54 protein-coding genes, 1 tRNA gene and 1 pseudogene (1 of these 56 cut by a window edge) are annotated in these 56411 nt (G+C 73.6%); 37 read left to right on the top strand and 19 right to left on the bottom strand.

From position 1 onward, the window contains the following. Window positions 1-111: 111 nt before the first annotated feature. The 6 genes from ACYX4T_RS17810 to ACYX4T_RS17785 all read left to right on the top strand — a co-directional run bounded on the left by ACYX4T_RS17810 (window position 112) and on the right by ACYX4T_RS17785 (window position 5543). Window positions 112-369, top strand: coding sequence for a hypothetical protein (locus ACYX4T_RS17810; RefSeq protein ID WP_476010624.1), 258 nt, complete (start codon window positions 112-114; stop codon window positions 367-369). A gap of 80 nt (window positions 370-449) precedes the next feature. Beyond that, the gene (locus tag ACYX4T_RS17805) at window positions 450-1715 is read left to right on the top strand and encodes an aspartate kinase (protein WP_476010623.1); all 1266 of its coding nucleotides are present in this window, start codon (window positions 450-452) and stop codon (window positions 1713-1715) included. Window positions 1716-1729: 14 nt separating this feature from the next. Beyond that, window positions 1730-2782, top strand: a complete 1053-nt coding sequence (locus ACYX4T_RS17800) for an aspartate-semialdehyde dehydrogenase (protein WP_476010622.1) — start codon at window positions 1730-1732, stop codon at window positions 2780-2782. A gap of 148 nt (window positions 2783-2930) precedes the next feature. Beyond that, window positions 2931-3431: a Fur family transcriptional regulator gene (locus ACYX4T_RS17795; RefSeq protein WP_476015303.1), complete on the top strand. Its 501-nt coding sequence runs from the start codon at window positions 2931-2933 to the stop codon at window positions 3429-3431. Continuing rightward, entirely contained in the window at window positions 3428-4912 is a 1485-nt protein-coding gene (locus ACYX4T_RS17790) for a catalase (RefSeq protein WP_476010621.1), read from the top strand. The genes ACYX4T_RS17795 and ACYX4T_RS17790 overlap by 4 nt, the downstream gene beginning before the upstream one ends. A gap of 154 nt (window positions 4913-5066) precedes the next feature. Then, a complete protein-coding gene (locus ACYX4T_RS17785; protein ID WP_476010620.1) occupies window positions 5067-5543 on the top strand; it encodes a Dps family protein in 477 nt (158 codons plus the stop codon). A 70-nt stretch (window positions 5544-5613) separates the two neighbouring features. Here the strand turns inward: ACYX4T_RS17785 and ACYX4T_RS17780 are convergent, their stop codons facing one another. Continuing rightward, window positions 5614-7464 carry a S9 family peptidase gene (locus ACYX4T_RS17780; RefSeq protein ID WP_476010619.1) on the bottom strand — a complete coding sequence of 617 codons (1851 nt, stop codon included), beginning with the start codon at window positions 7462-7464 and terminating at the stop codon, window positions 5614-5616. On the opposite strand from ACYX4T_RS17780, the gene ACYX4T_RS17775 reads away from it, so the two are divergent. Both ACYX4T_RS17775 and ACYX4T_RS17770 read left to right on the top strand, forming a co-directional pair. Next, window positions 7426-8346, top strand: a complete 921-nt coding sequence (locus ACYX4T_RS17775) for an SAM-dependent methyltransferase (RefSeq protein WP_476010618.1) — start codon at window positions 7426-7428, stop codon at window positions 8344-8346. The genes ACYX4T_RS17780 and ACYX4T_RS17775 overlap by 39 nt on opposite strands. 22 nt (window positions 8347-8368) lie before the next feature. Beyond that, entirely contained in the window at window positions 8369-9100 is a 732-nt protein-coding gene (locus tag ACYX4T_RS17770) for an enoyl-CoA hydratase (RefSeq protein ID WP_476010617.1), read from the top strand. On the opposite strand, the gene ACYX4T_RS17765 is transcribed toward ACYX4T_RS17770, so the two are convergent. Together ACYX4T_RS17765 and ACYX4T_RS17760 are read right to left on the bottom strand one after the other, a co-directional pair. Next, window positions 9101-10549, bottom strand: a complete 1449-nt coding sequence (locus ACYX4T_RS17765; protein WP_476010616.1) for an HAD-IB family hydrolase — start codon at window positions 10547-10549, stop codon at window positions 9101-9103. Next, the gene (locus ACYX4T_RS17760; RefSeq protein WP_476010615.1) at window positions 10536-12944 is read right to left on the bottom strand and encodes a glycerol-3-phosphate 1-O-acyltransferase; all 2409 of its coding nucleotides are present in this window, start codon (window positions 12942-12944) and stop codon (window positions 10536-10538) included. The genes ACYX4T_RS17765 and ACYX4T_RS17760 overlap by 14 nt, the downstream gene beginning before the upstream one ends. Before the next feature lie 194 nt (window positions 12945-13138). Here ACYX4T_RS17760 and ACYX4T_RS17755 point away from each other — a divergent pair, with 194 nt between their 5' ends. Further along, window positions 13139-14152: an alcohol dehydrogenase gene (locus ACYX4T_RS17755; RefSeq protein WP_476015302.1), complete on the top strand. Its 1014-nt coding sequence runs from the start codon at window positions 13139-13141 to the stop codon at window positions 14150-14152. 16 nt (window positions 14153-14168) lie between these two features. Here ACYX4T_RS17755 and ACYX4T_RS17750 read toward each other — a convergent pair whose 3' ends face one another. From ACYX4T_RS17750 to ACYX4T_RS17730, 5 genes are all read right to left on the bottom strand, one after another. Then, window positions 14169-15194 carry a glycoside hydrolase family 18 protein gene (locus tag ACYX4T_RS17750; RefSeq protein WP_476010614.1) on the bottom strand — a complete coding sequence of 342 codons (1026 nt, stop codon included), beginning with the start codon at window positions 15192-15194 and terminating at the stop codon, window positions 14169-14171. Window positions 15195-15259: 65 nt separating this feature from the next. Continuing rightward, entirely contained in the window at window positions 15260-16543 is a 1284-nt protein-coding gene (locus tag ACYX4T_RS17745) for a hypothetical protein (RefSeq protein ID WP_476010613.1), read from the bottom strand. Between the two features lie 184 nt (window positions 16544-16727). Continuing rightward, window positions 16728-16801, bottom strand: a tRNA-Pro gene (locus ACYX4T_RS17740). A gap of 23 nt (window positions 16802-16824) precedes the next feature. Further along, window positions 16825-17811 carry a metallophosphoesterase gene (locus ACYX4T_RS17735; protein WP_476010612.1) on the bottom strand — a complete coding sequence of 329 codons (987 nt, stop codon included), beginning with the start codon at window positions 17809-17811 and terminating at the stop codon, window positions 16825-16827. Beyond that, window positions 17808-20183, bottom strand: coding sequence for a penicillin-binding protein (locus ACYX4T_RS17730; protein WP_476010611.1), 2376 nt, complete (start codon window positions 20181-20183; stop codon window positions 17808-17810). The genes ACYX4T_RS17735 and ACYX4T_RS17730 overlap by 4 nt, the downstream gene beginning before the upstream one ends. A 258-nt stretch (window positions 20184-20441) precedes the next feature. On the opposite strand from ACYX4T_RS17730, the gene ACYX4T_RS17725 reads away from it, so the two are divergent. Continuing rightward, window positions 20442-20840, top strand: a complete 399-nt coding sequence (locus ACYX4T_RS17725) for a WhiB family transcriptional regulator (RefSeq protein WP_476015301.1) — start codon at window positions 20442-20444, stop codon at window positions 20838-20840. A gap of 52 nt (window positions 20841-20892) precedes the next feature. Here the strand turns inward: ACYX4T_RS17725 and bagB are convergent, their stop codons facing one another. Then, window positions 20893-22053 (bottom strand): ATPase BagB, encoded by a 1161-nt coding sequence (gene bagB, locus ACYX4T_RS17720; protein WP_476010610.1) that lies wholly within the window; start codon window positions 22051-22053, stop codon window positions 20893-20895. Continuing rightward, window positions 22053-23069, bottom strand: a complete 1017-nt coding sequence (bagA, locus tag ACYX4T_RS17715; RefSeq protein WP_476010609.1) for an ATPase BagA — start codon at window positions 23067-23069, stop codon at window positions 22053-22055. Before bagA ends, bagB begins: the two co-directional genes overlap by 1 nt. A gap of 95 nt (window positions 23070-23164) precedes the next feature. On the opposite strand from bagA, the gene ACYX4T_RS17710 reads away from it, so the two are divergent. The 6 genes from ACYX4T_RS17710 (at window position 23165) to ACYX4T_RS17685 (ending at window position 29195) form a co-directional block, all read left to right on the top strand. After that, window positions 23165-23332 (top strand): DUF4177 domain-containing protein, encoded by a 168-nt coding sequence (locus tag ACYX4T_RS17710; RefSeq protein WP_476010608.1) that lies wholly within the window; start codon window positions 23165-23167, stop codon window positions 23330-23332. Further along, window positions 23329-23790: a RidA family protein gene (locus ACYX4T_RS17705; protein ID WP_476010607.1), complete on the top strand. Its 462-nt coding sequence runs from the start codon at window positions 23329-23331 to the stop codon at window positions 23788-23790. Before ACYX4T_RS17710 ends, ACYX4T_RS17705 begins: the two co-directional genes overlap by 4 nt. A 70-nt stretch (window positions 23791-23860) precedes the next feature. Continuing rightward, window positions 23861-24553, top strand: a complete 693-nt coding sequence (locus ACYX4T_RS17700) for a hypothetical protein (RefSeq protein WP_476010606.1) — start codon at window positions 23861-23863, stop codon at window positions 24551-24553. Continuing rightward, window positions 24546-27545 carry a hypothetical protein gene (locus tag ACYX4T_RS17695; RefSeq protein ID WP_476010605.1) on the top strand — a complete coding sequence of 1000 codons (3000 nt, stop codon included), beginning with the start codon at window positions 24546-24548 and terminating at the stop codon, window positions 27543-27545. Before ACYX4T_RS17700 ends, ACYX4T_RS17695 begins: the two co-directional genes overlap by 8 nt. 10 nt (window positions 27546-27555) lie before the next feature. Beyond that, complete coding sequence (locus ACYX4T_RS17690) at window positions 27556-28374, top strand: NUDIX hydrolase (RefSeq protein ID WP_476010604.1); 819 nt, start codon at window positions 27556-27558, stop codon at window positions 28372-28374. Continuing rightward, window positions 28371-29195 carry an MBL fold metallo-hydrolase gene (locus ACYX4T_RS17685; protein ID WP_476010603.1) on the top strand — a complete coding sequence of 275 codons (825 nt, stop codon included), beginning with the start codon at window positions 28371-28373 and terminating at the stop codon, window positions 29193-29195. Before ACYX4T_RS17690 ends, ACYX4T_RS17685 begins: the two co-directional genes overlap by 4 nt. On the opposite strand, the gene ACYX4T_RS17680 is transcribed toward ACYX4T_RS17685, so the two are convergent. Continuing rightward, the gene (locus tag ACYX4T_RS17680) at window positions 29192-29866 is read right to left on the bottom strand and encodes a Crp/Fnr family transcriptional regulator (RefSeq protein ID WP_116708603.1); all 675 of its coding nucleotides are present in this window, start codon (window positions 29864-29866) and stop codon (window positions 29192-29194) included. The genes ACYX4T_RS17685 and ACYX4T_RS17680 overlap by 4 nt on opposite strands. Before the next feature lie 255 nt (window positions 29867-30121). Beyond that, window positions 30122-30373, bottom strand: a complete 252-nt coding sequence (locus tag ACYX4T_RS17675) for a hypothetical protein (protein ID WP_476010602.1) — start codon at window positions 30371-30373, stop codon at window positions 30122-30124. A gap of 236 nt (window positions 30374-30609) precedes the next feature. On the opposite strand from ACYX4T_RS17675, the gene nth reads away from it, so the two are divergent. From nth to ACYX4T_RS17655, 4 genes are read left to right on the top strand one after another with little or no spacing between them, the layout of a single operon-like run. Next, entirely contained in the window at window positions 30610-31296 is a 687-nt protein-coding gene (nth, locus tag ACYX4T_RS17670) for an endonuclease III (RefSeq protein ID WP_476015300.1), read from the top strand. Continuing rightward, window positions 31293-31943 carry a TlpA family protein disulfide reductase gene (locus ACYX4T_RS17665; protein WP_476010601.1) on the top strand — a complete coding sequence of 217 codons (651 nt, stop codon included), beginning with the start codon at window positions 31293-31295 and terminating at the stop codon, window positions 31941-31943. Before nth ends, ACYX4T_RS17665 begins: the two co-directional genes overlap by 4 nt. Beyond that, on the top strand, window positions 31940-32707 hold the full coding sequence (locus tag ACYX4T_RS17660) for an NUDIX hydrolase (RefSeq protein ID WP_476010600.1): 768 nt from the start codon (window positions 31940-31942) through the stop codon (window positions 32705-32707). The genes ACYX4T_RS17665 and ACYX4T_RS17660 overlap by 4 nt, the downstream gene beginning before the upstream one ends. Next, entirely contained in the window at window positions 32704-33900 is a 1197-nt protein-coding gene (locus ACYX4T_RS17655) for a MarP family serine protease (protein WP_476010599.1), read from the top strand. The genes ACYX4T_RS17660 and ACYX4T_RS17655 overlap by 4 nt, the downstream gene beginning before the upstream one ends. A gap of 79 nt (window positions 33901-33979) precedes the next feature. Here ACYX4T_RS17655 and ACYX4T_RS17650 read toward each other — a convergent pair whose 3' ends face one another. The 4 genes from ACYX4T_RS17650 to ACYX4T_RS17635 form a co-directional block, all read right to left on the bottom strand. Then, window positions 33980-34900: an alpha/beta fold hydrolase gene (locus tag ACYX4T_RS17650; RefSeq protein WP_476010598.1), complete on the bottom strand. Its 921-nt coding sequence runs from the start codon at window positions 34898-34900 to the stop codon at window positions 33980-33982. 5 nt (window positions 34901-34905) lie between these two features. After that, window positions 34906-35385 carry a phage holin family protein gene (locus tag ACYX4T_RS17645; protein ID WP_476010597.1) on the bottom strand — a complete coding sequence of 160 codons (480 nt, stop codon included), beginning with the start codon at window positions 35383-35385 and terminating at the stop codon, window positions 34906-34908. Between the two features lie 180 nt (window positions 35386-35565). Continuing rightward, window positions 35566-36012, bottom strand: a complete 447-nt coding sequence (gene arfB / locus ACYX4T_RS17640) for an alternative ribosome rescue aminoacyl-tRNA hydrolase ArfB (RefSeq protein WP_476010596.1) — start codon at window positions 36010-36012, stop codon at window positions 35566-35568. Window positions 36013-36030: 18 nt separating this feature from the next. Next, window positions 36031-36699 (bottom strand): acetate uptake transporter, encoded by a 669-nt coding sequence (locus ACYX4T_RS17635; RefSeq protein WP_476010595.1) that lies wholly within the window; start codon window positions 36697-36699, stop codon window positions 36031-36033. 187 nt (window positions 36700-36886) lie between these two features. On the opposite strand from ACYX4T_RS17635, the gene ACYX4T_RS17630 reads away from it, so the two are divergent. The 3 genes and pseudogenes from ACYX4T_RS17630 to ACYX4T_RS17620 all read left to right on the top strand — a co-directional run. Beyond that, entirely contained in the window at window positions 36887-37624 is a 738-nt protein-coding gene (locus ACYX4T_RS17630; RefSeq protein ID WP_476010594.1) for an oxidoreductase, read from the top strand. 170 nt (window positions 37625-37794) lie between these two features. Then, window positions 37795-38904 carry a septum site-determining protein Ssd gene (gene ssd, locus ACYX4T_RS17625; protein WP_476010593.1) on the top strand — a complete coding sequence of 370 codons (1110 nt, stop codon included), beginning with the start codon at window positions 37795-37797 and terminating at the stop codon, window positions 38902-38904. After that, window positions 38901-39572 (top strand): annotated as a pseudogene (locus ACYX4T_RS17620) (ATPase, T2SS/T4P/T4SS family); the annotation flags it as partial. The gene ssd and the pseudogene ACYX4T_RS17620, both read left to right, overlap by 4 nt. 619 nt (window positions 39573-40191) lie before the next feature. Here ACYX4T_RS17620 and ACYX4T_RS17615 read toward each other — a convergent pair. Continuing rightward, a complete protein-coding gene (locus ACYX4T_RS17615; protein ID WP_476010592.1) occupies window positions 40192-40482 on the bottom strand; it encodes a hypothetical protein in 291 nt (96 codons plus the stop codon). A gap of 2285 nt (window positions 40483-42767) precedes the next feature. On the opposite strand from ACYX4T_RS17615, the gene ACYX4T_RS17610 reads away from it, so the two are divergent. From ACYX4T_RS17610 to ACYX4T_RS17585, 6 genes are all read left to right on the top strand, one after another. Further along, window positions 42768-42932, top strand: a complete 165-nt coding sequence (locus tag ACYX4T_RS17610) for a hypothetical protein (RefSeq protein ID WP_476010591.1) — start codon at window positions 42768-42770, stop codon at window positions 42930-42932. Between the two features lie 125 nt (window positions 42933-43057). Further along, window positions 43058-43378 carry a hypothetical protein gene (locus tag ACYX4T_RS17605; protein ID WP_476010590.1) on the top strand — a complete coding sequence of 107 codons (321 nt, stop codon included), beginning with the start codon at window positions 43058-43060 and terminating at the stop codon, window positions 43376-43378. Then, window positions 43378-43677: a hypothetical protein gene (locus ACYX4T_RS17600; RefSeq protein ID WP_476010589.1), complete on the top strand. Its 300-nt coding sequence runs from the start codon at window positions 43378-43380 to the stop codon at window positions 43675-43677. The genes ACYX4T_RS17605 and ACYX4T_RS17600 overlap by 1 nt, the downstream gene beginning before the upstream one ends. Window positions 43678-45631: 1954 nt before the next feature. Then, the gene (locus ACYX4T_RS17595; RefSeq protein WP_476010588.1) at window positions 45632-45880 is read left to right on the top strand and encodes a hypothetical protein; all 249 of its coding nucleotides are present in this window, start codon (window positions 45632-45634) and stop codon (window positions 45878-45880) included. A gap of 1077 nt (window positions 45881-46957) precedes the next feature. After that, a complete protein-coding gene (locus ACYX4T_RS17590; RefSeq protein WP_476010587.1) occupies window positions 46958-47338 on the top strand; it encodes a hypothetical protein in 381 nt (126 codons plus the stop codon). Continuing rightward, complete coding sequence (locus tag ACYX4T_RS17585) at window positions 47328-47510, top strand: hypothetical protein (protein ID WP_476010586.1); 183 nt, start codon at window positions 47328-47330, stop codon at window positions 47508-47510. Before ACYX4T_RS17590 ends, ACYX4T_RS17585 begins: the two co-directional genes overlap by 11 nt. Window positions 47511-48372: 862 nt before the next feature. Here ACYX4T_RS17585 and ACYX4T_RS17580 read toward each other — a convergent pair. Continuing rightward, entirely contained in the window at window positions 48373-48918 is a 546-nt protein-coding gene (locus tag ACYX4T_RS17580) for a hypothetical protein (RefSeq protein WP_476010585.1), read from the bottom strand. A 1037-nt stretch (window positions 48919-49955) separates the two neighbouring features. On the opposite strand from ACYX4T_RS17580, the gene ACYX4T_RS17575 reads away from it, so the two are divergent. After that, a complete protein-coding gene (locus ACYX4T_RS17575; RefSeq protein ID WP_476010584.1) occupies window positions 49956-50912 on the top strand; it encodes a hypothetical protein in 957 nt (318 codons plus the stop codon). A 5-nt stretch (window positions 50913-50917) separates the two neighbouring features. Here ACYX4T_RS17575 and ACYX4T_RS17570 read toward each other — a convergent pair whose 3' ends face one another. Next, window positions 50918-52522, bottom strand: a complete 1605-nt coding sequence (locus ACYX4T_RS17570) for a recombinase family protein (protein WP_476010583.1) — start codon at window positions 52520-52522, stop codon at window positions 50918-50920. Between the two features lie 63 nt (window positions 52523-52585). Here ACYX4T_RS17570 and ACYX4T_RS17565 point away from each other — a divergent pair, with 63 nt between their 5' ends. From ACYX4T_RS17565 to ACYX4T_RS17535, 7 genes are all read left to right on the top strand, one after another. Next, window positions 52586-53251, top strand: a complete 666-nt coding sequence (locus ACYX4T_RS17565) for an ATPase, T2SS/T4P/T4SS family (protein ID WP_476010582.1) — start codon at window positions 52586-52588, stop codon at window positions 53249-53251. Continuing rightward, window positions 53248-54090, top strand: a complete 843-nt coding sequence (locus ACYX4T_RS17560; protein ID WP_476010581.1) for a type II secretion system F family protein — start codon at window positions 53248-53250, stop codon at window positions 54088-54090. The genes ACYX4T_RS17565 and ACYX4T_RS17560 overlap by 4 nt, the downstream gene beginning before the upstream one ends. Beyond that, window positions 54087-54797, top strand: a complete 711-nt coding sequence (locus tag ACYX4T_RS17555) for a type II secretion system F family protein (protein ID WP_476010580.1) — start codon at window positions 54087-54089, stop codon at window positions 54795-54797. The genes ACYX4T_RS17560 and ACYX4T_RS17555 overlap by 4 nt, the downstream gene beginning before the upstream one ends. Window positions 54798-54839: 42 nt before the next feature. Next, window positions 54840-55034 carry a DUF4244 domain-containing protein gene (locus ACYX4T_RS17550; protein WP_274232874.1) on the top strand — a complete coding sequence of 65 codons (195 nt, stop codon included), beginning with the start codon at window positions 54840-54842 and terminating at the stop codon, window positions 55032-55034. Continuing rightward, the gene (locus tag ACYX4T_RS17545) at window positions 55031-55582 is read left to right on the top strand and encodes a TadE family type IV pilus minor pilin (protein ID WP_476015299.1); all 552 of its coding nucleotides are present in this window, start codon (window positions 55031-55033) and stop codon (window positions 55580-55582) included. The genes ACYX4T_RS17550 and ACYX4T_RS17545 overlap by 4 nt, the downstream gene beginning before the upstream one ends. Continuing rightward, window positions 55579-55980 (top strand): Rv3654c family TadE-like protein, encoded by a 402-nt coding sequence (locus ACYX4T_RS17540; protein WP_476010579.1) that lies wholly within the window; start codon window positions 55579-55581, stop codon window positions 55978-55980. Before ACYX4T_RS17545 ends, ACYX4T_RS17540 begins: the two co-directional genes overlap by 4 nt. 245 nt (window positions 55981-56225) lie before the next feature. After that, on the top strand, window positions 56226-56411 hold the start of the coding sequence (locus ACYX4T_RS17535) for a bifunctional DNA primase/polymerase (RefSeq protein WP_476010578.1). 459 nt of this gene lie beyond the right edge of the window; only the first 186 of its 645 coding nucleotides appear in the window; the start codon lies at window positions 56226-56228; the stop codon falls past the right edge of the window.

The raw sequence follows: 56411 nt of genomic DNA, 5'->3' as shown, positions 1-56411 counted from the left end.
ATGTCGCGCATGGCGCAGGATGCGAGCACGGAGACGTCCGAACAGCGGCGTTCGCACACCGGAGAGGACCTCCGTGCGCTCACCCGAAAGGTCCTGACCGTTGCCGCCTCGGTGATCCGGATCCTCACGGTCGTCTTCGCGGCGATCCTCGTGATCCACGTGATCCTCGCCGTCGCGGGCGCCAACCCCGCCAACGGCATCACGATCTTCTTCCGCGACCTCGCGTCGAACCTCACGCTCGGCATCGGTGACCTGTTCCTGCCCGCGAGCGAGTCGCTGCGGATCATCCTCAACTTCGGCCTCGCCGCCGTCGTGTGGATCGCGATCGGGATCGTCGTCTCGAAGCTGCTCAACGCCCTCGCGCCGTAGGTCACCGCAGGTCCGGTGACGGGGTCCGCCTCGGATAGGGTCGGAGCCGTTCGCCGACCAGTTCGTGGAGGTCCGTCGCGGTGGCACTCGTCGTCCAGAAGTACGGCGGCTCGTCCGTCCAGGACGCGGAGCGGATCCGTCGCGTGGCCGAGCGCATCGTGCGCACGGGCAAGGATGGCAACGACGTCGTCGTCGTCGCGTCGGCGATGGGCGACACGACCGACGAGCTGACCGACCTGGCGATGCAGGTCCACCCGAGCCCGCCGCCGCGCGAGCTGGACATGCTGCTGACGTCGGGCGAGCGCATCTCCAACGCGCTGCTCGCCATGGCCATCAACGCCCAGGGCGGGCGGGCGCGCTCGTTCACCGGCTCGCAGGCCGGCATGATCACCACGGGCAAGCACGGCGACGCGCGCATCGTCGACGTCACCCCGGGGCGCATCCACGCCGCCCTCGCCGAGGACCACATCGCGCTCGTCGCGGGGTTCCAGGGCGTGAGCGTGGACTCGAAGGAGATCACCACGCTCGGCCGCGGCGGCTCGGACACCACCGCGGTCGCGATGGCGGCCGCCATGAAGGCCGACGTCTGCGAGATCTACACCGACGTCGACGGGGTCTACTCGGCCGACCCGCGCATCGTCCCGGACGCGAAGCTGCTCGAGACCATCACCTACGAGGAGATGCTCGAGATGGCCGCGTGCGGGGCGAAGGTGCTGCACCTGCGCGCCGTCGAGTACGCCCGCCGCGAGAACGTGCCCCTGCGGGTGCGGTCGTCGTACAACGACAAGCCCGGCACGACGATCGTCGGGTCCATCGAGGAGCTGAGCGTGGAACAGGCGGTCCTCACCGGCGTCGCGCACGACCGGTCCGAGGCGAAGGTGACCGTGGTCGGAGTGCCCGACCAGCCCGGGTTCGCGGCGCGCATCTTCCGTGCCGTCGCGGACGTCGAGGTCAACATCGACATGGTGCTGCAGAACATCTCGCACCTGAAGACGGGCAAGACGGACGTGACCTTCACGCTGCCGCGCAAGGACGGCCCGCGGGCGGTCGAGGCGCTCGCCGCCGTGCAGCCCGAGGTGGGCCACGAGGACGTGATCTACGACGAGCACGTCGGCAAGGTGGCGCTGGTCGGCGCGGGGATGCGCAGCCACCCGGGCGTCACCGCCACGTTCTGCGAGTCGCTGGCCGAGGCCGGCGTGAACATCGAGATGATGAACACCTCGGAGATCCGCATCTCCGCGCTCCTGCGCGACACCCAGCTCGACGACGCCGTCCGCGCCCTGCACGACGCCTTCGACCTCGGTGGCGACGAGGAGGCCGTGGTGCACGCCGGGACGGGTCGGTAGGGAAGGCAGGAGCCATGACGACGCTCGCCATCGTCGGAGCCACCGGTGCGGTCGGCTCCGTCATGATCGACATCATCGACCGGCGCGAGAGCGTGCCGTGGAGCGAGATCCGGCTCATCGCCTCGCCCCGCTCGGCCGGCCGGCGGCTGACGGTCCGCGGTCAGGAGATCGAGGTCGTCGCGCTGTCGCCGGAGGCCTTCGACGGCGTCGACATCGCGATGTTCGACGTGCCCGACGCGGTGAGCGCCGAGTGGGCGCCGGTCGCGGTGTCGCGCGGGGCGATCGCGGTCGACAACTCCGGGGCCTTCCGCATGGACCCCGAGGTGCCGCTGGTGGTGCCGGAGGTCAACGCCGAGCAGGCGCACGAGCGCCCCAAGGGCATCGTCTCGAACCCCAACTGCACGACGCTGTCGATGATGGCCGCGCTCGGGGCCCTGCACCGCGCCTTCGGGCTGCGCGAGCTGGTGGTCGCGAGCTACCAGGCCGCGTCCGGCGCGGGCCAGGAGGGCATCGACCGCCTGCAGGACGAGATCGCCGCGGTCGCCGGCAAGGGGGTGGGCCACCGGCGCGGCGACGTCGCCGAGGCGATCGCGTCGGCGGGCCTGCCGGCGGAGTCGCCGTTCAACGCCCCGCTGGCGCTCAACGTGGTGCCGTTCGCCGGCTCGCTCAAGGACGACGGTTGGACCTCGGAGGAGCTCAAGGTCCGCAACGAGTCGCGGAAGATTTTGGGGCTCTCCAAGCTCAAGGTCTCGGCGACGTGCGTGCGCGTCCCGGTCGTCACGACGCACTCGATCGCGGTGCACGCGACCTTCGACGGGCCGGTCGACGTCGCCACGGCGCACCAGGTCTTCGCGTCGCAGTCGTCGATCGTGCTGGTCGACGAGCCGGAGGCCAAGCGGTTCCCGACGCCCGCCGACGTCGTCGGCGAGGACCCGACGTACGTGGGCCGCGTGCGCCAGGCCCTCGACTTCCCCAACACCCTCGACTTCTTCGTGTGCGGCGACAACCTGCGCAAGGGCGCGGCGCTCAACACCTACGAGATCGCCGAGGAGCTCGTCCGGAGCTGACCGGGCGCACCGACCTTTTCTTGACTCGTTCCAGTCTCGGTGGCACCGTGGGGACATCATGACCTCACCGACCGGACCTCGGGACGAGGCTGCGCCGACAGACGCGGCCGAGCCTGCGGCCGGTCCGGGCTCGGACCCGCGCCACCACATCGCCGACCCGCGGGCCCGCCTCCGCCAGGCGGGCCTGCGGGTCACCGCGCCGCGGCAGGCCGTCCTGGGCGTCCTGGGCGAGCACCCGCACTCCACGGCCGAGGCCGTGGCGTCGAGCGTGCGGGCCCGGCTGGGGTCGGTCAGCACCCAGGCCGTGTACGACGTCCTCGCCGCGTGCGTGGACGCCGGCCTCGTCCGCCGCATCGAGCCCGCGGGCTCGGCGGCCCGCTACGAGACCCGTACCGGGGACAACCACCACCACGTGGTCTGCCGGTCGTGCGGGGCCACCGCCGACGTGGACTGCGTCGTCGGCGAGCCCCCGTGCCTGGTCCCCTCCGACGCGAGCGGCTTCGTCATCGACGAGGCCGAGGTCGTCTTCTGGGGGACGTGCCCCACCTGCGCCGGAGCAGGGACGGGTACCCGGGACTCGCGACGCGCCGTGCGTGGCGCCGTCGCGGTCCTGCACGAGAGCCACCACCACTCTGAGAGGCGAACGTGACCAGTACGCATCGTTCCCACGCCACGGACGACGCCGGCATCCCGGCGCCCAGCCACGAGTTCTCGGCCACGGTGGGCACCGACGGCCCCCTGGTGCTGCAGGACCACTACCTCATCGAGCAGATGGCCAACTTCAACCGGGAGCGCATCCCGGAGCGCCAGCCGCACGCGAAGGGCAGTGGCGCGTTCGCGAAGTTCGAGGTCACCCAAGACGTCACCGCGTACACCAAGGCCGCGGTGTTCCAGCCCGGCGAGACCACCGAGGGCATCATCCGCTTCTCCACCGTCGCCGGTGAGCGGGGCAGCCCCGACACGTGGCGCGACCCGCGCGGGTTCTCCCTCAAGCTGTGGACCCGTGAGGGCAACTGGGACATGGTCGGCAACAACACGCCGGTCTTCTTCGTCCGCGACCCCATGAAGTTCCAGAACTTCATCCGCTCGCAGAAGCGCCTCGCGCGCAACGGCCTGCGTGACCACGACATGCAGTGGGACTTCTGGACGCTCTCGCCGGAGTCGAAGCACCAGGTCACGTGGCTCATGGGCGATCGGGGCATCCCGAAGGACTGGCGCCACATGAACGGCTACTCGAGCCACACCTACATGTGGGTCAACGCCGCCGGCGAGGAGTTCTGGGTCAAGTACCACTTCATCTCGGATCAGGGCGTCGAGTGCCTGACCGAGGAGGAGGCCGGCCGCATCGCGGGCGAGGACGCCGACTACCACCAGCGCGACCTCTACGAGGCCATCGAGCGCGGGGAGTTCCCGACCTGGACCCTGAAGGTGCAGATCATGCCCTTCGAGGACGCCAAGACCTACCGGTTCAACCCGTTCGACCTGACCAAGGTGTGGCCGCACGGCGACTACCCCCTGCAGGAGGTCGGGAAGCTGACGCTGAACCGGAACCCGGAGGACTACCACACCGAGATCGAGCAGGTCGCGTTCGAGCCGAACAACCAGCCCCCGGGGCTGGGGTTGTCGCCCGACAAGATGCTGCTCGCCCGCGGGTTCTCCTACGCGGACGCGCACCGGGCCCGCCTCGGGGTCAACTACAAGCAGATCCCGGTGAACGCGCCGCGGGGCACGCAGGCGCACCCGTACACCGTCGCCGGTGCGATGCGCACGGTGAACGCGAAGGACCCGGTCTACGCGCCGAACACCAAGGGCGCCCCGCAGACGACGGAGACGATCCAGCCGCCGACGTGGTACTCCGACGGGCAGATCCAGCGCGCGGCCTACGTGCCGCACGCCGAGGACACCGACGAGGTCCAGGCCCGCACGATGATGCTCGAGGTCTGGGACGACGCGGCGCGCGACCGCTTCGTCGAGAACGTCTCGGGCCACCTGGCGAAGGGCGTCGGTGACGACGTCCTCGCCCGCGCGTTCGACTACTGGAAGTCGATCGACGAGGGCATGGGTCAGCGCGTCGAGGACCGCGTCCGCGAGCTGACCGGCAAGGAGCAGAAGGTCCTCAGCCAGAGCTGACCTCGGTCCCTGTCGGAACAACCGCGGCCCGTCCCACGCTGTACGTGGGGCGGGTCGCGGTGTCTGCGGCGTTATCGCCGCCGCCGCAACGGCAACCCCCGGTCTGACCGTCGTGCACCGTGCGATCCACGGTCGTGAAGGAGTGAGCACCACCATGGCAGGAGCCCCGATCACCAGCCCGCTGTCCGACGACGCCAAGCAGGTCGTCGGGACGGTCCTCCAGGACAGCCTGACCGACTACGTCGACCTGTCGCTGACCGCGAAGCAGTGGCACTGGAACGTGGTCGGCAGCAACTTCCGCGAGGCGCACCTGCACCTCGACGAGCTCGTCGACCTCGCCCGCACCTACACCGACGAGGTCGCGGAGCGCGCGGCGACGCTCGGCGTCTCGCCCGACGGGCGCGCCGAGACCGTCGCCAAGAGCAGCGGCCTGCCCACCACCGAGGAGGGGTGGCGCCAGGTCGAGGACGTCAACCGGGCAGTCGTGCAGACCCTCGAGACGCTCATCGGGCGCATGCGGGAGCGCATCGCCGCCACCGACGAGCCCGACCCGGTGACCCAGGACCTGCTCATCGCGCAGACCGCGAAGCTCGAGGAGGCCCACTGGATGTGGCAGGCCAAGACGGCCTGAGCCACCGCCAGGTACGGAGCGAAGGGCCCCGTCGGTCGAGAGAGTCGACCGACGGGGCCCTTCGCTCGTCTCACGCGGGGACGGGCAGGCCCAGGGCCGTGCGGGCGTAGGCGATCTCGGCGACGGTGTGCGCGAGCGTCTCGGCGACGACCAGCGAGCCGTGGCCGGCGTCGTAGCGCACCATCGCGTACTCGCGGCCCCGCTCGGCCAGCGCGTCCAGGTAGTTGTCGATCTGACGGATGGGGCAGCGCGGGTCGTTCTCGCCCGCGAGCACCAGCACCGGCGCGCGGACCTCGTCCACCCACGTCAGCGGCGAGGCCTCCCGGTAGCGCTCGGGCACCTCGTCCGGCGAACCGCCGAACAGGGAACGGTCGAACGCCCGCAGGGGCTCCATCTCGTCGGCGTACGCGGCGAGGTAGTCGGCGACGGGCACGCCGGCACAGCCCACGGCCCAGCGCCCGGGCTGGCGGCCCAGGCCCAGCAGCGTCAGGTAGCCGCCCCACGACCAGCCCTCGAGCACGGACGCCGCCGGGTCGGCGAGCCCCGTCGACACCGCCCAGTCGTGCACGGCGGCGATGTCCTCGAGCTCCGTGGTGCCCGGGCGCCCCTCGATCGCGTCGCGCCACGCCGAGCCGTAGCCCGACGAGCCGCGGTAGTTCACGTGCACCACCGCGAAGCCGGCGTCGACCCACACCGCGCGCACCGGCGACCAGCGGTCCTCGTCGGCCGCCTGGGGCCCGCCGTGGATCATGAAGACGGTCGGGACCGGGCCGGTGGTGCCCGCCGGCCGGGTCCACAGCGCGTGCACCGGCCCGCCCGGCCCGTCGACCCACGCGTCGTCGAGCGCCACCGACGGCGCCGGGCGCTCGCCGGGCGGGGCCAGCAGCTCGGTGTCGCTGCCGTCGGGGCGCAGCGCCCGCACCGACGACGGGTACGCCGCCGACGACCAGCCGTACTCGACGGTGCCGTCGGGGCGCACGTCGGCGCCGCCGACCGAGCCGGTCGCGGTGGGCAGGTCCGTGAGGACGCCGGTGGCGAGGTCGTAGCGGTGCAGGGTGGTGCGCCCGGCGCGGGTGTGCGCGACGAGCAGCGCCGAGGCGTCCGGGTAGAAGCCGGCGGAGAGGTCGCCGGGCAGGTCGACGGCGAGCTCGGTCTCGGTGTCGGTCGCGAGGTCCCAGACCAGCAGCTCGTCGCGGCCACGGCGCTCGTGGCCGACGAGCAGGCGCTGGTCGCCCTCGACCGGCGCGAACTCGATCGGGTCGAGGCCCTTCCCCTCGCCGTCGTGGCGCTCGCCGACGGCCTCGCCGTCGGACAGCCGGAGGACCCGGATCGCGGGGTGGCGTGAGTCCCCGTGCTCGGCGTGCGAGATCGCCAGCAGCGTCTCGTCGCGGGACAGCGCGCCGATGCCGGCGTCCTCGGTGTGGGTGTAGACGACGCGCGCGTCCCCGCCGTCCTCGCTGACCGCCAGCGTCGACCCGTCGTCGGTCGACCAGCCCACGGCCACCGTCCGCCGGCCGAGCTCGAGGCCGGCGGGGTAGCCCGGTGCCGCCCCGGCCACGGCGGGCGAGGACTCCCCGCCGGTGAACGGCTCGCGCACCCAGACGCCGAACTCGTCGCCGTCGGTGTCGTCGAACCACCAGATGCTCTCGCCGTCGGTGCTGGCCGCGCCGCCACGGGTGCCCTGGGGGCGGTCGGTGACGCGGCGGTGGGTGTCGGCGGCGCGGTCCCAGGCGTAGATCTCCCACGTGCCCGTCGCGTTCGACGAGTAGACGCTGCGGTCCGGTGCGTCGCGGGCCCAGTCGGGCACCGAGACGCGCGCCGCGGTGAACCGGCCACGCCAGCGGGCCTCGACCTCGGGGTCGGCGAAGAGGGCGTCCGGCACGTGCGGGACGGGGTCGGAGCGGCGGGTCGGCGACGTCATACCCCGGATCCTGCCCGGCGGTGTGCCATCCGCGCCGTCCGGACCGATGGGCAGGCAGGATCGTCTCGACGAGCACACACGGGGGGACACCAGGTGCGCGAGGAGCCGTCGGAACTCGCGGGCCCGATGCCGAGTCGGGCACGCATCTACGACCACTACCTGGGCGGGAGCGACCACCTGCAGGTCGACTGCGAGGTCGCCGACGAGGCCGACCACGCCTTCCCGGCGATGCGACAGCTGTGCGTCGACATCCGCCGGTTCTCGCAGGCGGTCGTGGGCCATCTCGCGCGGACGGGCATCGAGCAGTTCCTGGAGCTCGGGTCGGGCCTGCCGACGGTCGACCACGTGCACACCGTGGCCGCCCGGTACGCACCCGGCCGTCGCGTGGTCTACGTCGACGAGGACCCGGACGCGGTGGAGCGGTCGCTGCGGCTCCTGGACGGGGTGGAGGGCGTCGCCGCCGAGTGCGCCGACGCGTTCGACGTCCCCGCCGTCCTGGCCACCCGCGGGGTGCGGGAGCTGTTCGACCTCGAGCGGCCGGTGGCGGTGCTGGCCGTCGGGCTGCTGCACACCGCCCCCGACGACGTCGCGCGCTCCGTGGTCCACGGGTACCGGGACGCGGTCGCGGCGGGCAGCGTCATCGCCCTGACCCACCCGACGGACGTCGCGCGGCCGGACCTGACGGCGTGGCGCCGCTTCCCGCACACCGGCATCTCCCGGGCGCCGTTCATGCGGGGCCCCGAGGACATGGCGGCGTGGCTGCAGGGCACCGAGCTCGTCGGGTCGGGCTGGACCTCGGCGCCGGAGTGGACGCCCGAGGGCCCCGTGCCCGGCCCGGGGACGACGGGCAGCGGGCTGTGGGGTGTGGTCGCGCGCCGCTGACGTGTCCGGGGATGATCGGCCCGTGATCGGCACCTTCCGCCACGACGCCGAGGTCCACGAGATCCGTCTCGACCGCACCGAGCGGCGCAACGCCCTCGACACCGCGCACTGCCGCGACCTGCACGCCGCGGTCGACGCCGCGGTCGCCGACGGGGCCCGCGCGCTGGTGCTCAGCGGCGAGGGCACGGCGTTCTGCTCGGGCGCCGACCTCGACACCGTCGGGGACACCGACTTCCTCGCCGCCCTCTACGGCATGCTGCACCGGCTCGCGGAGGTCCCGGTGCCGGTCGTCGCCGCGGTGCACGGGCCCGCGATCGGCGCCGGGACCCAGCTCGCGCTGGCCGCCGACCTGCGCGTCTGCGCCGACGCCGCCGTGTTCGGCCTGCCGACCGCCGCGCTCGGGCTCGCCGTCGACCCGTGGACCGTGCGCCGGCTCGCGCTCGTCGCGGGCGGCGGCGCGGCCCGGCGGCTGCTGCTCGCCTGCGAGCGCCTGGACCACGACGCGGCGCGCGGAGCCGGGCTCGTCGACCGCGTCGGCGACCGGGACACCGCGCTGGCCTGGGCGACCGAGATCGCGGCGCTGGCGCCCCTCACGCTCGCCTACAACAAGCTCGCCGTGGCCCGCCTGCTCGAGGACGCGACCGTGCCCGACGAGGTCGCCGCCGCGTTCGACGCGTGCTGGGCGAGCGCGGACCTGGCCGAGGGCCGCCGGGCGCGCGAGGAGAAGCGCGCACCCGTGTTCCGGGGTCGCTAGCTACTCGCCCGGCCAGTGGGCGAGCGTGTGCAGGTACTGCTGGCGCACGCCCTCGATGCGCTCGTCGAGGTCCTCGCGCGTCCAGTCGGAGACGTCGACCGGCGGCAGCACCGCGACCTGGACGACGCCCGGGTGGATGATCATCGCGTTGCGGCTCATCAGCGCGCCGGTGTTGCGGAAGACGAGCGGGACGATCGGCACCCCGGCCTGCATCGCGAGGTGGAACGCGCCCTTCTTGAACGTGCCCGGCGTCGGGGTGGGCGAGCGGGTGCCCTCGGGGGCGATGACGATCGAGGTGCCCTCGCGCAGGCGCTCGACGGCCGGCTCCAGGGCCTTGCGGGCCTGGGCGTTGTCGGCGCGGTCGATGAACGCCGTCTCGAGCAGGCGCATGAGCCCGCCGAACAGCACGTCGTTGGCCAGCTCCTTCTTGGCCACCGGCGCGAAGTTGCCGCGCAGCAGCCCGCCAAGCACCAGGACGTCGAGCTGGCTCTGGTGGTTGAACAGGAAGACCGCCGGCTGGGACTCCCAGATGTGGCGCGCCCCGTGGACGTCGAGCGAGACCCCGGACGCCAGGAGCGACAGGTCGCCGCCGAGGCCGATGCCGAGGTTGAGCCCGGCGCGACGCGACCCGCCGAGCAGCCCGAGCCCCAGGCCGGTGGCGAAGCCGCCCATCATCCCGGCGAACGTGGCCGCGGTGCGGGCGACCTCGACGGGCGTCGTCCAGGGCCGCCCGGCGAAGTCGACGGCCGGCCAGGCGCGCTCGGCCGCGGCGCGCCGCAGGCCTGCGCTCGGGTTGACCGCGGCCGGGTGGGCGACCGTCGCGAGGAAGGGCACGTCCTCGCCGCCGTTGGAGTAGGCGAAGCTCGCGTCGAGGTCGACGTCGTGCGCGGCGGCGAACTCCTTGACCGCGGCGGCCTTGCCCTCGCCGTACGGGGAGCGGCCGTCGGGGCGCCCGGTGAGCGTGCCGTCCTCGCCGACCTCGACCGCGGTGTAGATCGTGTGGTCGACGCCGAGCGCCTTCGCCGCCGGCTCGACCTGGAAGCGCGTCGCCGAGCTGGCGAGCACGACGGTGTGGCCCTTCTCCAGGTGCGCCCGGATCAGCCGCCACGACTCGGGGTAGACGCTCGGGCCGATCTCGTCGCGGAAGAGCTGGTTGCCGATCTTCTCGAGCTCCTCGGGCGTGCGCCCCGCCCAGGTACGCAGGGTGATGCCGAGGAACTTGCGGAAGTCCTCCTCGCCGTGCAGCCCCTGCCAGCCGCTCGCGAGCGTCTCGAGCGTCGTGCGGGGGTGCAGGTCGAGGTGCCTGACGTGGTGGCGCATGAAGGCGGTGACCGAGTAGCCGGCGATCACCGTGCCGTCGAAGTCGAAGAACGCGCCCACCTCGGGCCCGTCGGGCGCGGCGTCGACCGCGTCCATCAGATCCTGGAAGCGGTGGTCAGGGTCGGACACCCGCGGACTCCTGTCGGTTCGTCGCGTCGGTCTCGTCGATGGCCACGACCCGTTCCACCACCCCGCGGACCTCGGCGGCGAACGCGCGACGCCGGGTCGCGAGGTCGGGCCCGCCGTCGCGCGGCGAGGACGGGGCGAGCAGGCCACGGTTGGCGGCCAGCCGGATCGCCGACGCGAAGAGCTCCCGCGACAGCGACTCGGGCCCGTGCAGCTTGCCCTGCAACAGCAGCTGCTGCCCGACGGCGGCGCAGCGGTCGAGCAGCGCGTCCTGGTCGACGGGGGTGTCCGGGTCGTGCTCGGCGAGCCGCTCGGCCACCACCCACTGCGCGTCGACGAACGAGCGCAGCACGCGGTGCGCGCACAGGAACCGGCTCTGGCGCAGCATCTTGCGGGTGCGGGCGATGTCGCCGTCGTCGGAGCGCCAGTCGGGGTCGATGAGCGTGAGCTCGTCGGCCAGCTCGCGGCGGAAGGTCTCCTTGTCGGGGAAGAAGAACTCGTACTTCAGCAGGTCACGCAGGTCGAGCGCGGCCTGGAAGCCCTTCGCCAGCGCCTCGCGCCCCGTGAGGTCGCCGACCTCGAGGATCGCGAGCTCGACGATCGCCCGGTTGACGAAGTGGTGGATCGCCGAGTTGCGGTAGAACGCCGCGACGATGTGGTGCCCGCTCTCCACCGAGAACACCGGCTCGGAGCCCTCGGTGTAGGCGCTGACGACCTTCTCGCGCCGCAGCGAGAGCAGGGCCTCGGCGACGCCGCCGTTGGTGCGCAGCGACGCGATGCCGGTGTGGGGCAGGCCGCGGGCGTCGACGTAGTCGAGCACCGGCTCCACCACGCGGCGGACCTGCGAGAGCGTCAGCGCGCGGTCCCGCACCCCGAGCAGCGCCAGCGCGGCGAGGGCGATCGGCGTGACCGGCGTGACCCGGTTGATGCGCACGAACACCTCGAACGCCGTCTTCTGCAGCGCCAGCCGGCGGGCCGCGGTGTCCTCCGAGTCCTCCGCGTCGTCCTCCGCGTCCCCGGTGCCGTCGCCCCCGGCGGCGTCGTCGCGCCGGGCGTCGAGCGCGGGGTCGTTGGCCGCGGTCAGCGCGGACCTCAGCGACAGCGGCTCGCCGAAGCTCACGTGCACCCCGCCGACGGGCCGGCGCTGCGCGCGGGCGTAGCCGGCGAGCCACCGCAGGCCCTCGGGCGTCTTGTCGGCGCCGGTCTGCTCGGCCGCCATCTGGTGCACTTCCTGCAGCTGGTCGTGGATGATCGACACCGGGACGAGGTAGACGTCCTCGGTGCGACGCGTCTCCACGGCGCTGGCCACGTCGGAGAGCAGCCCGTACTTCGGGGGGCGCAGCTTGCCGGTGCGGGTGCGCCCGCCCTCCATGTACCACTCGAGGTTGAAGCGCTTCGCGCACAGCCACGAGAAGTACTCGCGCACGGCCGCCTTGTAGACCGGGTCGCCGCCGAAGCTGCGGCGGATGAAGATGATCCCGCTGCGGCGGGCGAGCTGCTCGAGCCCGAGGATCCGCAGGTTGTCGCCGCCGAGGACGTGGTTGCGCGGGAAGTCGTTGCTGCGCAGCACGTCGGCCAGCACGAACGGGTCGGTGTACGAGCGGTGCGAGGGCAGGAACACGAGCGCGTGCTCGGCGTTCAGCTCGCGCAGCGGCTCGAGCCCCGCGGTGTCGGCGTGCACCGTCCACGCCTTCTGGTGCATGGGCCGCAGGACGCCGGAGAAGAGGTCCACGGCCGCGGGGTCGAGCGAGGCGACGATGCTCTCGAGGTCGGCCGCCGCCTCCCCGGCCACCTCGTCCTCCGGGCGTCCCGTCGACGCCGCCAGCCGGCGGATCTCCTGGCTGAAGTGCGCCGACCCGACGATCTGCCCGGCGACCTCGCGCGGCACCTTGAAGCGGTTGCCCGTGAGCGCGCGCTCGGCGCGGTCGAGCGCGAGCGTCGCCTGGCGGGCCACGAAGCGCACGAAGTCCGCGGTGTCGGTGGCGGGGCGCTCGCGGTGGTGGCGGCGCATGAGCTCGCGGACGGTGGCCGGGCGGCCGACGACGACGCGGTGCTGGGGCGGTGTCCGGCGCGCGGCGCGGGCGCGGGCGCGCAGTGCCCAGCCGCGGGTGAGGACGTCGACGAGCCGCAGCACGGTGCGGTCGGGCTCCGGGTCGTTCGCCCAGACGACGCGCACGGGCACGAGCAGCGGGTTGTCGCCGCGGGTCAGGCGGCCCGCGAGCTGCTGGCCCTCCGCCGGCAGCACCTCGACGCCGCGCCCGCCGGCGACGTCGTGGCGGATCGCGGCGAGCCACCGGTCGACCAGGCGGCGCTCGGTGCTCGACGGGGCGTCGACGAGGACGACCAGCGGCCGGTCACCCGAGTCCGGGAGCCTCGCCAGATCGTCCTGCGTGCTCAACGCCCACCCCTCGCGACGCCGTGCCGCGGTGGGGCCGCGGCTCCGTGGTCCCCCGGACCCTACCCGGTGGACGGGTCGGGGGACCCCCGGTGAGCGTCCGGTGAGCGCCGCCTCGCGTCCGGCCACGGATGCCCGGGTACGCATCCGACGAGTCGTTGATGTCGGAACCATCAGGAGGTACCAGCGTGTCGACCATGCGCGCCGTCCAGGTCCCACGAGCCGGTGGCGACCTCGAGCTGGTCGAGCGGGAGCTCCCCACCCCGGGCCGCGGCGAGGTCCGCGTCCGGGTGCAGGCCTGCGGGGTCTGCCACAGCGACATGTTCGCCAAGGAGGGCGTCATGCCGGCGACGCCGTTCCCGATCGTGCCGGGGCACGAGATCGTCGGGACGGTCGACGAGGTCGGCCCCGACGTCCTCGGCGCCTGGAGCACCGGGGACCGCGTCGGCGTCGGCTGGTTCGGCGGCGCCTGCCACCACTGCGACCCGTGCCGTCGCGGCGACTCCATCACCTGCGAGAACGGGCGCATCCCCGGCGTCACCTTCGACGGCGGCTACGCCGACGCGGTCGTCGTGCCCGCGGACGCGCTGGCGCACGTGCCCGCCGAGCTCTCGCCCGAGGAGGCGGCGCCGCTGATGTGCGCGGGTGTCACGACCTACCACGCGCTGCGGTCGAGCCCCGCCCGTCCGGGCGACCGAGTCGCGGTGCAGGGCGTCGGCGGGCTCGGGCACCTCGGCATCCAGTTCGCGGCGCGGATGGGCTTCGAGGTCGTCGCGGTGTCGCGTGGGCGGGAGAAGGAGGACCTCGCCCGCAAGCTCGGCGCCCACCACTACGTCGACAGCGAGGCCGCCGATCCCGGCCAGGCGCTCGCCGAGATGGGCGGGGTCACGGTCGCGCTCGCCACGGCGACCAGCGGCGAGGCGATCTCGGCGCTGATCCCGGGCCTCGACCGGCGCGGGCAGCTGCTCGTCGTCGGCGCCGCCGAGAGCCCGCTGCAGGTCGACGCGATGAGCCTCATCGGCCCCGCCGCGGGCATCACCGGCCACCCGTCGGGCACCTCGATGGACTCCGAGGACACGCTGCGCTTCGCGCGGCTCACCGACGTCCGGCCGATGGTCGAGACCCTGCCGCTGGAGCGCGCCGCCGAGGCCTACGACCGGATGATGGCGAACGACGCGCGGTTCCGGATGGTGCTGACCACCGGGCAGTAGCTCAGGAAGCAGCTGCTCAGGACGGGGCGGCGAAGCCCTGGGCGATCCGCGTGAACGCCCAGGGCTCCTGCTCGATGCCGCTGCAGTCGTCGGCCTCGTCCTCGGTCCCGGGACACGAGCCGTTGTCCCGGGCGAGCGACCAGAACCCGACGCCGCCGTAGCCGCTGCCACGGGCGTCCTCGACGACCGCCCGGGCGTCGCCGGGCGTGGTCGTCATGTCCATGTCGTTGCGGCCGATCATGAAGGTGACGCCGACGCGGCGGCGGACGTCGGTGGGCTCGCTGCCGGGCCAGATCGCCTCGAGCTGGCCCACCGCGGTGCGCGTCGCGCCGATCATGGCGTCGGCCCAGCCGCCGTCGTACGAGAAGTTCATGACCATGAGGTTCACGCGTGCGGCCACGCCGGCCGTGGTGGCCTCGACGACGAGCTCGCGGGCGTCCGCGGACAGGCCCTCGGCGACGCCGTCGATTTGCACGGTCAGCGTGACCCGCGTGCCGCGCTCGTGCTGGAGCAGCGCGAGCGCCTCGGCGATCCGGCGCGCCGACACCTCGCGTCCGGTGTCGGTCTCGACGTCGACGTCGAGGTGGTCGGCGCCGACCCCGTCGAGCGCGGCCCCGTAGGCGTCCGCGAGCGAGCGGGCGTCGGGGCAGGCCGTCTCGAGGTAGTCGCCGAGCGCGCCGCCCGACGACACGGTCATGCGTCCGCCGTGTGCCCTCAGACCCGCCACGCGGGCCGCGACCGCGGGGTCGGTGAGGGGCGTGGTGCCGCCCCAGGTCGGCGCGCACGCGTCCTCGGCGCCGGCCAGGACGAAGGCGAGCACCACGTCGGCGTGGCCGGTGGCGTCGGCCATGTCGGTCATCGCCGGCAGGGGCGGGGTCGTCAGGTCGACGTAGGGCGCGAACGCTACGTCGGGCAACGGCCCGGCGGGGGCCGTGACGCCCGGGCGGACGGGCGCGTCCGGGGCGCGCGTCCCCGCGACGTCGGCAAGCGCCGACTCGTGGACGGGCGTCTCGCCGGTGACCACGGGCGCGGTGACGAGCACCGCCACCAGCGCGGCGAGCAGGACGGCGCCCAGCGACGGTCGTGCCGCGCGGCGCCGCCGGCGGCTCAGGTGTCCGCGGCGTCGTCGTCGGCGCCGCCGTCGGTCGAGGTCTGCGGGCCCGGGGGCTCGTCCTGCGGCGCCTGCTGGGCCGGCGGGGCGGCCCGCTGGGGGCGCGGGGCCGGGGCCACCGGCTCGGCGGGCTCGACGACCTGGCGCGGGACCGCGCGCGGCGCGCGGGCGGTGGTCGAGCGCGGCGTGCTGCGGGTGGTGGCCCGCGCGGACCGCTTCGTCGTGGTGGTCGGCGCGACCTCGGCGACGTTGCGCGCGTCGACCGTGGGCGGGACCGCGACGGGCGGCGGCGGCGCGGCCGTCGGGGTGGGCAGCAGGGTCGGCGCGGCGGTCGGGCCGACCGGGCCCGCCACCGCGCCCACCGCGACCACGCCCACGTAGGACGCGCAGACCGCCGTCGCCACGATCGCCACGGTGCGGAAGCGCCGCGCCCGTCGGCCCGTGCCGTCGGCGAAGACGGGGGTGGCGGCGGCCTCCGGGGCGAGCGCGGCAGCGGGTGCGCCGGCACGTGACGACTCGCGCAGCAGCGTGGTCGACGCGCGGGCGGCGATCTCGGCGGGGTCCGAGCGCCGGGCGGCCGGGCGGCGGGCGGGCGTCTCCGGGGACGCGCCGGCGCCGGCCGGGGTGACGCTCGTGGCGCCGGCCGGGGTGACGCTCGTGGCGACGACGCCGGTCGGGGCGGCGCTCCTCGCCGGCGGGCGCCCCGGCGTCACCGACGTCGCGGTGGTCGCGGGTCGGACGGGCGGGGCGGGAGGGACCGGGGCGGGTCGCGGCGTGTCACGGGGCACCGGGCCCGCGTGACGGGTGGTCGCGGGCGCGGGACCCTGCGGCGGCACGGGGCCGGCGGGCCGGACCGGGGCGAGGTTCGGGAACGAGGGGTGCTCGGCGCCGCGCGGGACAGGCCGGGGCGCGGGCGGCGCGGGCGGCGCGGGCGGCTCCGACGCGGAGCGGGGGGTGGGCACGATCGGCGGGGTGTCGGCGTGCCGGGACCGGGCGGGCGGGGGCGGCGTCGCGGACAGGATGTCGGCGAGCCGCGGCGTCCGGCGCTCGTCCTCGGGGCGCGGGCCGGGGCCGGGCACCACGCGCAGGTGGGGCGAGGACCCCCGGGTCGCGCCGTCGGGCCCGACCGGCGTCGGGCGCGCGTGCCGTCCGCCGGGCAGCGGAGCAGCGGGTGCGTCCGCCTCGTCGCCCGGACCGCCGTCGCGGTGCCTTGGTGTCGCCGGCGTCACCGGTGCGGCGTGCCGGCCGGCGGGCTGTCCCGGTGCCCGTCCGTGTCGCATGGTGTCCCCGATCCGTGTGAGAGCCCCCCGACAGGGTGATCCGTGGAAGGCATCGTCGGTCGACATCGTGTCGTTACCGGACGGAGACCGCTACGTGTGCGGCGCGAACGAGGGAGCAACGTCGATGCTCCGAAAAGACAACAGCCCCCACCCGCTCGGCGGATGAGGGCTGTCGGTCTGCGTGTCGGGGTGGCGGGATTCGAACCCACGGCCTCCTCGTCCCGAACGAGGCGCGCTACCAAGCTGCGCCACACCCCGGAGGCGATCGCGCAGGGACGACTCTACCCGTCCGCCCCCGAGCGGGCCGACGGGGGCCGCCCCTCCCGGTCGTGGACCGCGGTGCGCGCCGCACCGCTCCCGCCGGGCCGGGGCACGAGCTCGAGCAGCGTCGCCTCGGGCCGGCACGAGAAGCGGGCCGGCGCGTACGGCGAGGTGCCCAGACCGGCCGAGACGTGCAGCCGCATGTGCGCCCCCCACCGCGACGCCCCGCGGGCCCGCGAGCGGTCGATGCCGCAGTTGGTGACGATCGCGCCGTAGCCGGGCAGGCGCAGCTGGCCGCCGTGGGTGTGACCGGCGAGCACGAGGTCGTACCCGTCGGCGGCGAACGCGTCGAGCACCCGCGGCTCGGGGGAGTGGGTGAGCCCGAGGCGCAGGTCACAGGGCTCGTCGACGGGACCGGCGATGCGGTCGTGGTCGTCGCGCCCGATGTGGGGGTCGTCCACGCCGGCGACGGCGACGCGCACCCCGGCCACGGTCAGCGTGTGCCGGGTGTGGGTCGCGTCGAGCCACCCGCGCTCGAGCATCGCGGCCCGCAGGTCACGCCACGGCAGCTCCGGGCCGAGGATCCGGTGCTGCGGGCGGAACAGGTAGTCGGCCGGGTTCTTCGGCTTCGGCCCGTGGTAGTCGTTGCTGCCCCACACGACGACGCCGGGCCGGTCGAGCAGGGTGCCCAGCGCGCGCAGCACCTCCGGCACGGCGCGCGGGTGCGACAGGTTGTCGCCGGTGTCGACCACCAGGTCCGGCTCCAGCGCCGCCAGGCCCTCGACGAACCGCCGTTCGAGGCGCTGCCCCGGCCGCAGGTGCAGGTCGGAGAGGTGGAGCACGCGCAGGGTGCGGCCGGCCGCGGTCTCGGGGTCGAGGACCTCGAGCCGGGCCCGGCGCAGCGCGAACCACTGCCGCTCGACGCCCACGGCGTAGCCGAGGCCGAGGGCGCCGGCCGCGGTCAGGCCGGCACCGGCGCGCAGGAGCGTCCCGCCGAGGCCGCTCATCCGCCGGCCCCCGGTGCGGCGCCGGCCAGCGGCGGCGGGCCGCTCGGCGGCGACGGCGCCGCCGGCACCCGGCCGTCGGAGACCTGCAGCGTCACTACCTGGTCGGGCAGCACCGAGCCCCGCGGGTTCTGGCCGACGACGGTGCCCGCGGGCGCGCGGTTGCCGACGGGCACCTGCGACACCTGGAACCCGGCGTCCTGCAGCTCCTCGGTGGCCTCGTCGGCCCGGTCGCCGATGACCTCGGGGACCTGCTCGTTCGACCCGCCCTGCAGGTAGCGCGGGGTCGTCGGCGGCAGCGGCGCGACCGGCAGCGGCGCGAAGATCGGGTTCATCGCCTTGAACCAGGTCCGGGCCGGCGTCGTGCCGCCGAAGAGGTTCCCGTCGCCGCACGGGAACGGCGGGTTCTCGCCTCCGCCGTCGCACAGGGTCCGGGGCGACGACGAGTCGTCGAAGGTGATGACCGCACCCGAGTACTGCGGGTTGAAGCCGAGGAAGGCGGCGGACCGGTTGTTCTGGGTCGTGCCGGTCTTGCCGGACAGGGGCCGGTTCCAGCCGTTGGCCGCGGCGGCGGCCGCCGCAGTGCCGCCGGGCTGGTCGTCCTTGCTCAGCCCGGTCATCAGCGTGTCGGCCAGCGCCGGGTCGACGACCTGCTCGCACGGCTGCTCGGCGACGGGCACCGGCGCGCCGGACGCCTCGGTGATCGACTCGATGGGGCTCGGCGGGCACCACATGCCGCTCGAGGCCAGCGTGGCCCCGACGTTCGCGAGCTCCAGGGGGCTGGTCGGCGTGACGCCGAGGGTGAACGAACCCTGGTTCTGCTCGCGGGCGGTGTCGGCGATGGACTGGCCGCTCGCCCCGGGGTCGGCGAGCGAGCGCAGGCCGAGCTTGACCGCCATGTCGACCACCGGGGGCACGCCGGTGGTCTCCATGAGCTTGACGAAGCCGGTGTTCGGCGACTGCGCCAGCGCGTCGGTCATGGAGAGGAACGGGGCGAGCCCCTCCTCCGCGTTGCGCACGGGGAACGGGCGGCCGGAGCCGTCCCGGTAGATCGGCGACGCGTAGCCGTCGGGCGGGATCGGCATCCGGTAGTTGATGCCGAGGCCCTCCTCGAGGGCCGCGGCCGCCGTGAAGATCTTGTAGGTCGAGCCGGCGCCCAGGTTCACCGGCTCCCACGGCAGCCCGTAGCTCGTCTGCAGCGCGTCACCGTCCACGCCGAAGACGCGGCTCGCGCCCATGGCGACGACGCGGTGCCGGTCGCGGCCGGGCTGCACGGTGGCCATGACGTCGGCGACGTTGCGCTGCTGGGCGGGCACCTCGTCGTTGAGCGCCTGCTGCATCGCGTTCATGGCGTTGCGGTCGAGCGTGGTGCGGATGGTGTAGCTGCCGCGGTTGAGCTGCTCGGACGAGATGCCGGACTCGCCGAGGTAGTCGACGACGTACTTGCAGAAGAACGCGGCGTTGCCGGCGCCGATGCAGCCGTTCGAGGGCGTGGCCAGCGGCTCGACGATCCCCAGCGGCGCCGCGACGGCCTCCTGCGCCTGCTGCTGGGTGATCATGCCCTGGCCCAGCATCTGGTTGATGACCTCGTTGCGCCGGCCGGTGGCGGCCTGCGGGTGGCGGGTCGGGTCGAACTGGGTGGTCGACTGCACCATGCCGGCGAGCATCGCGGCCTGCGGGATCGTCAGGCGGTCGGGCGTGGTGTTGAAGTACGTGCGCGCGGCGGCCGCGACGCCGTAGGAGTTGTTGCCCAGGAAGACGATGTTGAGGTAGCGCTCGAGCACCTCGTCCTTGGCCTCGCGCTTGCTGCGCCCGGCGGCGAGCTCGCGCTCGAGCTGCAGCGCCACGCGGACCTCGCGCAGCTTGCGGGCGTAGGTCGGCTCGGTGGCCTCCAGCCGCTCCGACTCGGTCTGCGCCGTGACATAGAGCTGGTAGTTCTTGATGTACTGCTGGGTCAGCGTCGAGGCGCCCTGCTGGGTGGAGCCGGCGGTCTGGTTGGTCACGAGCGCGCGCAGCGTGCCGGTCCAGTCGACCCCGTCGTGCTCGTAGAACCGGCGGTCCTCGATGGCGACGATCGCGCCGCGCATCGCCGGCGACATCTGCTGCAGCGAGACCGGCGTGCGGTTCTGCTCGTACAGGTAGGCGATCGGGGCGCCCTGGTTGTCCTGGACGGTCGTGACGCCGGGCAGCTGGCCCGCCGCGAGGTCCGACGACGTCGCGTTCACGGTGTCGCTGGCGTCGTTCGAGAGCAGGCCGACCCCGCCCACGAACGGGAACGCCATCCCCGCCACGATCACCCCGGCGACCAGGCAGATCGCCAGGAGCTTGGTGATCGGCCGCACCTTCGCCCCGATGTCCCGTCCGCCCCGCGCCACGGCGACGAGGGTACGCGGCCGGAGGTGAGCGGCCCGTCGGCGCGTGCCGGGTCGACCACGGATCGTCAGAGATCCTTCCGATCCCGTTGTGGGTGGAACCGTCCGCTCCTACGCTGCGTCAGACCCCAATGACGGGCAGGACGCGCCCGGGGACCGATCCGGCGCGCGCACGAGGACCCACCTGCGGGGAGGTGTGTCCTCGGACGAGGGGCCCGCACGGGGAACAGAGGGTGGGGACACGACGTGACAGGTGAGTCGATGCCGGCGAGCGCGGCGACCTCGATCGACTGGCGGCACTCCGCACGCTGCCGTGACGAGGATCCCGAGACGCTCTTCGTCCAGGGCGCCCAGCAGCGCGACGCCCGCGAGGTGTGCACGGCCTGCCCGGTGCGCACGGAGTGCCTGGCCCACGCCCTCGACAACCGCATCCGCTTCGGCGTGTGGGGCGGCATGACCGAGCGCGAGCGGCGCGCGCTGCTCAAGCGCCGCCCGGACGTCATCTCCTGGGCCGCGCTGCTCGAGTCGGCGCGGCGCGCGGCGGCGGCGAGCCCGCCCGCGAACCCGCAGGCGCCCGCCCGCCCGCGGCGCCCCGCGCGCCCGGCCGCGGTGGAGGCGCCGCGCACGGCCGAGGGCGGCGACGAGCGGCACGTGGGCTGACGGAGCCCGACGGAGCCCGACGGACCCCGGCGGGTCCGTCGGGGTCGGCGGCTCAGGAGGCCAGGCGGCGGCCGATCTCGCGCAGGCCCTCGAGGTCGTGCACGTCGGTGGCCATGGCGGGCACGTCGACGATCGGCACCGTCGGGTGTGCGCGGGTGAAGCGGCCGAGCACGCGGCGCTCCCGCTCGGCGGTCTCGACGCGGTCCGCGTGCAGGCGCAGCACCGCGGCGGCCAGCTCGTGGTCGCTCTCGGGGCCGCGCGAGGCCTCGAGGGTCTCGGCGCCCTCGCGCGCCCGCGCCCCGGAGAGGGTCGCGTGCACGGGGTGGGTGCGGTTGAGCACCAGGCCCGCCAGCGGCATCTTCTCCGCCGAGAGCCGCTCGACGAAGTAGCTCGCCTCGCGCAGCGCGTCGGGCTCGGGCGCCGCGACCACGACGAACGCGGTGCCCGGGGCGCGGAGCAGCTGGTAGGTGGTGTTCGCGCGCTCCTGGAAGCCGCCGAAGAGCGTGTCGAAGGCCTGCACGAACGCCGAGGCGTCGGCGAGCATCTGCCCGCCGAGGATCGTCGACACGGCCTTGGCGAACAGGTTGAACGTCGAGCCCACGAGCTTGCGGAAGGCGTTCCCGCCGGCGCGGGCGGGCGCCGAGAGCAACCGGATCATGCGCCCGTCGAGGAACGACGACAGCCGCTGCGGGGCGTCGAGGAAGTCCAGCGCCGAGCGCGAGGGCGGGGTGTCGACGACCACGAGGTCCCAGGCGCCGGTGGCCGTCAGCTGGCCCAGCTTCTCCATGGCCATGTACTCCTGCGTCCCGGAGAACGAGGTGGAGATGGTCTGGTAGAAGGGGTTGTCGAAGATCACCTGCGCGCGGTCGGGCGTGGTGTGGCCCGCGACCATCTCGTCGAAGGTCCGGCGCATGTCCAGCATCATCGCCTGGAGCTCGCCGTCCCCCGAGCCCGGCGGCAGCGCGCCCGGCACGGTGCGCGGCTCGTTGTCGAGCTCCTCGAGCCCCAGCGACTGGGCGAGGCGCCGCGCAGGATCGATGGTCAGCACCACGACACGCCGGCCCTGCTCGGCGGCGCGCAGCGCGAGCGAGGCGGCCGTGGTGGTCTTGCCGACCCCGCCCGAGCCGCAGCACACGAGCACCCGCGTGGAGCGGTCGGTGAGCAGCTCGTCGAGGTCGAGGTGGCGGGGACGTCCCGGACGCTGGTCGGCCATCACCGCACCCCCTGCTCGCGCAGCAGCTCGGCGAGCTCGTAGATCCCGCCCAGGTCCACGCCCTCGGTGAGCTCGGGCAGCTCCAGCTGCGGGAGCCCCGCGTCGTCGAGCCGCGAGCGCACCGCGGCCTCGACCTGCACCCGCTCGGCGTGCTCGATGGTCTCCGACACCAGCCCGTCCACCTCGTCGTCCTTGAGGAACAGTCCCGCGGCCTCGAGCCCGGAGCGCAGCCCGGCGCCGAGCCCCGCGCCGGTGGCCGCCCCCGTGAGCGCCGTGGCCGGCAGGCGCGAGGGGCGCACGCGGTTGATGAGGACGCCGCCCATCGGCAGCCCGGCCTCGCGGATCTCGTCGACAGTGTCGAGGGTCTCCTGCACGGGCAGGTCCTCGAGCTGGGTGACGAGGTGCACCGCCGTCTGCGACGAGTGCAGCAGCTCGACGACGCCCTCGCTCTGCGAGTGGATCGGGCCGGTGCGCGCCAGCGAGCCCATCGCCTTGGTGACGTCGAGGAACTTCACGACGCGCCCGGTGGGCGGCGCGTCGAGCACGACGGCGTCGTAGAGCGGCACGCGGCGGCCGCCACGGCGGTCCTCGCCGACGGTGCGCCCGACGCACTCCTTGACCTTGCCGGTGAGCAGGACGTCGCGCAGCCCCGGCGCGAGGGTGGTCGCGAACTCGATCGCGCCCATCCGCCGCAGGGTCCGGCCGGCGAGGCCGAGGTTGTAGAACATCTCGAGGTACTCGAGCAGGGAGGCCTCGGCGTCCACGGACAGCCCGCGCACCTCGCCGCCGTCGGGCGCGACGGCGATCCGCTGCTCGGCGTAGGGCAGGGGCGGGGTGTCGAAGACCTGGGCGATGCCCTGCCGGCCCTCGACCTCCACGAGCAGGGTCCGTCGCCCGCCCGCGGCGAGAGCCAGGGCCAGGGCCGCGGCCAGCGTCGTCTTGCCCGTGCCGCCCTTGCCGCTCACCACGTGCAGCCGGGCCTCGGCGAGGGCGGCGGGCCAGCGCTGATCGGTCACGGCGTCCAGCGTAGGCCGGGCGGTCGGAGGCCGCGGCCGGTGCGCACGGGGTCCGGGTCACAGCGGTGTCGGGGGCCTTCTCTACTCTCGCGGCCATGAGTGCCGACGTCGTGAAGTGGGAGTACGCGACGGTGCCGTTGCTGACCCACGCCACCAAGCAGATCCTCGACCAGTGGGGTGAGGACGGCTGGGAGCTGGTCACCGTGCTGCCCGGCCCCACCGGTGAGCAGCACGTCGCCTACCTGAAGAAGCCGCGGGGATGAGCGACGGACCGCGGGAGCGTCTGGCGGCCCTGGGGCTCGAGCTCCCGCCCGTGGCCGCGCCCAAGGGCGTCTACGTCCCGGCACGGCGCACCGGCGACCAGGTCTGGACGTCGGGCCAGCTGCCGCTCGTCGGCGGCGAGCTGCCCGCGACCGGGCTGGTCGGCGCCGAGGTCGACCCCGACGACGCGGCCGCCTACGCGCGGATCGCGACGCTCAACGCGCTGGCCGCGGTCGACGCGCTCGTGGGGCTCGAGGCGGTGGCGTCGGTGGTCAAGGTCGTGGGCTTCGTGGCGTCGGCGCCGGGGTTCGGCGGTCAGCCCCAGGTGGTCAACGGCGCGTCGGAGCTGCTGGGGGCGGTGTTCGGCTCGGCGGGCGAGCACGCCCGCTCGGCGATCGGAGTGGCGGCGCTGCCGCTGAACGCCCCCGTCGAGGTTGAGGTCGTCGTCGACCTCACGTGAGCTGGGGACGACCCACCCGGCACCCCGGGCGGGCGAGCGGTGACGCCGCGGGCGGATCGGAGCACTGAGCGTGGAATCGAGGACCGGGACCGGATCCTGGACCCCCTCGTCCGGCGAGGCCGAGCAGGCGTGTCACGACGTGCTGCTCGCCATGGCCGGGCGACTGCCGGACCGCCTGCTCTGGCGCCTGCGCGACTGGCTGTCCTGCGGCGCGCACGTGGCGCTGCGCACCGCGCTGCCCCGGGCCCTGCTGCGCCACCGCGTCGGTGTCACCGAGGACGAGCGCGCCCGCCTGCGCGCCGCGGTGCTCGCCTGGGGCGGGCCCGCCCGTCTCGTGGACGCGGTGCTGCACGTCGACGCGGTCGGCGAGCCGGGCGCGACGTTCCTCGAGCCCGGCACCGGCCCCGGCTGGGACGACACCGACCTCGTGCTGCGCGCCCTCGCCCCGGTCACCGAGGGGGTCACGGCGATCCGCCGCGCCTGGCGCGCCGGCTCGGGCGCCCCGGTGCGCGTGGTGCTCGTCGCCGCCGACGGCGGCGCCGACCGGCCGACGCTCGCCGGCGCCGTGCAGCGCGCGCTGCGGGCCCGCGGCGAGGCCGACCCGTGCGTCGAGGTCCTCGGCCCGTCCGCTCCGCCCTCTCCCTACCACCGGGCCGCGCTGACGGCCTCCGAGATACTGTGGCGCTCGGCCGAGGGGCGCGTGCCGTCGCCCACCCGCGCCGGGCAGGGCGCCCAGGCCGGGGAGCTGGTGGGCCATGGCTGAGCGCGACATGACCGGCGAGGACCGCCCGGACGTCGACCCCGCGCCCGGCCTCGCCCGCCGGCGCGCCGAGGACCCGCCGCGCATCGGGCGGCTCGGCTTCGGCGACCTCGGCGAGCTCCCCGACCTCGGCGGTCTCGCCGGCGGCGGCGGGGACCTCGCCAACCTCCCGCCCTGGTCGGTGCGCGACGAGCGCGCGGCGGGCGCCGACCGACCCGACCGCGATCCCGTCGCCCTGGCCGCCTGGCGCCGCGTCGCCGAGCGCCGGCGGCTGCGCGCCGCGGGGGTCACCCCCGTGGGCGAGGCGACGCCGGCCGACGGCACACCCGCGACCGACGTGCCGGGCCGGCCCGGGCCGGGCGAGCCCCGCGGGTCCGAGGAGCCGGTGGTCGCGGAGACGGGGTCGGCGGAGCCGGTCGAGCCGGAGCCCGCGGCCGTCCCCGGCGCCGGGGACACGGTGGCCGAGGACGTCGACGAGGGCGAGAGCGTCGTCGAGGGCGAGGACGTCGCCGACGACCACGTGGACGTCGACGCCGCGCCCGCGCCCGCGCCCGTGGTGGACGCGGGGGAGCCGCTGCCGGAGCCGGCCCCCGAGCTGGTCGACGAGCCGGCCCCCGAGCTGGTCGGCGAGCCCGTCGACGAGCCGCTGCCCGGGCCGGTCGACGAGCCGGCGGCCGCGGACGACCCCGACCCGGCCCCCGAGGACGACCTCGCGCCGTGGTTCGGGTCCCGCGTCGTCGAGCCGGAGGCCCGCGACGCGGGCGGCGGCCCGGGGCGACAGCCCCAGGGCGCACCGGGCGCCCGCAGCGGGCTCGGGGCGCGCCCCGGCACGCCGGGCGAGGGCGGCAGCCGCCACGAGGTCCTGCTCTCGCTCGCCGGTCGCATCGACGACGACGCGCTGACCTCGGTGCGCGAGCTCGTGGCCGTCGAGGACGAGGCGGCGGCGGCGGAGCTGCTCGGCGGCTGCCTGCTGGCCGCCGCCGCGGGCGTCACCGCGCGCGAGCACGCCGTGCTGGGCCGGTGGTTCGCCGCGTCGCGCGTCGACCCCGAGCTGGTCGACGCCCTGCCCCGCGACCCCGACGCCGACCGCCGCGAGGAGCACCGCTTCACCGCCGACCCGCCGCCCGGCGCCGGCGCGGGCGGGGCCGGCGAGGCCGTCGCCCGTGCCGCCGCCCGCCTGCCCGGGGTGCAGCGCGTGCGCCAGTGCTGGCGGACCACGCCCGCGGGCACCGCGCCCGGTCCGGTGCCGCACCGCGTGGTGCTGGTCGAGACCCACTCGCCCGACGACTGCGAGCACGTCGCCCACCACGTGGCCTACGCGGCGCGGGAGCACGGGGCCGTGTCGGTCGAGGTGTTCGCGGCGGGCGCCGAGCTGCCCGCCTACCACCGCGCCGCCGCGCGCGCGGCCCGCCCGCTCGGCACCCCGCAGGCGGGGCCCGGCGGATCCACCGCCGACGTCCGGCCGGCGGCGCCCGCGGCCCCGGGGCGTCCCCACCCGCTCGTGGACCACCGCCCCGAGGCGGCGCCGGGGCGTCGCCCCGCGGACGAGGTGCCGCCGTTCGGGGTGCCGCGCGACGACGCCGGGGAGCCCACCGACGCCGTCCCGGCCGGCGAGCCCGTCGACGAGGAGTACCGCACGGTCGCCGCCGCGGGCACCGACCCGCTCGAACGGGCCGGCCGCACGGACCACGGGCCCGAGACCCGGCTGCCCCGCAGCGAGGCGGAGACCCGCGCGCCGGTCCGGGACACCCCCGCCGAGCCCTCGGTGGACGCGGCCCGGGAGGCCCTGCGCGAGCTGGCCCGGTCGATGCCGGCCGAGCCCGACACCGCCCCGCCGTCGGGCGGCCCCGCCGCCCCGCCCGACCGGCCCGACGCCGGCGGGTTTCGTGCCGATCGACCCGAGCAGCCCGGTCGCCCCGAGCAGACCGAGCGCCCGGAGGCGCCCCGACCGGTCCAGCCGGAGCCCGAGACCGTCGCCCCCGAGACGCCGGCGCCGGTCGACATCGACCCCGACGCCACCGCCGAGCGCATCGCCGCGCTCTGGCGGACGCCCCCGCCCGACGAGATCCTCTCCGACGAGCACCCGATCTCGTCGTGGACCGAGGGCACGGTCGGCGTGAGCTTCGGCCCGGGCGGGGACGACCCCGCCGAGCCGCCCGGCAGCGGCGGGACACCGGCGTGGCGCGCCGAGGTGTCGGTGGACCCGGACGCGGACACGGGCGACCTCCCGGTCGTCGGCCCCGCAGCGACCACGCCGCCGCCCGGCACCCCGCCGACCACCCCGTCGACCACCCCGCCGACCCCGGCGAACGGCAGCAGCAACGGCCGCGTCCGGCGGGCCCGGCACAGCCGCAGCGAGACCGGTGAGATGGAGGTCCCGCCGGAGGCCGCCCGGTACACCGCCGGGTACGCCGCCGGTGACACCAGCCCGGGCCCGGCCGGGACCGGGCCGACCAACGGCCACCACCACGGGCCCGAGGCCGACGGCGACGCCGCCGCCCGCATCGAGCCCGCGACCGGCCCGGTCGCGCACCCCGGCGGCCCCGAGCCGGCCGGGCAGGCCGCGACGCCGCCCGCGTCGTCCGGCCCCGACTCGTTCGACGTGCAGCTCTCCGAGCGGGAGCGGGAGCTGCTGGCCCGCCTGCACGAGGAGCTCGCGTCCCGCGAGCGGCTCGCGGCCGACGCCCCCGACCCGCTCCTCGGGCGCCCGCCGCAGCAGCCCCCGGCCCCGCCCGGGTCGGAGGACACCACCGCCCCGCGTCCGCGGCCCCAGGGACCTCCTCCGCCCGGTCCCGGCCGGCCCGGCCGGCCGGCCGGCCCCGGCCCGTGGCAGGGCCCACCGCCGGGTGCCGCCGGGACGAACGGGGCCGGGTCGCACGGCGCCGGGTCCCACGGCGCCGGCACCAACGGGCACCCGCACGGCCCCGTCAACGGGCACGGGCTGCCGCGTCGAGGAGATCACGACGACCAGGACGGGCCGCCGCGCGACGCCTAGGGTGCCGCTCGTGACCACCGAGCTCGTCGACCTGCCCCCGCGGTTCGGGATGGACCGGCCCGCCTTCGACCGGCTCGGCAGCCGCCCGGCGGGCGAGCTGCGCCTGGCGTCGACGGTCGTCCTGCTCCGCGATGCGGCCGCCGGCACGGGTGTCGAGGTGTTCCTCCTCGAGCGCGCGGGCGAGATGGCGTTCGCGGGCGGGGTGTCGGTGTTCCCCGGCGGCGGGCTCGACGCCGCGGACCGCGAGGCGCTCGCGTCCGGTCTCGTGGACGAGGCCGCGGGCGCCGCGGCCGCCCGCAGCTGGGCCACGACGCCCGCCGGCGCGGCGGCGCTGCTCGCGTGCGCGGTGCGCGAGACGTTCGAGGAGACCGGCGTCCTGCTCGCCGACGCCCGCCCGGCCGTCGGGGCGCGCGAGCGGCTGACCGCCCGCGAGATCGGGCTGCACGACGTCCTGCCGCGGCTCGACGCGGACCGGCTGCGGCCCTGGGCGCGCTGGATCACCCCGGAGGGGATGCCGCGCCGCTACGACACCGCGTTCTTCCTTGCCGCCGTCCCCGCGGGCCAGGAGCCCGACGGCGCGACCACCGAGGCCGTCGGCGCCGGCTGGTGCGCGCCCGCGCGGGCGCTGCGCGAGTGGGAGGAGGGCGAGCGGGCCCTGATGCCGCCGACGTGGGCCGTCCTCTCGGAGCTCGCCGCGGCACCCGACGCCGCGAGCCTGCTCGCCGACGCGACGGGTCGACGCCCCGAGCCGGTGACCCCGCAGTTCCGCCCGGGCGACGACCGGGTCGGGCTCGCCGTGCCCCCGCACGCGTTCGGGACGGCCCGGTGAGCGGGCGCGTGGTCCCGGGGCCCGACACCCCGCAGCACCCGGCGTACGAGCAGCTCCGCCCGGTCACGGCGGCCGCGTCGGTGGTGCTCGCCGACAACCCGTCGCCGATGACCCTCGACGGCACCAACACCTGGATCCTCCGCGCGCCGGGCCAGGCGGGGTGCGTGGTCGTCGACCCCGGGCCGGACGACCCGGCCCACCTCGACCGCCTCGCCGCGTGCGGGCCCGTCGAGCTCGTGGTGCTCACCCACCGCCACCTCGACCACACCGAGTCCGCTCGCACGTTCGCCGAGCGCGTCAGCGCGCCGGTGCGGGCGCTCGACCCGACGCTCGTCCTCGGCGCCGAGGGCCTGGTCGCCGGCGAGCGCCTCGCGGCCGCGGGGCTCGACCTGCGGGTGCTCGTGACACCGGGGCACACCGACGACTCGCTGTGCCTGGTGGTCGACGACGACGCCAGCGTCCTGACCGGCGACACGGTGCTCGGCCGCGGCACGACGGTGCTGGGCGACCACGACGGCGCCCTGACCGAGTACCTCGACTCGCTGCGCCGTCTCGCGGAGCTGCCCGACGGCACGACGCTGCTACCCGGGCACGGGCCGGACCTCCCGGACGCCGGCGACACCGCCCGGTACTACCTGCGCCACCGCGAGCAGCGCCTCGACCAGGTCCGCGCGGCGCTGCGCGAGCTCGGACCGGAGCCCACGCCGCGGCAGGTCGTGGAGATCGTCTACGCGGACGTCGACGAGAACCTGTGGCCGGCGGCCGACCAGTCGGTGGCCGCGCAGCTGGCCCACCTGCGGCGCGTGGGCTCGGGTCCCTAGCGGGCCCGGCGGGCCAGGCGGTCCGGCTCGAGGATGAGGACGCTCTTGCCCTCGAGGCGCAGCCAGCCGCGGGCGGCGAAGTCGGCGAGGGCCTTGTTGACCGTCTCGCGCGAGGCGCCGACGAGCTGGGCGATCTCCTCCTGGGTCAGGTCGTGGGTGACGCGCAGGAGGCCGGCCTCCTGGGACCCGAAGCGCTGCGCGAGCTGCAGCAGCGCCTTGGCGACGCGACCGGGCACGTCGGTGAAGATGAGGTCGGCGAGCAGGTTGTTGGTGCGCCGCAGCCGGCGGGCGACCACGCGCAGCAGCTGCTCGGCGATCTCGGGACGCTGGGCGATCCACTCGCGGAGCGCGTTGCGGTCCATCGTGTAGGCGCGCACGTCGGTGACGGTGGTGGCCGTCGAGGTGCGCGGACCCGGGTCGAAGATCGAGAGCTCGCCGAACATGTCCGACGGACCGAAGATCGACAGCAGGTTCTCGCGGCCGTCCGGTGACCGACGGCCGATCTTCACCTTGCCGGTCGAGACGATGTAGAGCCGGTCGCCCGGCTCGCCCTCGTTGAAGATGACCGTCCCGCGGGGGAACTCCACGCGCTCGAGGGACTCCGTGAGCACCTCGATCGCGGCGGGGTCCACCCCCTGGAAGATCCCGGCCCGCGCCAGTACCTCGTCCACCGTGCGCTCCTCGCCCACTCTGCTCAACCGCGCGCGGGCGCCGGGCCCTCGGCCCGCGTCCGCACCACCTGTGTCATCGCTGTGTCACCAGTCACGTCCGCCGCAGCATAGTCATGGATCGACCCATGATCGCGCGACGCGGGCCCGCCGACGTCACCGCATCAGGGTCGATCGCCCGAACATGCGGCAGCAGTTCGCCCGATCGGACCATCATAGCGCCTGAGATCTCCCGGGCGTCGCTTCCGTCCGTGAGCGTCAGGCCCGTTCCTTGGTCCGGCGGGGGCCGCCCCCGCGCTTCCCGAGGTTCCGGAGGCGGAACAGCTGGAGCGCGCCGCCGATCCCCTGCCGGAAGAGCGCCTTGACCTCGTCGGGACGAGCGCGCTCGAGGAAGTCCTCGACCTCGTCCTCGCGCACGGTGCCCGACCGCAGGCGGGTCTCCAGGCGCTCCATGCCGAGCGCGAAGACCATCACCAGCAGCGGGATGAGGATGGCGAGCCAGGCGGTCATGGTGCGGGCATCGTCCCGCACCGTGTCGTGACGGTCCGCACCGGGGCCCGGTCGGGCGTGTCGGGGCGCCACGCCGCCGGGTCGCCCGCCGGAGGCCGTGCCCCACCGCAGCCGGGCACCCGTCCGGGACCCGAGGGGCGGCGTCCTACCCTGGGTGGGTGAGCAGGTCAGCCCGCGCCGGCGGTGGTGTGACGGGGGAGGAGAGCCGACTCGCGCTCGTGCGACGGGCCCGACGGATGCACCGCGACCTCGCGGTGGCCCACCCGGACGCCCACTGCGAGCTCGACTTCAGCTCGCCGCTGGAACTGCTCGTGGCGACGGTGCTCTCCGCGCAGACCACCGACGTCACCGTCAACCGCGTGACGCCGGGCCTGTTCGCCCGCTACCCCGACGCCGCCGCCTTCGCCGGCGCCGAGCGCACGGAGCTCGAGGAGATCCTGCGGCCCACCGGCTTCTACCGGGCCAAGGCCGAGTCGGTGACGAAGCTCGGCGCCGCGCTGGTCGAGCGCTTCGACGGCGTCGTGCCCGGCAGGCTCGAGGACCTCGTCACCCTGCCCGGCGTCGGGCGCAAGACCGCCAACGTGGTGCTCGGCAACGCCTTCGACGTCCCGGGGATCACCGTCGACACGCACCTCGGGCGCCTCGCGCGCCGCTTCGCGTGGACGACGTCCGAGGACCCGGTCCAGGTGGAGAAGGACGTGGGCGGGCTCATCCCGCGCAAGGACTGGACGATGCTCTCCCACCGGATGATCTTCCACGGCCGGCGCGTCTGCCACGCCAAGAAGCCGGCCTGCGGGGCCTGCTCGCTGCGCCGCGACTGCCCCGCCGCGGGGACCGGGGAGAACGACCCGGTCAAGGCCATGAAGCTGATCAAGGGTCCGGACGCCGACCACCTGCTCGCCCTCGTCGGCCTCGCACGGTGACCCGCGCCGAGGTCCGGGCCACGCTGGTGGTCGTGGTGCTGGCGGTGGTCGGCGTCATCGCGCTGTGGCCCCGGGAGAGCACGCCGGCACCCGCGACCGACCCGTCCTCGGTGCTGCAGCCCGCTCCGGCCGCCGGTCCGGACGATCCCGATGCGCTCGCCGACGCCCGCTCCGCCGCCGCGCTCGCGCCGTGCCCGACGCCGACGCCGGGCGCGGCGCCCGTGCCCGCACTCGCCGGCGTGACCCTCGAGTGCCTCGGCGCGCCCGGCCCGGTCGACCTCGGCGCGGCCCTCGCCGGCCGGGACACACTGGTCAACCTGTGGGCCTCGTGGTGCGGGCCGTGCCGCGAGGAGATCCCGGCGCTGCAGGCCTACGCCGAGCAGCCCGGCGCCGTCGCCGTGCTGGGGGTCGACGCCGCCGACCGCGCCACCACCGCCCTGGCGCTGCTCGACAGCCTCGGCGCGCGCTACCCGTCGGTGAGCGACCCGGCGCAGGTCGTCGGGCCGAGGCTCGGGACGCCGCCGATCCTGCCGGCCAGCGTGCTGGTGCGCGCCGACGGCACCGTCGTCGACATCCCGCCGCAGGTACTGCGCACGCCCGAACAGGTGCGCGCGGCGGTCGACGCGACCCGCGGGGGTGCCGGGTGAGCGACGTCCCCTGCCGTCCCGACGCGGCCCCGTCCTGGCTCACGCCGCTGGTGGACGCGTGCCGCCGCCTCGGGCCCGACGACGTGCCGTTCCGCCGGCGGCCGGCGCGGAACGCCCGCGAGGCCGCGGTGCTCATGCTCTTCGGCGCCACCGGCGCGGGCGCCGAGCTGCTGCTCACCGAGCGCGCCGCGGACATGCGCTCGCACGCCGGGCAGGCCGCGTTCCCCGGCGGGTCGATCGACCCCGAGGACGGCGGCCCGGTCGCCGCGGCGCTGCGTGAGGCCCGCGAGGAGACCGGGCTGGACCCCGACGACGTCGTCCCCCTGCTCACCCTGCCGCCGCTGACGATCCCCGTGACCGGCTTCGCCGTGACGCCCGTGCTCGCGCACTGGGAGCGCCCGGGACCGGTCGGCGTCGTCGACCCCGGGGAGACGGCGGCGGTGGTGCGCGTGCCGGTCGCCGCGCTCGCCGACCCGGACGCGCGCTTCCGCGTGACGGGGCCGTCGGGGTACGTCGGTCCCGCGTTCGCCGCAGGAGGACTGCTCGTCTGGGGCTTCACGGCCGGGCTCGTGGACTGGATGCTCACGCTGGGCGGGTGGGAGAGACCGTGGGACGGTTCGGACGTGCGTGACCTCGACGTGGTGTGGGCGCAGCGGCACGACCTGAGCGCGGGCACCACCGCGAACGCCGCGAACGCCGCAAACGCCGCGGCCACCGCGCCGAGCCGGCCGGGTGCGGCCACCGAAGGAGGGCCGTTCCGGTGAGCTGGGTCGACGTCGTCGTCGTGCTGCTCGCGATCGCCGCGGGCATCTCGGGCTGGCGCCACGGCCTCGCCGTCGCCGCCCTGAGCTTCCTCGGCGTGCTCGGCGGGGCGCTGCTCGGCCTGAAGATCGCGCCCGCGCTGGTGGACACGTTCGAGGGCACGACCGCGCGGATCGTCGTCAGCGTCGTCCTCGTCGTCGCGCTCGTCGCGATCGGCGAGACCCTCGGGGTCTACCTCGGCCGGGCGGTGCGCGACCGCATGCGCCTGCCCGCCGTGCGCACGGTCGACTCGGCGTTCGGGTCGGTGCTGCAGGCGATCACCGCGCTCATCGTCGCCTGGCTCATCGCGCTGCCGCTCGCGGGCTCGTCGGAGACGGCGCTGGCCTCCTCGCTGCGCGACTCGCGGGTGCTCGCGGGCGTCGACGCCGTCATGCCGGCCCCACTGCGCCAGCTGCCCAACGAGCTGCGCGCGCTGTTCGACGCCTCGGGCTTCCCCGACGTGCTCAGCCCCTTCTCGTCGACCCCGATCGCCGACGTGCCGCCGCCGGAGGCCGCGCTCGTCGAGGACCCGGTGGTCCAGCAGGCGCGGTCCAGCGTGCTCAAGGTCCGCGGGCGCGCGCCGTCGTGCCAGCGCGCGCTCGAGGGCACCGGGTTCGTCGTCGGCCAGGGCCGGGTGATGACGAACGCGCACGTCGTGGCAGGGACCGACGAGGTGTCGGTGGAGGTCCCGACCTCCGACGGCGACTCGCGGACCCGCTCGGCCCGCGTCGTGTACTACGACGACGAGGTCGACGTCGCCGTGCTCGCGGTGCCCGGACTCGAGGCGCGGCCGCTGGACTTCGACTTCGGCGGCGCCGAGACCGGCGACAACGCGGTGGCGCTCGGCTACCCGCTCGACGGGCCGTTCTCGTCGTCGCCCGCGAAGGTGCGCCAGCGCATCCAGCTGCGCGGCCCGAACATCTACGAGAGCGAGACCGTCACCCGCGACGTCTACACGATCCGCGGGCAGGTGCGGTCGGGCAACTCCGGCGGCCCGCTGGTCGACCCGAACGGCAACGTCATCGGCGTGGTCTTCGGCGCGGCGGTGGACCAGGGCGACACCGGCTTCGTCCTCACCGCCGACCAGGTCCGCCCCGCCCTCGAGGCCTCCCCGGGCGCCACCGGCCGCGTCAGCACCGGCTCCTGCGCCGCCTGACGTCCGAGCGATGCGGCGTCGCTCGCGTTCATCGCCAGGATCGCCACATCCTCGCCGGCGCGACACGCCGAGGCGCAGATCAGCCCTCGTCGAGGAAGTCCAGCAACGCGTCGGTGACGTGCTGCGGCGCCTCCTGGTGCGGGAAGTGCCCGACGCCGCCGAGCCCCCGGTACCGGAACCCCGCGTCGCACCACCGCGCCGAGGCCCGCGCGACGCGCTCGGGCACCCACGGGTCGTCGGCGCCGTGGATCTGCAGCACCGGCACCGTCACCCGGCGCCCCATGGCGGCGGCGTAGCGCGCCCCGTCGGGCCGAAACTGCGAGCGCACGCTCCAGCGGAAGCCCTCGACCGCGGTGTGCGCCACGCGCGGCTGCAGCATCGCGGCCCGGTGGTGCCGGGCGACCTCGGCGAACTCCGGCGCCACGGCCCACCCGGGCCCCGAGCCGGCGCGCAGCAGCCCCTCCACCCACGCACCGCCGTCGCGGCGGATGCGCTGCTCGGGCAGCCGAGGTGCCTGGACCGAGAGCAGTGTCCGCACCGCCGGCGCCCAGGGCCGGCGCCGGGCCGCGGCGCGCGCCACCCGCGGGTGCGGCGCGGCGAGCACCGCGAGCCGGGTCACGACGCCGGGCCGCAGCGTCGCCAGCGTCCACGCGACCGCCCCGCCCCAGCCGGCCCCCACGACCGTCGCCTCCCGCGCCCCCAGCGAGCGCACGAGGCCCGCGGCGTCGCCCGCGAGGGTCCAGAGGTCGTATCCGCGCGGCGGCCGGTCGGAGTCGCCGTAGCCGCGCAGGTCGGCGGCCACGACGCGGTGCCCGGCGGCGGCGAGCGCCGGCAGCTGGTGGCGCCAGGCCCACCAGAAGCCCGGGAAGCCGTGCAGCAGCAGCGTCAGCGGCCCGGACTCCGGACCCGCCTCGGCGACGTGCAGCTGCACGCCGTTGGCCGAGACGGTCCGGTGGGTCCAGGGCCCGGGGATGTCGACGGCCGACCCGGAGGTCGGCACGCTGCTCAGGCGGCGTCCGAGCGTCCGCGGTTGAAGACCGCGACCGACTCCTTGGCGGACTCGATGGTGCGCTCGGGCGCCCGGATCTTGCGGACCTTGACGTAGCCGAGCAGGCCCATGATGCCGGCAAAGATGATCATGAGGCCGAAGGTGACGGCGTAGCCCGCCCACTGCTGGCTCGGCCAGATGAGGTTGAACGCCTCGGACACCGCGATGAAGAGGAAGAACAGGCTGAACAGCGCGACGACGCCGGCGACGACGAAGAAGACGCTGCCCTGCACGCCCTTCTTCACCTCGGCGGTGATCTCGGTCTTGGCGAGCTCGACCTCGGCGCGGACCAGGGTCGAGACGTGCGTGGTGACTTCCTTGACCAGCGAGCCGACGGAGGCGTCGCCCTCCTGGCGCACGGGCTCGGCGTTGAGGGGGATCGACGGCACGACCGGCGGGTTGGACGGGCCGCTGGCCGGCTGCTCGGGGCGGGTCACGGGCGCTCCTGGCGGTGTTCGGTCGCTTGAGGACGGATCGTCGAGCGGGTGCTGAGGTCGGTCATCGTGCCACGTCACCGGCGGTCCCCCGCGCTGCACGGCACGGTGGTCGCTGATCACGGTCGGCCCCGGTCTTCCCGCCGACGGCGCGACGTACTCCGCCGTTTCCCCCGAACGGGGCTACTCGCCGGTCGGGCGACGGCGCAGGGCCTTGACCGCGCCCTGGCGGCGCTTGCTCTCCAGCCGGCGACGGCGCGCGGATCGCGACGGCGCCGTGGGGCGGCGCGCGGGCGGGTCGGGGGCGAGGGCGTCGCGCAGCAGCGCGGCCAGGCGGTCGCGGGCGGCGCGGCGGTTGCGGCGCTGGGCGCGGTCGTCGGCCGCGACGACGGTCAGGACGCCGTCGTGCAGGCGCGGGCCGAGACGGGCCAGCAGGCGCTCGCGAACGGCGTCGGGCAGGGGGAGCTGGCCCAGGTCGACCGAGAGCTCGACGCGCGAGTCGGTGGTGTTGACGCCCTGCCCGCCCGGACCGCCGGCGCGGGAGAACCGCCAGTGGAGCGACGCCGCGGGCAGCACGACGTCGCGGGTGACCACCAGGTCACCCGCGACGTCGTGATCAGCCGTCGGCACACCCGCAGGATGCCCGCTCTAGCTGCGCGGACCCACCGGCAGCACGGTGCGGCCCCACGTGGCGTTGGTGACGACGGCGGCGGAGGCGTACCAGGCGATCAGCGCCGACAGGAGGCCCACGAAGCCGCCGGCGGTGGCGATCGCGTCGGCACCGGTGAGGTCACCGATGGCGAGCAGCGCGAAGGTCAGGAACAGGGTGGCGAAGACGCCCACCAGCGCGCCGGTGGTGCGCAGGGAGGCGATGAGCATGTACAGCGTGAAGACGGCCCAGCCCACGAGGAAGAGGCCGGTGGCCGTGGTGATCCCGGCCTCGGGGACGCCCGAGGCCTGCATCTCCGGCTCGATGAACTGCACGTAGGCGGCGAAGGCGAGCCAGAACGCGCCATAGGAGCAGAACGCGGTGGCGCCGAAGGTGTTGGCCTTGCGGAACTCCCACAGGCCGGCGACGAACTGCGCGATACCGCCGTAGAACAGGGCCAGCGGCAGGACGGCGGGCTCCAGGGCCTCCGGGGCGAGCCCGGCGTTGAAGAGGCTGAGCACGAAGGTGGTCAGCGCGAAGGCCGCGAGCCCCAGCGGCCCCGGGTCGGCGATGCCCGCGGTCGGGTCGGCGGGCGCCTGCTGCGGAGCCTGGTCCCGCGTCGGTGTCCGGTTGGCGCTGTCCTCGCGCACCTCGGCCGTGCTCGACATGCTGGCTCCTCTCTCGACCCCACGATGCTGTGGTGGCGATCACGTCGAGGGCGGGACTGCCCGCGCGCCGGGTGGCGCTACTCATGCCCTCTTCACGAAACCGATACAGGTCCGTTCGGCGGTATGCCGACGCCCGAGCGGCCGTGTGACGTGGCCTGCTGACGTCCGCCTGCGAGCATGGCGCTCCGTGGCCGACCCGCTGGAGCCCCTGACCCGCCTGCCCGGTGTCGCGCAGGACGCCGACGCCGTCCGCGAGGCGCTGACGCGGGTGCACAACCACCGCCAGAACCGCCGTGGCTGGCCCGCGACGGCCGCCGAGGCGTCGGTGCGCGCCGCGCGGGCCTCGGCGAGCCTCGACGGCGGCTCGGCCGAGCTGCCCACCGACGGTCCCGTCACCGACCCCGTGCTCGCCGGCTCGCTGCGCGTCGCCGAGGCGCTCGGTGGGCTGCTGGCGGCCTGGCGCTCGGCGCCGCGCCAGGCGCTCGCCCGCCTGCACGTCCTCGCCGCCGCCGACCTGCCCGGCGTCACCCACGACGACCTGGGCCGCCCGCGCCGTGACGCCGGCGTCGGCGAGCGCCTCGACGGCCTCGCCGCGCTGGTGACGGGCGGGACGTCGGTGCCCGCCCCCGTCCTGGTGGCCGTCGTCCACGGCGAGCTGCTCGCGCTCGCGCCCTTCCCGACCGCGAGCGGGGTGGTCGCGCGCGGCGCCGCCCGGCTCACCGCCGTCGCCACGGGGCTCGACCCCAAGGGACTCGCCGTCCCCGAGGTTGGCCACTACCGCGCCGCCGACGAGTACCGCGAGACCGCCGCGGCCTTCGCCACCGGCGAGCCCGAGGGCCTCGCGCGCTGGTTCGCCCACTGCGCGGCGGCCTGGCAGGTCGGCGCGCGCGAGGGGCTGGGCATCGCGGAGGCGGCGAGCGCGTAGGTCCTTCCGGGCGCTGCGCCTGCCTTCTCCCGGGGGTGTCCCCGGCTCAACGACGCACCGGTCCGTCCCCACCCCGGCCGCCCGTCCCCAGCCCGCCCGCCGACGCTCACGGCCGCGGCCCGCCGCCCGGCAGCGTGCTCCTCGTCGGTGAGCGAGGAGGGACGCGGGAGATGGCGCGGACGAGCAGGGCGGGCGGGGCCGGGCAGGCGGTCGTGGTGACCGACGACGAGGAGCTCCTCGACGAGGTCGTGCGGCTCGCGGCCGCGGCCGGGGTGGAGCTCGAACGGGTGCCGGACGCCGCGGGCCTGCGACGGCGGTGGCACGCCGCCGGGCTGGTGCTCGTGGACGAGGACGCCGCGCGGGCGGTCGGGCCGCTGCGGCTGGGCCGTCGCGAGGGCGTGGTGGTGCTGTGCCGGGGCGAGCCGCCGGGCTCGGTGTGGGAACGCGCGGTCGGGATCGGCGCCGAGCACGTCGTGTCGTTGCCCGAGGGCGAGGACTGGCTGGTCGGGGCGCTCGCCGACGGGGGGTCCGCGACGGCGGGCGCCGGTCCCGGGCGCGTGGTGGCGGTGGTCGGCGGGCGCGGCGGGGCGGGCGCGTCGGTGCTCGCCGTGGCGGTCGCGGCGCAGGCGGGCGTCCGGAGCACCCGGGTGCTGCTGGTCGACTGCGACCCGCTCGGCGGCGGGCTGGACCTCCTCGCCGGCGCCGAGGAGCTCGAGGGCTTCCGCTGGAGCGGGCTCGCCCTCGGCGGCGGGGGCGGGGGCCGGGTCGCGGCGGCGTCACTGCACGAGGCGCTGCCCTCGCCCGACGGCGTGCTCACCGTGCTCGCCTGCGACCGGGCCGGTGGCGGGCCCGATCCTGGCGCGGCCCTCGCCGTCGTGGAGGCGGGCCGCCGCGCGGGCGAGGTCGTGGTCTGCGACCTGCCGCGCCACCCCACCGACACCGCCCTCGCCGTCGCCGACGCCGCCGACCTGCTCGTCGTCGTGGTGCCGACGGAGGTGCGCGCGGTGGCGGCGGCGGCGCGGGTGATCGAGCCGCTGGCCGAGCGCGGGGTCCCGCTGCGGCTGGTGGTCCGCGGGCCCGCGCCGGGCGGTCTCGACGCCGACGACGTCGCCCACGCCCTCGGGCTCGAGGTGCTCGCCTCCGTGGCGCCCGAGCCGGGGCTGGCCGCCGCGCTGGACCGCGGCAAGGTGCCGGGCCTGCGCCCGGGGCCGCTGCAGGACGCCGCCGCGGCCGTGCTCGACGCGCTCGAGGCCGTCGCCGACCCGGGGCGGGCGGCGTGACCGCCGCGCCGGCCGACCTGGTCGAGCGCGTCCGCACGCGCCTGGTCAGCGCGGGCGGGCAGGCCGGGGCCGGGGAGCTCGCGGCCGCCGTGCGGGCGGAGGCCCGCGGGGTGGTGGGCGACGCGGACGTGCTGACCGCCGTGCGGGGCCTGCAGCGCGAGCTCGTCGGCGCCGGCCCGCTCGAGGACCTCCTGCGCGAGCCGGGCACCTCCGACGTGCTGGTCACCGCGCCGGACGCGGTGTGGGTCGACCGCGGCGCCGGGCTCGAGCGCACCGCCGTCTCGTTCCCGGACGAGGACGCGGTGCGCCGGCTCGCCCAGCGTCTCGCGAGCGCGGCCGGACGCCGCCTCGACGACGCCAGCCCCTACGTCGACGCCCGCCTCCCGGGCTCCGGGGTGCGGCTGCACGCGGTGCTCGCCCCGGTCGCGGCGGACGGGACGTGCGTGTCCCTGCGCGTGCTGCGCCCCGCCCGCCACGACCTCGCCACCCTCGCCGCCACCGGCACGGTCGACGCCGGCGGCGCGGCGCTGCTGCGCGCGGTGGTCGCGGCGCGGCTGGCGTTCCTCGTCGTCGGTGGGACGGGGTCGGGGAAGACGACACTGCTCTCGGCGCTGCTCGGGGAGGTGGCGCCGGGCGAGCGCATCGTGTGCGTCGAGGACGCGGCGGAGTGACAGTACACCATCATCAGGCCGTGCTTCGCTTGCGCATGTGCGATGAATAACTAAAGCTGCCAACGGCGAAGCCAGAATGCGGTTACGAGAAAAGCTGCCTTCCTCGATAAAGCTCTCTTGCGCCTACTAGGTCTTCCCTCTAGTGTTTTCTTCGGCCGCCTGTGGCGATAGCTTCTCGACCGTGCAGGCAGACTCGGAGTCGTCGCGGCGTTCGGGTGGTCCCCAGAAAGGCGACTCGCCTGGGTGGCGCCTGGCTTTCCAGCTCCTCGGTGGACGGGGCGGATGCTGGTGGTTGACTATCTGGTTGGTCTTGGTCCTCGGTGCGGGAATCGTGCTCGCGGTGTTCGCGCAGCCGGTGGCAACGGGTCTAGTCACCGTCGCAGGTGGGCTCGTCGCAGGTGGAGCCACTGTAGCTCGGACGGTCAGACAGCGCGGCCGTTGGCGGCCATAGCCGAGGCGAGGGGTGTCGCTCTGGCCATCCGTTCGTGGGATGGCCCCCGGCCGGAAGTCGGACTCGTCCGCCGTGCCGCAAGCTCTGCGCGCAGTTCACACGGCTGCGGGGGCACAACCGGCCATACCGACCATGCCCCCGGCCAACGGCGAGCTCTTGCAACGCTCAGCGATACCTCGGCCCGTGGCGACCCTCGCCCTCGTCCGTGCTCGGAATGATCCGGCCCATGGGCCCGGACCTATTGAGCGTGTCCTCGTGCTCCTTCTGCTGCTCCGTGGGAGTGAGGGGGCGCTCGTAAATCGTGCCCTCGCGCGGGAGCTTCTCCTTCGTCTCTCGCTCCTCCTGCTGACGAGCCATTGCGGCTGCCTGCTGCTGTGCCTGCTGCTGTGCCTGCATGCGTGCGGCATTCAGCTGGCCCTGATAGTCGCCGGCGTGAGACGACGTGTGGCGATACATGCGTCCTCCAGGTCGTTCGGGGCGCTCCCGGGTAGTGCGATCGTCGGAACATGCTTGCTTCGGAACCCAATCATTGTTGCGTTGGGTGAACATGCCAATGGGCCATTCGGTGAGTAGATGTTCCTTCCGGGAAGCAACGATCGCTCTTCGTCAAAGCGGTGACGGTCTCGTAGCGGCCTGCTCGTGGGCCGCGCGGGCCGTGCCGGAGCGCGCGATGAGCTGCTGACGGCTGAGACCGACGACCGGGACGCGGCCGTGCGCCAGGGCGAGGGACTGACCGCCGGAGATTGCCGTTTGGGTGTGCGAGCACAGGCACAATCGGCTGGATAGGACGTTCCTCCGAGGGACTCCAACTGGGTCACAACTGAGTGGGCAGACGACGGCAGGCGAGTGCGGTGCGCCGACGAGCCGCGTGAGCGGTGCTAGTTGATAGGCCGCACGAGAAGGCCATAGGGCTTGTTCGGTGTCTTCCGGCGCGAGGTGGGTTACGAAACGTGCCGCAGGTGTCTAGTATGCCCGAATCATCAGTGGCAAGGTTCTCGACAGAGAGAGTCGGTAGCTTGGAAGCCTTCTGGGGGGCGGTTGGCGCAATAGCTAGCGTCGCTGCTGCGATACTCGCTTATCTTCAGTACCGCCAGGGCCGCACTAGCGTCGGCCGCTCGGGGCGTGCAGCAGGCAGTGGGCGCAGTCTCGGACTTGCGGTCCTCGTCGGCGTCGGAGCGCTTGCGCTTCTGTTGGCCTTCTCGGAGAGCGGAGAAGAGGTCCCCCCAGGCTCCGCGGGACCCACGACTACCAGCACGATCCCTCCCTCCACCGGCACAGCCTCGCCCACTAGTACCGCACTCCGAGACACTGAGGAGCCATCTTGGACGGGTCAGTTGCGGATGGGTGGTTACGACTTTGAATCCAACCCACCCCAGCCGCAAGACCTGGCCCGTTCGTCCATCATTTACCGCAGTGAAGGCCAGAGGCAACAGCCAGCTTTCTACGCTGTCAGAACTGACCGGGTGGCCATTTGGACCGCGCAGCGAGACCCGACCTACGCCGACTGTGCTCAGCAACTAAGTACGCAAGCGTTGACCTCATACAACGAGAGACAGGACATCCTTTACGAAGAGGGCATGGGGTTGTGCCTCCTCATTGAGGACCGCGCAGTTGTATTTGTCAGAGGCCTTAGTCCCGCGACCGGACTTGAAGCCATCCAGGTAGAAGCCAAGCGATGGAACGCGTCCTAGATGCTCGACAAAATGCGCACGGCCTCAACGTCGCGGGCACGGCCCGGTTGCGGGTGCCGCCTGCCGGGGCGGACGACCACGACGAGGCGGTCGGGTTGGGCAGGTCGGGGGTTCCGGGTGTGGCTCTACGAGTACCGACATGAGCGTCAGGCCGCGGCATCGACGGACCCGTACCGTGTGATCTCGGAGCTGCAACCCGAGGGAGGCTTGGTCCAGTAGTTCCAGACCACGGTCGGTCGCCGAGAGGCCAGGCCGCATGCGCTATGTTGGGCTACAACTGTTGGTCGGCGCGGGAGCTTAGATTGACGGAGTCGCTGGTCGGTACGAGCACTGAGCACCTGTATCTCTCGTTCGATCTAGGCCTCAATCCGGCCATGAGTGACTTTGCAAATCAGGTCACTATCGTGCGCGACCTATGGCGCTACGTTGTTCTAGCTCGCGCCGGATTCCCTGATACTGACCCTCGCCGAGTGGCCATGGACCGCATAAGGATTGGGAGTATTGGCGGCGACAGAAACTTCCGACGGGTCTCACGGCAGGTTCGGAACGAAGAACCAACGATAAGCCGAGCTAGCTTAGATAGTCCTCTACAGCTACTGATTTCGGCAGCCGCCACGAGTCAGCCTGTACTCATTACCTCCGCCGCAGTGGGGGGTGGGCTATGGGCACTCAATCAGCTTCTGTCAATCTGGATTCGCTGGGATGAACATGCCCTCTCTCGGAAGGAAAAGATACTCGACTTGGAGCATGCGCAGCATCTGCGCGCTCAGGAAGTCTTGAGAGCCTTTGAGGAGCAGCAGGGTTTACGGGGGAGTGGTTCGCGGCTGGCGAGTGATACTGCTGTAAATGAGCCAGTGGCGAGACGGATGAGCGAGCTTTCCTACTTGCGCTCAGCAGAGACTCTGAGTGGGGACGACCCAAGGGTCACGGGGGAGCGCCCTCTATCGGAATCTCCGCCTGCCTAGTGACTGCAGGGCGTGCGCTCTGTTACTTGCCTTATCGTGAGCTACTTGCGTTGACAGAGTTTTATTCTGTGCCAACCTCGGCGGCATGGCTGACAAGTTGACGCTGACCGTGACGGACGACGGGAATCTTCTGATCGGTCCGGGACAAGCTTTCGGAGATGAGGACGTGCCGATGATGGTCGAGGCCGCAGGAGCGGTATCTGACGTGCTGAAGAGGCACGTTGAAGCAAAATCAGACACCGTCAGGTAGTCGCAAGATTCGGCCGATAACGCGGACTCGGGCGCCGTCCGATAACCCTCGCGATGAGCGACAAACTTGGCGGACTGAGCCGTCCACGTTCTGCTGTCCGCGCTGGGTCCGTCGGATTGCGAGGGGTGCCGGTCCTACTGGCCCTCGCGGCGGCTCTGGTTCTGCCTGGGTGTTCGTCGGGGCCGCAGGTCTGCCAGGCCCTCGGCGACGGACAGGACCCGCTCTCGGCGACCCGCACGGCCTACGGCGCCGCAGGAACCTCGGAGAACGGCGCCCGGATGCTCCGCGACGGCGCTTCGACCGTGCGGGCTGAGTGCCCGGAGTACGCGGACGCGGCACGGCAGATGGAAGCCACGGCCGGCCTTCTCGGGGCGGAGGCCGAGCTGGACAAGTTGCAGACCGAGCTGCCGGACATGCCGCCCATGAGCGAGCTGGAGGGGAACTGATGACCGAGGCCGGACGGCAGGGACCGCCGCAGCAGTACGACGAGCAGGGACGGCCGATCCAGTACGTCTACGTCGAGCGTGCCCGGCCGGAGTGGAGCGGCGGTGCGATCACGTCGTTCGTTCTGTCGATCCTGTGGCTGTGGGGCCTCGGTTCGTTGATCGGCATGATCGTCGGGTTCGCGAGCATGAAGGAGTGCTCGGGGCCGAACGGGAAGCGTGGTGGGGCGCTGGCGGCGTGGGGCGCTTGTCTCGGGCTGGTCGGCGTCGGAGCGACGCTGCTCATCCTCATCACGGGCTAGCTGCACGGCCCAGGAACGGGGAGCCGGGGTAGTCGAAACGGGCTGCTCCGGCTCTCTCATGTCTGCGGTGTGGTCCCGGGTACTATTCCCTAGTCATCACGGACATACAGCCTTCCCGCAGTTCCTCTACGGACCCGAAATGGTACTCCGATTAAGGGCCGCATGTTAGAATAGTGGCGTAGCAAGCGATCGTGGTTCACGGTTGCGCGTTGCCGTTCGTCATGGCTCTATGACTCCGCTGATGTGCGTCAGTGTCTAGCCGGGTCCGGCGTGGTGTTTCACTCCACCGCGTCGGGCTCGGTTATTTTTTGTCCCTAAATGCATGCAAACAAGGGTGCCTGCCTAATCCGCTGCCAGCAGGGCACCCGCGACGATCACGGTAGCGGGATAGAGGTTCCGTCATGACTATTACGCCGGGGATGGTCCTGGGCGCTTTAGCCCGGGTCGGTGAGCACGAGACGACCAAGCGGATAGACGTCACCTGGGCCGTGCTGATGGCCGTGGTCGACGTGATGCGCGAGCGGGGCTCTGACGTTGCTGTGGCGTCCTGGTCCTACGTCGCGGCCGGGGCTCACGTGAAGCGGGACGCTGCCGGGTCGGCCCTGCACCGGCTCACCGGGTGGGGCGTGCTGGTCCCGGCCGAGGGGACCTCCGAGGCGGAACGGCAGCGCGCGGCCGTCAACGTCCGGCTCTCCGAGCACGAGCGTCTGCCGAGCAATACGGGCGCATACCGGCTGGCACCTACTGAAAGTCCGACACAATACGGCGCCCTGCCGGGGGTTACTGAAACTCCGACACAATACGGGGTTCCCCCCGGGGGTACTGAAACTCCGACACAATACGGGACTACTGAAACTCCGACGGGTCGTGATGATCTGTCGGGGGCCTCTGACCTGGGCGGAACTGAAAGTCCGACACAAGGCAGTGAGCCGTCTTTTAGTTACCTGGGTTGGTTGAGTTACGCACTCGCGCGAGGCGGGGTCGAGGAGTGGCTAGACATGGTGAAGCCCCGGAGTGCTATGTGGTCGGCCGACGGGCTCGGGCCGCGTGCTGAGCGTGCCTACGCCGTTCTGGCCGCTGCCCCCGGCCCGGTGGTCAAGAAGGCCGTTGGGTCGGTGCTCGGGACCGGCCGGGACAAGACGGCGGCCGTCCTGCGGGACCTGGAGCGTCACGGCCTGGCCGAGCGGAACGATGCCGGGCACTGGAGCCCCGGCCTCGTCCGTCCTGAGGACCACGACCCCGGCACGTGCTCCGGCTGTTCCGGTAGCGACCGGAAGTCACGTCCGGCCCCGGCCTCGGTGAGTGGCTTGGAGCCACGGACCCCGGAACCGGCCTCGGACGTTGCGGTCGCTAACAGGCCGGCGCCCCCGGCCCCGGCCGTCCGGGTGGCCCTCGGTGAGCCTGAGCCGGGCTGCCCGGTCTGCTCTCGCCCGGCCCCGGCGGGCGTGTGTGAGCGCTGCGGTGTGGACCTCCGGCCCGATGACACCCCGGCCCGTCCTCGGTGCCCGCTGTGTGGCTCTGAGAGCCCCGGAGCGTGCTCCCGGACCTACTACCGGACCGACGGGACGCCGCTGTGCTCTCTGCCGGACTCCGGCGTCGTGTGGTTCGTGGCGGGCTACGCGTCGACTCCCCGGGCTGTCCGGGTGGACCTGCGGACCGGTAACGGGGTGGGGAGCCACCTCCGGCCGTCGGACGACGGCTACCCGCACGCTGCGGGGTTGGCGGCGAAGCACCGGGCCTGACTGGAGGGATTCCTCCGGGCGTAGCGGTGCACTTGTTTACCGCTAGCGGCCGCACTCGAGGACGGACCGGCTGAGAGCCGCTGAACCTAGATCCATTTCTCGTCTCGGGGCGGAGGACACCGGCGACCCGGTGTGAGGCCCGGGGGATTTAACTCAGCTCCATTGTGGAGCTAATCCGTGGCGGCTGCGGCTGCCCTAGTGACGGAGGAAGTATGTTCGAGGAGATTAACCACGATGCGGCGATGACCCACGCGGTCACTGCTGCCCAGGCGGAACACAAGGGAATCGTGACCAGCCGGAGCCGGGTCCACGTGTGGCACCGGCGCGATTACGTCCGGCCGATTAAGTACACCGAGGACTCCTTCCGCTCTCCGATGTTCGACCCGCTGACACTGCGCACGCTGGAGAATAAGGCGAACCGGGACAAGCGGTCCGGGAAGCGTGGTCCTCGTGCTGCCTGAGGCTGACGCCCCGGCCCTAATGACCGGGCTGGAGTACGCCCAGGCGGCGAACGTGTCCCCGGCCGTGGTGCGGGCTGCGATTGACGACAGCGACCTCCGGATCGCCGGGTACCGGTCGGACGACTCCGGCCCGCTGCGCCCGGCGTACGACGCTCGCGAGCTCGCGGCCGTCGTCGGGTGTCCCGTTGTCTAGCGACAGCGCAACCGACCGTCCTCGGAAGCGCCGGGGGCCGTCGGGGGAGTTTCTGGCCGGGCTGCGGTGCGGCCGGATGACCGGCCCGTCGGCCCTCTCGTGGTCGCACGGCTGGCTTGGTGGCGGAGCCGGTGGTGACTGCGCTCAGGACGTGCACACCGGCGTCTCGCCGTTCGTGGCGCCTCTGCCGAGCGGCTACGGGTATCGGCATTACGACCGGCCACCCCGGAATCGTGAGGAGTAGAGAATGGCTGAGTTTTGCATGTGCCACCGGCTCGGGGTGACCGGGCAGTGTGGGCACGAGAGAGAAGCGCACATCATCCCGCGCGAGGAAGTGCGCCGGAGGAACTACCCGGAGCACTACGCCCAGGTCCCGATCGAGGACCGCGAGCCAGACGCGTTCGACCGATAGAGATACCTGGGGCTGGAGGGTCGGTGTTCACCTCACTGGCCGGGCCCGCGTGTTCTGTTGCGGGCCGAGCGCGCTGATCCTCCGCGCTCCCCTCCGGCCCCTTTCCTCTCTACCGGCTGGACGCTGCCCGCTGCCGTGTGGGCGTGGACGAAAGAGCCTAAGCGGGGCCGAACCGCAAACGACGAAAACTCGTCGTTTTACACCATCGACGGGTTCGCTCGTCTTGGTTACCGAGGTCTAGGCACAAAGGACTCCGTCCGAAAGTACCGGGCTATCTGGCAGGCCGCGATGGACTCCGGCCACGCGTGCGCGGTAGAGCCACTATCGAGAATGATTGACGCAAGTATCAGAGGAGAATGGATAAGTGAGTAACGAAGGACGACAGACCGTCGCCTACCGAACCGACGGGCACCCGCTGACCGCCGAGGACGTCCAACGTATGCGGGAGCGTCCCGCTCAGGCTGAGCCGGGAATGCCGACGTACACGGTTCCTCGGTTCGACACCGGGGACGCTTTGTTCAGCCGGTCGGACCTCCAGGCCGAGTTCCGCCGCATGTGGGGTGCTGGCTGCTCCGACCCGCAGACGGTCCACTCGTGGATCATCGCGGAGAAGCTGACCCCGGCTGAGTACGTGCCGTTTCCGGCCACGCCGGACGTGTCGGATGTGATCGACCACCGGGAGCGTATGCGGAGGGTCGCCGAGCACGAGGAACAGCGGTCGAATACTCAGCGACACCGGGAGTTGTACCGGATCGACGGTCTGCGGAAATACGTTCCTCAGGCTGCGCTTCCGAGCATGAATGACACTCCCGACGAGCGACAGCGGAAGGCGGATAAGATCAATGGACTCTGAGACCGACGCGCAGAAGATTGAGCGGCTGGAGGCAGAAAACCTCCGGCTCCGGCAGGCTGCGAACGACACCGGGCAACTGTCTCGGGACGATCTGAAGGGCATGGACCCGCGCGACATTTCGCAGGCTCACAAGGATGGACGGCTCCGCGACATTACCGAGGCGGGGAAGTAGTCCTCTCTCCACTCCTGGGGTGCTCCGAGGTAGGGGCATCCCAGGTGAGTAGGGGTCGGGCCCTCTAGGTAGGGGGCCCTCAGGGTGCTTGCACCCGTCCGGGGTGAAGGTCGCCGCCCGTATCGCATGATTGCGGGAGTACGGGACTAAGGATACGAACGGGCCCGCTGCTGTGCCCACGGCTGCATAGCGCCCGGATGATTCCTGCCCCGGCCCTACTCGGGTGCGGGTGCGGAGGGGGTAGGTACCCCCTGGCCCGGGCACGTGCTGGGCCCCTACCTCTCCGCCCCCTGCCCCTCCTGCCGTGGAGTAGGTAGGGGTGGGTGTACCCCCTGCCCACTACTGCCCCCGTGCTGGTATCCCCTGCCTGCTGTGTGCTGCTGTGCTGAGTAGTTGTGCTGAACAGATTAGTTGAGCAGAACTGCTGAGCAGAATAGTAATAAGCATGCTGGTTGTACTACCTGCTATGTGTACCCCCTGCATACTCCCCCTCCCACTTCCCCCTACCTACTAGGCCCCCCACTATGCCCACCATCCTGTGCGCCGTATCCGTTACGCCAATCATCATCGCTTTCGCTGATTGTTTCATTTCTCTTTTTCGCTTCGACTTTTCGCAGAACGATTCATTCGCGAACGTGCCTGCTGCGTGAGTCGCGGCGCTCGGTTGTTGCTGCTGTGGTCCTGGTCGTCCTCGTCTCACGCGACCGGCCCCCCGTCGGTACGGGGGGTCTTCGGGGCCGGATAACCGCTAGGACCGCCGGGGAGGCGTCTCCGAGGTCCGCCGGGTTCAGAGCCTCGCGGCAACCATCGCCGACGCCGGCTCACCTGCGTCTTTGCGCTCTGGCGACTTACAAGGTGAGGGCTAGCCGGAACGCTTCGCCCTTCGCTCAGCTTTCTCCTTCTTCTCGCGTTCCAACAGGTCTTCCTCGTACGCGGCCCGCTCATCGTCGAGGATTCCGAGCATTTCGGAAAAGTGGACTAGCCGTTCTGCTATCCACGCCGGGCGCTTCTCGCGCCCAGCCCGCGCCCTGACTATGGCGTAAATGGTTGCGGTAGCGCTCAGTCCTTCACCGAGTGCGCTCCGCCCCATGAAGGACCGCTCCTGGAGCGCGCGGACGCAGGTCTGTAGGTCCCGCCGATCCGCCTTCCGACGAAAGTCGAAGGTCACGGCGTCTAGGTCGTCTGCGAGCTGATTGAGTTCTACGCTCTCGCGGTCGTCCCTATCCGTAGACTCCGCGTGCAGTGCCTCTTGGGCTCTGCTGACCAACCGCAGAAGTCGCTGCCGTGCGTCGCGCTCCCGACTTACCCGCGCCTGCCACATAAGGGCACCGGCGCTCACCCCGGCACCGAGTAGGGCGCCAACGAAACCGATGACGCCGCCGAGCAGCGTTGCAACCTCGGGCTTCATCTCACCGATCGTCCTTCGCTGTCGACAGTGCGCGTCGGCGCACCAGGCCAGGCCCGTCCGGGCGCGCATCCGGTTCCGAGAGGCTAGTCGGCCAGCGAGCGCTGGCGGCGCCTCAACGCGGCCGTTGGCCGGGCGGAGCCGTCGACTTCTACCCGGCCGTCGTGAGCCCGCAGTGGCGCCGATCCGATCGTCCGCACGCAGTCCCCTGGGAGCTCGTGACCGGGAGCGGTGTTGTGTGCCAACAAAGGCGAGGCGAGGACTGCTCCAACAGAGTGAACTTTCTGAGGACGAACGGCGCGCGAGGCCTGACGGGTAGCTGTGGACTATTTGCCGAGGCAAGGCCCGCCCAAGGAGAGATTGCCTGCTCAGGGGCGTGATCCAGCGCATGACTGCAACGGTGGGTAGGTAGTTACGGATGATGTTGTCCTAGCCGCGCCTTCGCTGTCGGCTAGGGCGGACGATGATGTTAGGAAGCGTGGCAGTTCCACGTGAATCCACCGGCGCCTGTGTGGGGTTTGCGCAGCTCAGGGCGGTGGAACATTTCTGTGGACGTGCGACCGAGAGGCCTTATAGCACAGGGGTCCGACACTTCGGGTGCTTCTTGTTGCTTGGGTCCGGACTTGCGCCTGCGGCGTCGGACCCCACCCCCGTCATGCACACTCAGAACCGCCGGGCTCGGAGTTGCCCGGTGACCTCTGAGCGGGTTGGAGAACCGGCGTGGAAGCAGTGGCCTATGGCGGCGCTATCGGGGCTGTTCTGCTCGGGCTGAGCCGAGTCGTGTACGTAGTGATGTGCCTGCGTGGGACGCAGCCAAAGGAGCGGCCGGGCATCCTCCTGGCGATGCGAGGTGGAGTCCGGGAGGACGACGAGGATGGTCCCGGCGATCGGCGTGAGGGACGCCGCGAAGACCTAGACGTCCACGACGGTCGCGAGGCCGCATGACATCGCTGAGACTCGACCTCCGTTCAACGCCTTCGGCACAAGAGCAGTCGAGGCTTAACCCTAGCAAGCAATAACCACGACTTAGAGGGCTCCCAGTGCAGAGCAGGACGCTCCGACAGATTGCCGTGATGGTCTGCGGCAATGGCGACGAGACAACTCCTTTCGTCTACCGCAGTAGTCGGTACCTGACTGAGTTCTTCGAAGACGCCGGGCTGCATTACCGACATGACGGATCGACGCGAGACGTTTGGGTGAAGGAAGTCCTGGACGACATCATTAAACGGGAGGAGTCAGCCTCACTGCCAGGAATGCCCGATGCTTTCGTTGCTGTCCTGCGTCGACTGATGGACCGCAGCGACGCCACGACAATGAACGATGACGATGAGCGCACCCGCGCACTGCAAGCGCTCAACGCGGCGCTCACGCGGGACGGGTTCCAAGCGTTCTACGGTGAAGACTTGCAGCTTCACTTACGTCACGTGCGTACCAACACCACCTCTAGCGCACCACTCGATCCAAATAAGCCCCTGTCTCGCGAAGAGGTCCGACGCCGAAGTGAGCTGGCGTCCTATCTGGACGCATGCAGCGAGGACGAGCTGATCGAGAAAGTCTTGCTTCCGCTACTCCGCAAGCTGGGTTACAAACGAGTTTCCGTCACTGGTCACCGAGATAAGGCCCTGGAGTATGGCAAGGACCTGTGGATGAAGATTCAGTTGCCGACGCAGCATTTCCTCTACTTCGGCATCCAGGCCAAGAAGGGGAAGCTGGACGCTAGGGGAGCGCCCGACGCACGCAACCATAACGTCGCCGAGATTCATCAACAGGCACTCATGATGCTCGGGCACGAGATTTTCGATTCTGAGGTCAATAGAAGTGTCCTCGTGGATCACGCGTACATCGTAGCCGGAGGCGAGATAACCAAGGCAGCGAGGGCTTGGCTTGGTCAAAAGCTAGACGTTTCCAGGCGCAGTCAGATTATGTTTCTTGAACGCGAGGACTTACTCAACCTATTTTGCGTTTCGGATTTACCCGTGCCGACGCCGTGGAGCTAGGGCGACTAGCCGACCCCTTCCTCGGACGAGCCCTGCCGGTCGACGGTCGCGAGGATGGCGAGCGGGTCTTCTCCGTCAAGCCCGGCCGCGTGGAGCTTGTCTCGAACGTCTGCCACGTGACCGGGATACACGGCTTCAATCATGCCGAGGAGACCACGGAAATCCGTTGACCATGTTGGCTCCGTCCCGGGGTCGCGGGCGAACACGACCCGCACATCATTATCCCGGAGGAAGTCATTGCGCTCTGCCGTCGTCAGGCTCTCCCAGTACTCGCCGAACGTCTGGCCGGTCGGGACGTACTGGTACCCGGACGCCGTCTGCGGCTGAGCCTCCAGCTCACGGCGCTTGGCCGAGAGTGCGTCGACCTTCTCCATCATCGCGTTGTACGCGGGAGAGTTGGCCGGGAACCGGCCGACAGCGCTGGTGTAGGACATGAGTTCCGCGTCTATCTGCTCGATCGTCGTTCCGCTCTCCGTGCCGTGGACGTATCGCCGCTCTACGTGCGGGATGTGGCCGAGGCGATCGAAAAGCTCTCGCGTGACCTCCGCATCGAGCGTTTCGCAGATCATGTTTCCGTTGCCGCAGGACTTCCCGTGCTGCGTCGAGTTGCAGCGGTAGTGGTCCTTCCGGTCCTTGCGCACGAGTCGGTACATCCGGCCCCCGCACCGTCCGCAGTAGAGAACGCCGGTGAGTAACGCAGCCTCGGTGGCGCGGCGAGTCTGGTTCTTGGCGTGGGTGCGGCTCTCGATGGCGTCGCGGGCTGAGTAGAACACCTCCGGGGAGACAAGCGGCTCAGCCCGGACCAGCGCCTCCCCGTCCTTGAAGACGACTTGCTCAGGCCCGTACTGCTTGGCGCCGTTCCGCTTAACCGGCTTGCCGTTCTCGTCCGTGACGACCGGGCGGTAGACCGCTTGCCCGATGACGGTAGGGGACTGGATCAGGCGACGGAAGTTGGACAGCCGCCAGGGCCGTCCTCTCGGGGCCCGGCCGTTCAGCTCGTCCTGCCGGTCCTTCGGGGTCTGGACGCCCCGGGCGGTGAGGTCGGCGACGATCGCGGACGCGCGCTCTCCGTCGGCGGCTCGCTGGACCATCTCCCGGACCACCGGGGCCAGCCCGTCCTCGTCCGGGATGAGCCGCCAGTCGCCGTCAGCGTCCTTGTACGGCCGGTAGCCCGCCGGGACCGTGCCGCCCCGGAACTTCCCCTCCGCGATGTTGTACTGAGCGGCCGACGCGTTCCGGCCGCTGATGGTGTCCAGCTCCATCTCCGCGACGGTCGACATGATGTAGACGATCATTCGACCCATCGGGCTGCCGATGTCGATCGGATCGTTCGCGCAAGCGAGCGACTTGCTGTGCTCCTGTAGGTAAGACATGAGGGCGTGGATGTGCCCGGCGTTACGGCCAATGCGGTCGAGCTTCGCGGCCACCACCACGTCAAACTCAGCAAGCCGATCCCGGAGCCACGGCCCCGCGCCCGTCCGCTGGAGCGGGTCTACAGACCCGGAGACGTCCCAATCCTCGGCGACCCCGGCAACGGTCATGCCGTGCTGTTCGCAGTAGCGTTCGCAGTCTGAGAGCTGCCGCTCCGGGCTGGTCGTCGCGTCGGTCATGCGGGACAGGCGGAGCAGGATCAAGGCTCGCTGCGGCATCGGCGGGCACCCTCTCAGTAGGCGGTGTACTCCGCATCCCTGGAGGACGCCGAGGAGCTGCGACCGGTGCACCCGCACGTGGTCCGCATGGTGTCGCGGCCGCCCAACGTCGAGGGCGCCGGGCAGGTGCTGCTGCGCGACCTCGTGCGCCAGGCGCTGCGGATGCGGCCCGACCGGCTCGTGGTCGGCGAGGTCCGGGGTGGCGAGGTGGTCGAGCTGCTCGCCGCCCTGAACACGGGCCACGACGGCGGGGCCGGCACGGTCCACGCCAACGCGCCGCGCGAGGTGCCCGCACGCCTGGAGGCGCTCGCGGCGCTCGGCGGGCTGGGGCCGGCGGCGCTGCACAGCCAGCTCGCGGCGGCGGTGCAGGTGGTCCTGCAGGTCCGCCGGGGACGGGACGGCGCGCGCACGCTCGACGCGGTCGGGGTGCTGCGACGCCGTGACGGGGCGGGCGAGGTCGTCGTGGTGCCGGCGTGGACCCGCAGCGACGGCTGGGCGGTCGGCCGCGCCGACCTCGCGGCGATGCTGCGCGAGCGCGGCGTGGCGCCCCCGTGGGAGGACGCGCCCGGCCCGCCGGACCCCGCGCCGCCGGACCCCGGTCCGCCGGAGCCCGCGCCGGCGTCGGGTCGCCCGGCCCGGGCCGTGGCCGTGGCGGCCGGCGTGGCGGTGCTGCACCGGGAGCCGGCGTGAGTGCCGTGCCCGCCGCCGAGGTCGGCGCCGGCACCGCGCCGGCGCTGGGCCTCCTGGCGGCCGCGCTCGTGTGCTGGCCGGCGCCCGTGGCCGCGGTGCGGGTGGTCCGCCGGGAGCGGCGGAGCTCCCCGCGCCTCGCCCCGGCGGCCCTCCTCCGCCGGCGCGGTGTCCTGCTCGCGGTCGCGCCGGCGGCCGGGCTGGCGGTCGCGGGGCCGGGCGGCGCGCTCGCGGCCCTGGTGCTCGCCGCCACGCTCCACCGTCACCGCGCTGCGGCCCGCGCCGAGCGCGAGCGGACGGCCGCGACCGCCGGGCTCGCCGAGGCGCTGGCGTCGTTCGCCGCGGAGGTCCGTGCCGGCGCGCCCCCGGCCGCCGCGGCCACCTCGGCGGGCGCCGATGCCCACCCCACGGCGGCGCGCGTGATGACCCTGCTCGGCGCGACCGCCCACCTCGGCGGCGACGTGCCCGCGGCCCTGCGGGCGGCCCGGGCACGCGAGCCGGACGTGTCCGCGCACCTCGAGCGGCTCGCGGCCGCCTGGGCGCTCGCCGACCGTCACGGGATCGCCCTCGCCGGGCCGGCCGGCGCGGTCGCCCACGACCTGCGCAGCCGCGCGCGAATGGCGGGCGGGCTGCGGGCGCGCCTCGCGGGCCCGCGGGCCACCGCCGCCGTGCTCGCCGGCCTGCCGGTGCTGGGGGTGCTGCTCGGCGAGGGCATCGGAGCGCGCCCGTGGGCGGTGCTGACCGGCGGGCTCCTCGGACAGGCGCTGCTCGTCGTCGGGGTCGGGCTCGTGTGCGCCGGGCTGGCGTGGACCGAGCGGATCGTCGCGGGGGTGGCCCGGTGAGCGCCCTCGCCGGTGCCCTGTTGGCGCTGGCGGCGGCCCTGGTCGTCGCCCCCGGACCCGTCACCGCGCGCCACCGGACCGCCCCGCCCGCCGTGGCCCGCCGGCCTCCACGCGAGGGCCTCGCGCCGGGGCTCGCGCTGGTCGCCGCCGGACTCGCGGCGGGGGCGGGCGGTGCTGCGACCGTCGCGCTGCTCGGGGTCGTCGGCGGCGTCGCGGTCGTCGTCCTGCTGCCGCGGTGGCGGGCACACCGGGCACGCCCGCGCCCCGACCCGCTCGGGCTGGCCGGCGCGTGGGACCAGCTCGCCGCGTGCCTGCGGGCCGGGCTGCCGCTCGACCGCGCGGCCCGTGCGGTCGTGCCGGCCCTGCCCGAGGCGGTGGGCGAGGCCCTGGGTCACGTCGCCGACCTCGTGGCGCTGGGCTCCGACCCGGCCGCCGCCTGGGCGCCCGCCCTCACCGAGCCCGACACGGTGCGGCTCGCCCGCGCCGCGCGCCGCTCCTCGCGCAGCGGCGCCGCGGTCGCCGACGTCGTCGAGGCCGTCGCCGCCGACCTGCGCGCGGAGGCGGCCGACGCCGTCGAGGCCCGCGCGGAGCGGGCGGGCGTGCTCGTCACCGGGCCGCTCGGCCTGTGCTTCCTGCCGGCGTTCCTGGCCCTGGGCATCGTCCCGGTGGTCGTCGGGCTCGCCGGCCCGCTGCTGGAGCAGCGATGAGGCCGCACGCCCCGCCGGGGCGTGGGAGGAGAGGAGAACGCGATGAGCACGACCACGTTCCGGGACCGGCTGGCGCACCTGCGCGACGACGACGCCGGCATGTCCACCGCCGAGTACGCGATCGGCACGATCGCCGCCGCGGCCTTCGGCGCGCTGCTCTACACGGTGGTCACCGGCGACTCGATCATCGGCGCGCTGACCGCGATCGTGCAGCGGGCGCTGACGAGCACCTTCTGACGGGTGACGCCGGATCGGTCACCGTCGAGGCCGCGTTCGCCGTCGGCACGCTCGTCGTGGTGCTCGCGGTCGTCCTCGCGGCGATGGGCGCGGTGGTGCTGCAGCTGCGGTGTGTCGACGCGGCCACCGAGGCGGCGCGCTTCGGGGCGCGGGGCGACCTCGACGGTGCCCGCCGGGCGGCGGCGCGGCTGCTGCCCGGCGGGTCGGAGGTGACGGTCGACGTGGCGGGTGACGACGTCGTGGCGCGGGTCCGGGCGGCGCCGCTGGGCTCCGCGTTGCCGGGGGTGCGGGTCGGCGCCGGGGCGCTGGCCGGCCGCGAGCCCTCGCCGGTCGCCCCCGGCGAGGGCCCGGACCCGCTCGCCGGAGCGCCGGGCGATGGCCCGCAGGCCGGCACGGACGCCGACGCCGTCGCCGCAGGTGCCGGTGCGGGGACGGAGGGCGGCGCTCCGGCCGGCACCGCCGCGGTACCGACCGCTCCCCCGGTCACGGAGCCCCTGCCGACACCGCCCCTGTCGCGCGAGGGCGCCACCCCGGGCGGTCCGCGATGAGCGGCACGGCGGGCGGTCGGCGGGCGGACGCCGACGCCGGCTCGGCCACCGTCCTGGCGGCGGCCGCGGTCGGCGTCCTGGTCCTCCTCCTGGGCCTGGGCCTGCAGCTGGGCGCCGCGACGCTCGCGCGGCACCGGGCCGAGGCGGCTGCCGACCTCGCGGCCCTCGCCGGCGCCCGCGAGGCCGTCCGCGGGGCGGACGTGGCCTGCGCGCGAGCCGGCGATGTCGCGCAGCGCAACGACGCCCGGCTGGTCGCCTGCTCGGTCGAGGGCTGGTCGGTGGTCGTCAGCACGTCCACCCGGTGCGGTTGCCTCCCGAGCGTGTCCGGTGACGCGACCGGGCGAGCCCGCGCGGGCCCCGTCACCGCTCGTGGCACCCCGAGCGGCGGCGTCCGGTGACCCGAAGCGACCGGGGAGTAGGTGTCCCGGGACGAGCGGGGCGCCGCCCCGGGTGAGCGGCGACTCGTTCGGGCGTCGGCGCTCCCGCCAGGTGCTCGACGCGCGCTCGCCCGCTGAGCGGGGCCGACGGTCACGCTCAACGTGTGATCACGGCCGATGGGCGATGACGGGTGGCGAAGCGCCGTACGCATGCCGTTACTGGTCACAGCACACCGGGACAGAGAACCGGGTCCAGGAGGAAGCCGATGCAGTGGTGGGACAGCTATCGAGCCGTCTACGGCACGGAGCTCCGCGCGGAGGCCATGGTCCTGGCTGACCACGGGTGGGCGGTCGTCCCGGGCACGTTCCCCCAGGGCGAGTCGTGGAGCGGTTGCCCGGACGCGTCGCAGGAGGGGCCGTGCCCGGTCCTCGACGACTGGGCCCGCCGCGCG

The sequence above is a fragment of the Actinomycetospora sp. ABD4_176 genome (assembly GCF_056311855.1).
The sequence above is the reverse complement of the archived record's forward strand: the minus strand, read 5'-3'. Positions and strand labels throughout refer to the sequence as shown.

What these genes read in the sequence shown, in the direction of transcription:
- ACYX4T_RS17570 (WP_476010583.1), bottom strand. Translation starts at nt 52,522, where the DNA reads ATGACCGACGCGACGACCAGCCCGGAGCGGCAGCTCTCAGACTGCGAA.
- ACYX4T_RS17785 (WP_476010620.1), top strand. Translation starts at nt 5,067, where the DNA reads ATGGCAGGAGCCCCGATCACCAGCCCGCTGTCCGACGACGCCAAGCAG.
- ACYX4T_RS17710 (WP_476010608.1), top strand. Translation starts at nt 23,165, where the DNA reads ATGAGTGCCGACGTCGTGAAGTGGGAGTACGCGACGGTGCCGTTGCTG.
- ACYX4T_RS17600 (WP_476010589.1), top strand. Translation starts at nt 43,378, where the DNA reads ATGACCGAGGCCGGACGGCAGGGACCGCCGCAGCAGTACGACGAGCAG.
- ACYX4T_RS17595 (WP_476010588.1), top strand. Translation starts at nt 45,632, where the DNA reads ATGTTCGAGGAGATTAACCACGATGCGGCGATGACCCACGCGGTCACT.
- ACYX4T_RS17540 (WP_476010579.1), top strand. Translation starts at nt 55,579, where the DNA reads ATGAGCGGCACGGCGGGCGGTCGGCGGGCGGACGCCGACGCCGGCTCG.
- ACYX4T_RS17615 (WP_476010592.1), bottom strand. Translation starts at nt 40,482, where the DNA reads ATGTATCGCCACACGTCGTCTCACGCCGGCGACTATCAGGGCCAGCTG.
- ACYX4T_RS17610 (WP_476010591.1), top strand. Translation starts at nt 42,768, where the DNA reads ATGGCTGACAAGTTGACGCTGACCGTGACGGACGACGGGAATCTTCTG.
- ACYX4T_RS17585 (WP_476010586.1), top strand. Translation starts at nt 47,328, where the DNA reads ATGGACTCTGAGACCGACGCGCAGAAGATTGAGCGGCTGGAGGCAGAA.
- bagB (WP_476010610.1), bottom strand. Translation starts at nt 22,053, where the DNA reads ATGGCCGACCAGCGTCCGGGACGTCCCCGCCACCTCGACCTCGACGAG.
- ACYX4T_RS17590 (WP_476010587.1), top strand. Translation starts at nt 46,958, where the DNA reads ATGCCGACGTACACGGTTCCTCGGTTCGACACCGGGGACGCTTTGTTC.
- ACYX4T_RS17635 (WP_476010595.1), bottom strand. Translation starts at nt 36,699, where the DNA reads ATGTCGAGCACGGCCGAGGTGCGCGAGGACAGCGCCAACCGGACACCG.
- ACYX4T_RS17675 (WP_476010602.1), bottom strand. Translation starts at nt 30,373, where the DNA reads ATGACCGCCTGGCTCGCCATCCTCATCCCGCTGCTGGTGATGGTCTTC.
- ACYX4T_RS17550 (WP_274232874.1), top strand. Translation starts at nt 54,840, where the DNA reads ATGAGCACGACCACGTTCCGGGACCGGCTGGCGCACCTGCGCGACGAC.
- ACYX4T_RS17725 (WP_476015301.1), top strand. Translation starts at nt 20,442, where the DNA reads ATGCCGGCGAGCGCGGCGACCTCGATCGACTGGCGGCACTCCGCACGC.
- ACYX4T_RS17800 (WP_476010622.1), top strand. Translation starts at nt 1,730, where the DNA reads ATGACGACGCTCGCCATCGTCGGAGCCACCGGTGCGGTCGGCTCCGTC.
- ACYX4T_RS17695 (WP_476010605.1), top strand. Translation starts at nt 24,546, where the DNA reads ATGGCTGAGCGCGACATGACCGGCGAGGACCGCCCGGACGTCGACCCC.
- ACYX4T_RS17780 (WP_476010619.1), bottom strand. Translation starts at nt 7,464, where the DNA reads ATGACGTCGCCGACCCGCCGCTCCGACCCCGTCCCGCACGTGCCGGAC.
- ssd (WP_476010593.1), top strand. Translation starts at nt 37,795, where the DNA reads ATGGCGCGGACGAGCAGGGCGGGCGGGGCCGGGCAGGCGGTCGTGGTG.
- ACYX4T_RS17735 (WP_476010612.1), bottom strand. Translation starts at nt 17,811, where the DNA reads ATGAGCGGCCTCGGCGGGACGCTCCTGCGCGCCGGTGCCGGCCTGACC.
- nth (WP_476015300.1), top strand. Translation starts at nt 30,610, where the DNA reads ATGCACCGCGACCTCGCGGTGGCCCACCCGGACGCCCACTGCGAGCTC.
- ACYX4T_RS17580 (WP_476010585.1), bottom strand. Translation starts at nt 48,918, where the DNA reads ATGAAGCCCGAGGTTGCAACGCTGCTCGGCGGCGTCATCGGTTTCGTT.
- ACYX4T_RS17705 (WP_476010607.1), top strand. Translation starts at nt 23,329, where the DNA reads ATGAGCGACGGACCGCGGGAGCGTCTGGCGGCCCTGGGGCTCGAGCTC.
- ACYX4T_RS17755 (WP_476015302.1), top strand. Translation starts at nt 13,139, where the DNA reads ATGCGCGCCGTCCAGGTCCCACGAGCCGGTGGCGACCTCGAGCTGGTC.
- ACYX4T_RS17745 (WP_476010613.1), bottom strand. Translation starts at nt 16,543, where the DNA reads ATGCGACACGGACGGGCACCGGGACAGCCCGCCGGCCGGCACGCCGCA.